The sequence below is a fragment of the Lachnoclostridium sp. An131 genome (assembly GCF_002160825.1).
Lineage (GTDB): Bacteria > Bacillota > Clostridia > Lachnospirales > Lachnospiraceae > Laedolimicola.
Map to the genome: position 1 here is coordinate 1 of NZ_NFLI01000012.1, position 56765 is coordinate 56765.

General features: G+C 50.7%; 59 protein-coding genes, 3 tRNA genes and 1 riboswitch (1 of these 63 running past the window's edge). Of the genes, 12 read left to right on the forward strand and 50 right to left on the reverse strand.

Features of this window, described 5'->3' with window-relative positions:
- Window positions 1-366 precede the first annotated feature (366 nt).
- Window positions 367-1089: an MBL fold metallo-hydrolase gene (locus tag B5E77_RS10660; RefSeq protein ID WP_242963699.1), complete on the reverse strand. Its 723-nt coding sequence runs from the start codon at window positions 1087-1089 to the stop codon at window positions 367-369.
- Window positions 1090-1492: 403 nt separating this feature from the next.
- On the opposite strand from B5E77_RS10660, the gene B5E77_RS10665 reads away from it, so the two are divergent.
- The 6 genes from B5E77_RS10665 (at window position 1493) to B5E77_RS10690 (ending at window position 4368) form a co-directional block, all read left to right on the forward strand.
- Window positions 1493-1870 carry a TnpV protein gene (locus B5E77_RS10665; protein WP_002586617.1) on the forward strand — a complete coding sequence of 126 codons (378 nt, stop codon included), beginning with the start codon at window positions 1493-1495 and terminating at the stop codon, window positions 1868-1870.
- Window positions 1871-1997: 127 nt separating this feature from the next.
- Window positions 1998-2306, forward strand: coding sequence for an ArsR/SmtB family transcription factor (locus B5E77_RS10670; RefSeq protein WP_002586618.1), 309 nt, complete (start codon window positions 1998-2000; stop codon window positions 2304-2306).
- Window positions 2307-2394: 88 nt separating this feature from the next.
- Window positions 2395-3408 carry a permease gene (locus B5E77_RS10675; RefSeq protein ID WP_072851497.1) on the forward strand — a complete coding sequence of 338 codons (1014 nt, stop codon included), beginning with the start codon at window positions 2395-2397 and terminating at the stop codon, window positions 3406-3408.
- Between the two features lie 18 nt (window positions 3409-3426).
- On the forward strand, window positions 3427-3804 hold the full coding sequence (locus B5E77_RS10680) for a thioredoxin family protein (protein ID WP_002586620.1): 378 nt from the start codon (window positions 3427-3429) through the stop codon (window positions 3802-3804).
- Between the two features lie 2 nt (window positions 3805-3806).
- Window positions 3807-4199: an arsenate reductase ArsC gene (locus tag B5E77_RS10685; protein WP_002586621.1), complete on the forward strand. Its 393-nt coding sequence runs from the start codon at window positions 3807-3809 to the stop codon at window positions 4197-4199.
- Between the two features lies 1 nt (window position 4200).
- Window positions 4201-4368 carry a cysteine-rich KTR domain-containing protein gene (locus B5E77_RS10690; protein ID WP_074141147.1) on the forward strand — a complete coding sequence of 56 codons (168 nt, stop codon included), beginning with the start codon at window positions 4201-4203 and terminating at the stop codon, window positions 4366-4368.
- Window positions 4369-4421: 53 nt separating this feature from the next.
- On the opposite strand, the gene B5E77_RS10695 is transcribed toward B5E77_RS10690, so the two are convergent.
- The gene (locus B5E77_RS10695) at window positions 4422-5858 is read right to left on the reverse strand and encodes a MobA/MobL family protein (RefSeq protein ID WP_002586622.1); all 1437 of its coding nucleotides are present in this window, start codon (window positions 5856-5858) and stop codon (window positions 4422-4424) included.
- 234 nt (window positions 5859-6092) lie between these two features.
- Window positions 6093-6308, reverse strand: coding sequence for a helix-turn-helix domain-containing protein (locus tag B5E77_RS10700; protein ID WP_002586623.1), 216 nt, complete (start codon window positions 6306-6308; stop codon window positions 6093-6095).
- Window positions 6309-6489: 181 nt separating this feature from the next.
- Between B5E77_RS10700 and B5E77_RS10705 the strand changes: the two genes are divergently transcribed.
- Window positions 6490-7155: a helix-turn-helix domain-containing protein gene (locus B5E77_RS10705; RefSeq protein ID WP_002586624.1), complete on the forward strand. Its 666-nt coding sequence runs from the start codon at window positions 6490-6492 to the stop codon at window positions 7153-7155.
- A gap of 107 nt (window positions 7156-7262) precedes the next feature.
- Window positions 7263-8561 (forward strand): tyrosine-type recombinase/integrase, encoded by a 1299-nt coding sequence (locus B5E77_RS10710; protein ID WP_002586625.1) that lies wholly within the window; start codon window positions 7263-7265, stop codon window positions 8559-8561.
- Between the two features lie 148 nt (window positions 8562-8709).
- On the opposite strand, the gene B5E77_RS10715 is transcribed toward B5E77_RS10710, so the two are convergent.
- The 16 genes from B5E77_RS10715 to B5E77_RS10795 all read right to left on the reverse strand — a co-directional run bounded on the left by B5E77_RS10715 (window position 8710) and on the right by B5E77_RS10795 (window position 25817).
- On the reverse strand, window positions 8710-8922 hold the full coding sequence (locus tag B5E77_RS10715) for a hypothetical protein (protein WP_143468620.1): 213 nt from the start codon (window positions 8920-8922) through the stop codon (window positions 8710-8712).
- 146 nt (window positions 8923-9068) lie between these two features.
- Window positions 9069-10721 (reverse strand): amidohydrolase, encoded by a 1653-nt coding sequence (locus B5E77_RS10720; protein ID WP_087165375.1) that lies wholly within the window; start codon window positions 10719-10721, stop codon window positions 9069-9071.
- Window positions 10722-10875: 154 nt separating this feature from the next.
- On the reverse strand, window positions 10876-12237 hold the full coding sequence (locus B5E77_RS10725) for a 6-phospho-alpha-glucosidase (RefSeq protein ID WP_087165376.1): 1362 nt from the start codon (window positions 12235-12237) through the stop codon (window positions 10876-10878).
- 27 nt (window positions 12238-12264) lie between these two features.
- The gene (locus B5E77_RS10730) at window positions 12265-13854 is read right to left on the reverse strand and encodes a PTS transporter subunit EIIC (RefSeq protein WP_087165377.1); all 1590 of its coding nucleotides are present in this window, start codon (window positions 13852-13854) and stop codon (window positions 12265-12267) included.
- Between the two features lie 62 nt (window positions 13855-13916).
- A complete protein-coding gene (locus B5E77_RS10735; protein ID WP_087165378.1) occupies window positions 13917-14735 on the reverse strand; it encodes a PRD domain-containing protein in 819 nt (272 codons plus the stop codon).
- A 31-nt stretch (window positions 14736-14766) separates the two neighbouring features.
- Window positions 14767-15264, reverse strand: coding sequence for a PTS sugar transporter subunit IIA (locus tag B5E77_RS10740; RefSeq protein ID WP_162609685.1), 498 nt, complete (start codon window positions 15262-15264; stop codon window positions 14767-14769).
- A 244-nt stretch (window positions 15265-15508) separates the two neighbouring features.
- Window positions 15509-16375, reverse strand: a complete 867-nt coding sequence (locus B5E77_RS10745) for a sulfite exporter TauE/SafE family protein (RefSeq protein ID WP_087165380.1) — start codon at window positions 16373-16375, stop codon at window positions 15509-15511.
- 193 nt (window positions 16376-16568) lie between these two features.
- On the reverse strand, window positions 16569-17138 hold the full coding sequence (locus tag B5E77_RS10750) for a CvpA family protein (protein WP_087165381.1): 570 nt from the start codon (window positions 17136-17138) through the stop codon (window positions 16569-16571).
- Window positions 17139-17151: 13 nt separating this feature from the next.
- A complete protein-coding gene (locus tag B5E77_RS10755) occupies window positions 17152-18597 on the reverse strand; it encodes a DUF5711 family protein (RefSeq protein WP_087165382.1) in 1446 nt (481 codons plus the stop codon).
- 46 nt (window positions 18598-18643) lie between these two features.
- Window positions 18644-19909, reverse strand: coding sequence for a LysM peptidoglycan-binding domain-containing protein (locus B5E77_RS10760; protein ID WP_087165383.1), 1266 nt, complete (start codon window positions 19907-19909; stop codon window positions 18644-18646).
- 285 nt (window positions 19910-20194) lie between these two features.
- The gene (locus B5E77_RS10770; RefSeq protein ID WP_087165385.1) at window positions 20195-21136 is read right to left on the reverse strand and encodes a transketolase family protein; all 942 of its coding nucleotides are present in this window, start codon (window positions 21134-21136) and stop codon (window positions 20195-20197) included.
- Window positions 21124-21960, reverse strand: coding sequence for a transketolase (locus B5E77_RS10775; protein WP_087165386.1), 837 nt, complete (start codon window positions 21958-21960; stop codon window positions 21124-21126). Before B5E77_RS10775 ends, B5E77_RS10770 begins: the two co-directional genes overlap by 13 nt.
- Window positions 21961-22042: 82 nt before the next feature.
- A complete protein-coding gene (gene recR / locus B5E77_RS10780) occupies window positions 22043-22639 on the reverse strand; it encodes a recombination mediator RecR (protein WP_087165387.1) in 597 nt (198 codons plus the stop codon).
- Window positions 22639-22989, reverse strand: coding sequence for a YbaB/EbfC family nucleoid-associated protein (locus B5E77_RS10785; RefSeq protein ID WP_087165388.1), 351 nt, complete (start codon window positions 22987-22989; stop codon window positions 22639-22641). Before B5E77_RS10785 ends, recR begins: the two co-directional genes overlap by 1 nt.
- 12 nt (window positions 22990-23001) lie before the next feature.
- The gene (gene dnaX / locus B5E77_RS10790; protein ID WP_087165389.1) at window positions 23002-24630 is read right to left on the reverse strand and encodes a DNA polymerase III subunit gamma/tau; all 1629 of its coding nucleotides are present in this window, start codon (window positions 24628-24630) and stop codon (window positions 23002-23004) included.
- 113 nt (window positions 24631-24743) lie between these two features.
- Window positions 24744-25817: a 6-phosphofructokinase gene (locus tag B5E77_RS10795; protein ID WP_087165482.1), complete on the reverse strand. Its 1074-nt coding sequence runs from the start codon at window positions 25815-25817 to the stop codon at window positions 24744-24746.
- Between the two features lie 224 nt (window positions 25818-26041).
- Between B5E77_RS10795 and B5E77_RS10800 the strand changes: the two genes are divergently transcribed.
- Window positions 26042-26129: transfer RNA gene (locus B5E77_RS10800), tRNA-Ser, on the forward strand.
- A gap of 144 nt (window positions 26130-26273) precedes the next feature.
- A complete protein-coding gene (locus B5E77_RS10805) occupies window positions 26274-26504 on the forward strand; it encodes a putative signal transducing protein (RefSeq protein ID WP_087165390.1) in 231 nt (76 codons plus the stop codon).
- On the opposite strand, the gene folK is transcribed toward B5E77_RS10805, so the two are convergent.
- The 4 genes from folK to folE are packed head-to-tail and all read right to left on the reverse strand — an operon-like array spanning window position 26501 to window position 29211.
- Window positions 26501-27328 carry a 2-amino-4-hydroxy-6-hydroxymethyldihydropteridine diphosphokinase gene (gene folK, locus B5E77_RS10810; protein WP_087165391.1) on the reverse strand — a complete coding sequence of 276 codons (828 nt, stop codon included), beginning with the start codon at window positions 27326-27328 and terminating at the stop codon, window positions 26501-26503. The two genes, B5E77_RS10805 and folK, sit on opposite strands and share 4 nt — an antisense overlap.
- Window position 27329: 1 nt before the next feature.
- The gene (gene folP, locus B5E77_RS10815; protein ID WP_087165392.1) at window positions 27330-28148 is read right to left on the reverse strand and encodes a dihydropteroate synthase; all 819 of its coding nucleotides are present in this window, start codon (window positions 28146-28148) and stop codon (window positions 27330-27332) included.
- Window positions 28145-28654, reverse strand: a complete 510-nt coding sequence (locus tag B5E77_RS10820; protein WP_330394681.1) for an HD domain-containing protein — start codon at window positions 28652-28654, stop codon at window positions 28145-28147. Before B5E77_RS10820 ends, folP begins: the two co-directional genes overlap by 4 nt.
- Window positions 28651-29211, reverse strand: coding sequence for a GTP cyclohydrolase I FolE (gene folE / locus B5E77_RS10825; RefSeq protein WP_087165393.1), 561 nt, complete (start codon window positions 29209-29211; stop codon window positions 28651-28653). The genes B5E77_RS10820 and folE overlap by 4 nt, the downstream gene beginning before the upstream one ends.
- 83 nt (window positions 29212-29294) lie before the next feature.
- Window positions 29295-29392, reverse strand: a riboswitch (THF riboswitch).
- Between the two features lie 168 nt (window positions 29393-29560).
- Between folE and B5E77_RS10830 the strand changes: the two genes are divergently transcribed.
- A complete protein-coding gene (locus tag B5E77_RS10830) occupies window positions 29561-30793 on the forward strand; it encodes a DUF4026 domain-containing protein (protein ID WP_242963701.1) in 1233 nt (410 codons plus the stop codon).
- A gap of 109 nt (window positions 30794-30902) precedes the next feature.
- On the opposite strand, the gene B5E77_RS10835 is transcribed toward B5E77_RS10830, so the two are convergent.
- The gene (locus tag B5E77_RS10835) at window positions 30903-32084 is read right to left on the reverse strand and encodes an MGDG synthase family glycosyltransferase (RefSeq protein WP_143468622.1); all 1182 of its coding nucleotides are present in this window, start codon (window positions 32082-32084) and stop codon (window positions 30903-30905) included.
- Window positions 32041-32697, reverse strand: a complete 657-nt coding sequence (locus B5E77_RS10840) for a glycerol-3-phosphate acyltransferase (protein WP_087165396.1) — start codon at window positions 32695-32697, stop codon at window positions 32041-32043. The genes B5E77_RS10835 and B5E77_RS10840 overlap by 44 nt, the downstream gene beginning before the upstream one ends.
- 221 nt (window positions 32698-32918) lie before the next feature.
- Between B5E77_RS10840 and B5E77_RS10845 the strand changes: the two genes are divergently transcribed.
- Window positions 32919-33443 carry a TetR/AcrR family transcriptional regulator gene (locus tag B5E77_RS10845; protein ID WP_087165397.1) on the forward strand — a complete coding sequence of 175 codons (525 nt, stop codon included), beginning with the start codon at window positions 32919-32921 and terminating at the stop codon, window positions 33441-33443.
- 102 nt (window positions 33444-33545) lie between these two features.
- Here B5E77_RS10845 and B5E77_RS10850 read toward each other — a convergent pair whose 3' ends face one another.
- The 25 genes from B5E77_RS10850 to B5E77_RS10970 form a co-directional block, all read right to left on the reverse strand.
- Entirely contained in the window at window positions 33546-33914 is a 369-nt protein-coding gene (locus tag B5E77_RS10850) for a hypothetical protein (protein ID WP_087165398.1), read from the reverse strand.
- A 233-nt stretch (window positions 33915-34147) separates the two neighbouring features.
- Window positions 34148-34218 (reverse strand) — tRNA-Gly (locus B5E77_RS10855).
- 13 nt (window positions 34219-34231) lie between these two features.
- Window positions 34232-34304 (reverse strand) — tRNA-Phe (locus tag B5E77_RS10860).
- Window positions 34305-34533: 229 nt separating this feature from the next.
- On the reverse strand, window positions 34534-35580 hold the full coding sequence (locus B5E77_RS10865) for a PD-(D/E)XK nuclease family transposase (RefSeq protein WP_162609686.1): 1047 nt from the start codon (window positions 35578-35580) through the stop codon (window positions 34534-34536).
- A 285-nt stretch (window positions 35581-35865) separates the two neighbouring features.
- Window positions 35866-37275 carry a glycoside hydrolase family 1 protein gene (locus B5E77_RS10870; protein ID WP_087165400.1) on the reverse strand — a complete coding sequence of 470 codons (1410 nt, stop codon included), beginning with the start codon at window positions 37273-37275 and terminating at the stop codon, window positions 35866-35868.
- Window positions 37276-37340: 65 nt separating this feature from the next.
- A complete protein-coding gene (locus B5E77_RS10875; RefSeq protein WP_087165401.1) occupies window positions 37341-39197 on the reverse strand; it encodes a beta-glucoside-specific PTS transporter subunit IIABC in 1857 nt (618 codons plus the stop codon).
- A 102-nt stretch (window positions 39198-39299) separates the two neighbouring features.
- Window positions 39300-40157 carry a BglG family transcription antiterminator LicT gene (licT, locus tag B5E77_RS10880; protein WP_087165484.1) on the reverse strand — a complete coding sequence of 286 codons (858 nt, stop codon included), beginning with the start codon at window positions 40155-40157 and terminating at the stop codon, window positions 39300-39302.
- A 252-nt stretch (window positions 40158-40409) separates the two neighbouring features.
- A complete protein-coding gene (locus B5E77_RS10885) occupies window positions 40410-41735 on the reverse strand; it encodes a class II D-tagatose-bisphosphate aldolase, non-catalytic subunit (protein WP_087165402.1) in 1326 nt (441 codons plus the stop codon).
- 18 nt (window positions 41736-41753) lie between these two features.
- Window positions 41754-42341 carry a hypothetical protein gene (locus B5E77_RS10890; RefSeq protein WP_087165403.1) on the reverse strand — a complete coding sequence of 196 codons (588 nt, stop codon included), beginning with the start codon at window positions 42339-42341 and terminating at the stop codon, window positions 41754-41756.
- Window positions 42342-42388: 47 nt separating this feature from the next.
- Window positions 42389-42670: a preprotein translocase subunit YajC gene (gene yajC, locus B5E77_RS10895; RefSeq protein ID WP_242963702.1), complete on the reverse strand. Its 282-nt coding sequence runs from the start codon at window positions 42668-42670 to the stop codon at window positions 42389-42391.
- Between the two features lie 100 nt (window positions 42671-42770).
- Complete coding sequence (locus B5E77_RS10900; RefSeq protein WP_087165405.1) at window positions 42771-43952, reverse strand: SIS domain-containing protein; 1182 nt, start codon at window positions 43950-43952, stop codon at window positions 42771-42773.
- Window positions 43953-43994: 42 nt separating this feature from the next.
- Window positions 43995-44429 (reverse strand): PTS galactosamine/N-acetylgalactosamine transporter subunit IIA, encoded by a 435-nt coding sequence (gene agaF, locus B5E77_RS10905; protein WP_087165406.1) that lies wholly within the window; start codon window positions 44427-44429, stop codon window positions 43995-43997.
- Window positions 44430-44486: 57 nt separating this feature from the next.
- Window positions 44487-45137 carry a hypothetical protein gene (locus B5E77_RS10910; protein ID WP_087165407.1) on the reverse strand — a complete coding sequence of 217 codons (651 nt, stop codon included), beginning with the start codon at window positions 45135-45137 and terminating at the stop codon, window positions 44487-44489.
- A 105-nt stretch (window positions 45138-45242) separates the two neighbouring features.
- Window positions 45243-46157, reverse strand: coding sequence for a PTS system mannose/fructose/sorbose family transporter subunit IID (locus B5E77_RS10915; protein ID WP_087165408.1), 915 nt, complete (start codon window positions 46155-46157; stop codon window positions 45243-45245).
- The gene (locus B5E77_RS10920; RefSeq protein ID WP_087165409.1) at window positions 46147-46974 is read right to left on the reverse strand and encodes a PTS mannose/fructose/sorbose/N-acetylgalactosamine transporter subunit IIC; all 828 of its coding nucleotides are present in this window, start codon (window positions 46972-46974) and stop codon (window positions 46147-46149) included. The genes B5E77_RS10915 and B5E77_RS10920 overlap by 11 nt, the downstream gene beginning before the upstream one ends.
- A 30-nt stretch (window positions 46975-47004) precedes the next feature.
- A complete protein-coding gene (gene agaB / locus B5E77_RS10925) occupies window positions 47005-47481 on the reverse strand; it encodes a PTS galactosamine transporter subunit IIB (protein ID WP_087165410.1) in 477 nt (158 codons plus the stop codon).
- Window positions 47482-47796: 315 nt separating this feature from the next.
- Complete coding sequence (locus B5E77_RS10930; protein WP_087165411.1) at window positions 47797-49068, reverse strand: cell wall hydrolase; 1272 nt, start codon at window positions 49066-49068, stop codon at window positions 47797-47799.
- Window positions 49069-49082: 14 nt separating this feature from the next.
- Window positions 49083-49589 carry a tRNA (cytidine(34)-2'-O)-methyltransferase gene (locus tag B5E77_RS10935; protein ID WP_087165412.1) on the reverse strand — a complete coding sequence of 169 codons (507 nt, stop codon included), beginning with the start codon at window positions 49587-49589 and terminating at the stop codon, window positions 49083-49085.
- On the reverse strand, window positions 49590-50774 hold the full coding sequence (locus B5E77_RS10940; protein WP_087165413.1) for an aminotransferase class I/II-fold pyridoxal phosphate-dependent enzyme: 1185 nt from the start codon (window positions 50772-50774) through the stop codon (window positions 49590-49592).
- On the reverse strand, window positions 50771-51253 hold the full coding sequence (locus tag B5E77_RS10945) for an Lrp/AsnC family transcriptional regulator (protein WP_087165414.1): 483 nt from the start codon (window positions 51251-51253) through the stop codon (window positions 50771-50773). The genes B5E77_RS10940 and B5E77_RS10945 overlap by 4 nt, the downstream gene beginning before the upstream one ends.
- A gap of 15 nt (window positions 51254-51268) precedes the next feature.
- Window positions 51269-52258 (reverse strand): AIR synthase family protein, encoded by a 990-nt coding sequence (locus B5E77_RS10950; protein ID WP_087165415.1) that lies wholly within the window; start codon window positions 52256-52258, stop codon window positions 51269-51271.
- Window positions 52259-52322: 64 nt separating this feature from the next.
- The gene (locus tag B5E77_RS10955; RefSeq protein ID WP_087165416.1) at window positions 52323-53762 is read right to left on the reverse strand and encodes a VanW family protein; all 1440 of its coding nucleotides are present in this window, start codon (window positions 53760-53762) and stop codon (window positions 52323-52325) included.
- 140 nt (window positions 53763-53902) lie between these two features.
- On the reverse strand, window positions 53903-54616 hold the full coding sequence (locus B5E77_RS10960) for a 3'-5' exonuclease (RefSeq protein ID WP_087165417.1): 714 nt from the start codon (window positions 54614-54616) through the stop codon (window positions 53903-53905).
- A 57-nt stretch (window positions 54617-54673) separates the two neighbouring features.
- Window positions 54674-56404 (reverse strand): B12-binding domain-containing radical SAM protein, encoded by a 1731-nt coding sequence (locus B5E77_RS10965; RefSeq protein ID WP_087165418.1) that lies wholly within the window; start codon window positions 56402-56404, stop codon window positions 54674-54676.
- Between the two features lie 203 nt (window positions 56405-56607).
- On the reverse strand, window positions 56608-56765 hold the end of the coding sequence (locus B5E77_RS10970) for a PEP/pyruvate-binding domain-containing protein (protein ID WP_087165485.1). Its footprint extends 2392 nt past the window's final position; only the last 158 of its 2550 coding nucleotides appear in the window; the start codon falls outside the window, past its right edge — the gene reads right to left on this strand; the stop codon is at window positions 56608-56610.

Genomic DNA, 56765 nt, shown 5'->3' on the forward strand with positions numbered 1-56765 from the left:
CTGGCAATCTCTTTCCCGTTTACTGTTATAAATAGGTTTTGTTCTTTGAACAATTCTCTTTAGAATTTTCAAGGATTCTTAGCACTGTTCAGTTATCAAGGTTCGCTGTGCATCTCTCAGACGCAACTTTGACATTCTATCATGTCTGTTCCTGTTTGTCAACAACTTTTTTAACTTTTTTTGAAGTTTTTGTTGTTTCCTTTTCAAGAACTCGTTGTCCCTTGAGACAGCTTAGTTAATTTACCACACTGGGAAACAAATGTCAACAGTTTTTTTCATTTTTTTATTTTTTTATTTTGCAGGAAATATTGAGAACCGCCTGGCTTTACTATCAATCTCAAAGACTGAGAAATTATGATATTATTATCATTTCAAAGGATATAACTTAATCTTATTGATTTTAGCTTTAAACTTATGCAAATCACTGCTTTTAAATCGTTTTCCATGTGCCGGGTAAATATACTCTGCGTTTTCGCTCAATAATACTTTCCATGAATTTTCAAACTCTTTTTTATTTTCTATCCATATCGTTATCCTGTGTAGACTTGGCACACCATTCATAGCGGCATCTCCACAGAATATCATGTTTTTCACCCTTAAAGAAATAGAGTCTGTCGTATGTCCTGGCGTAAATAATATTTTGCCAGACAACATCCTTTCTATTTCAGCAATATTATCTTTTGTTATACTAATCAGTCTATTTGCGTAGGTTTCATTTATTGCAGGAAAAAGATGTTTTCCTTTACCCACTATTTTCATAATGTAACAGAAGAGCAAAGCTAATCTGCTGCTGCACCCCCCATTGAAAGAATTTTGCCCTTTGGCTAAAACTGAAAATGCCTTATCGCTTATAATACAAGTAATATTTAAATGTTTATCCAATACTTCTTTCAAAAAGCCCGCGTGGTCATCATGAGCGTGTGTCAGAAAAATATATTTGACATCATCCCATGAAATTCCTTGTCGTTTCATAGATGAAGTACACTTCTGATAACTATTTTCATATCCAGTATCAATCATTACATACCCATCTTTAATTCGATAAAGATATGTATTCATAACTCTGTTCCCTACATTATATATTTTCATATATGTTCTCCTATGTTCTCCGGCAAATTCATACCTATCGCTTTTTACTTCCGTCCACGCTGTAGGTTTGGATTTTCCAGTAAATCCGACTTCTGTGCAATTCTTTTCCGCGCTCTCCCTCCCTGTCTGCCCGACAAATTGGAATTTGAATATCAGTAAATTATGACCTCTCAACAGAGGTTACAGTGTTTTAATAAAATCCTCCAAAAGCCTTGAAAATAAAGGATTTATCGCAATGTGTCTGCCTTATCTCTTTATACGGTTACACACAAGTTTACTCTTTCCCTCATTGCTCATAAGGGCAAATACAAGGGCAAGAAAATCTCATAACAAGATATAACAAAGTGTGGCAATCGGAGAACTGTGATGTATGTGCGAATATATTATAACGGAGGATTTTTCAATGGACAAGTACATTTACGATGATAAAAATGGTCTGTGGTATGAACTGCAAGGAGATTATTATATCCCATGTCTTATCTTACCAGCCGAAAAAGAACAGCCTATTGGTTTGTGGGGACAGCGGCACTTGCGGTATCTGAAAGAATACCGCCGAGCCACCTACATAACCTTGTTCACAAGCGGCAGACTGAACAATTACCTTGCTGACATCGACAGGCAGGCGCAGGAACGCATGGAAAGGCTCACAGAGCAGATGAAACGGGTGCAGGGTATTACGGAGCAGTTAAAGGCGGAAAACGCTTTGGAATGGACACAGAGAATGAATAACATACGGGCGTGTGCAAAGGAGATTGTGGAAAAAGAAATCATCTTTGCATAAGAAGACAGCGGTAGGATTTAGTTTTCCTACCGCTGTTTCACTTAAATCAAAAAAATATATTGACATTTTTCTATGTGTTGCATATAATAACACATAGACATTTATCTATAGGAGGTGATTGAGAGAGATGGATGAAAAAAGAATTGCGGCAATTTTCAAAGCGTTTTGTGATGAAAACCGCATTAGGATTATAAAACTGCTGCGTTCAGGTGAAAAATGTGCTTGCAAGTTGCTAGAAGAAATCAATGTCACGCAGCCTACGCTTTCCCACCATATGAAAATTCTTTGTGACGCTGAAATAGTTGTCGGGCGCAAAGAGGGAAAATGGACACACTATTCTATTTCAGAAAAAGGTGTGGAGCAGGCAAAAGAATGTTTGCGGCAGTTGACAACACTTGATGTTGAAAGCGAAAACAAGTCGTGCTGTGAAAAGTGAGGAAGTTTATTGATTGCTTTTCCGCACGGCTTATATTCGGGACGATAAATCGACATATTTCAATATAACTATATGAAAGGGGCTTTTTATGGAGACACTAAAAACAATTTGGGACTTTTTTCAAAATGAAGTCCTTGGTATGAACTGGCTGAATCGCCTCATTGAAACATTTTTGAACGCTTGCGGTTTAGATACCACGGGCAAAATAGGAGGAAGTGTTCAGTTTTTCATCTATGATACTGTAAAAATTATGGTACTGCTCGGCGTTTTGATTTTGATTATCTCGTATATTCAAAGTTATTTCCCGCCCGAAAGAGCTAAAAAGATACTCGGCAGATTTCACGGAATATGGGCGAATATCATCGCCGCTCTGCTCGGTACGGTAACACCGTTTTGCTCGTGTTCTTCCATTCCGTTGTTTATCGGGTTTACAAGCGCAGGTTTGCCGCTTGGCGTTACATTCTCCTTTTTGATTTCTTCGCCGATGGTTGACCTCGGAAGCCTTGTCTTACTGATGAGTATTTTCGGCTGGAAAGTTGCTGTTTTATATGTAATATTCGGTTTGGTAATCGCTGTGGCTGGCGGAACGCTAATTGAAAAGTTGCACCTCGATAATCAAGTGGAAGAATATATCCGAAACGGTCACTCGATTGATGTTCCGCAGGAGGAACTGCATTTCAAAGACCGTATGAAATTTGCGTGGGAACAGGTTGTTGAAACCGCTAAAAAGGTTGCTCCTTATGTTCTGATCGGCGTGGGCATTGGTGCTTTCATTCACAACTGGATTCCTGAAGAATTTATTGTCAAAGCACTTGGCGAAAATAATCCGTTTGGCGTAATTCTTGCTACGATAGTCGGTATTCCGATGTATGCGGATATTTTCGGTACAATTCCGATTGCAGAAGCCCTGCTTGCAAAAGGTGCTTTGCTCGGCGTTGTCCTTTCCTTTATGATGGGCGTTACTACGCTTTCGCTCCCTTCAATGATTATGCTTCGCAAGGCGGTCAAACCGAAACTGCTTGGTATTTTCATTGGAATATGTGCTGCTGGTATTATTATTGTAGGCTATCTTTTCAACGCAATACAATATTTAATTGTTTAATTTTAGGAGGTTATTATTATGGCATTATTTAACTTTGGAAAGAAAAAGGAAGAAGAAAAGAAAACACCTGCTTGCGCTTGTAGCTGCGGTTGTGCTGCCAGCGAAGCAGAAAGCATTACAAACGATTGCTGTCCTGATTTGAAAGAGGGAGAAATCTGCTGTATCAAAGTGTTGGCAGGTTGTAAATCCTGTCACGAACAATTTGAATACACAAAGCAGGCAGTAAAGGATATGGGACTTTCCGTAGAGGTCGAATACATTACCGATATGCAGAAAGTAATGGAATACGGTGTTATGAGTATGCCTGCCCTTGTTGTCAACGAAAAGGTTGTTGCTATGGGTAAGGTTTTGAAAGCTGCTGATGTGGTTGCTCTGCTGCACAAGCTGGGGTTTTAACGATGGATAAGAAAAAGGTAGCCTTTATTTGTGTGCATAACTCCTGCCGCAGTCAGATTGCAGAAGCACTTGGAAAACATTTGGCGGGAGATAAGTTTGATTTCTATTCTGCCGGAACAGAAACAAAATCACAAATCAATCAGGACGCTGTGCGGCTTATGAAACAGCTTTATGGGATAGATATGGAGCAAAGCCAGTATAGCAAGACGATTGATAAAATCCCTACGCCCGATATTGCGATTTCAATGGGGTGTGATGTCGGTTGTCCCTATATCGGTAGAGCGTTTGATGATAATTGGGGACTTCCCGATCCGACGGGCAAAAGTGATGAATGTTTTATACAGGTCATTGAGAGAATATCTCAAAAAATAAAAGACTTGAAATTAGAAAAGTAACATGAAAGCCACAGAATGGATATATTGCCCTATCTGCGGCAATAAAACTCGCACAATGATACGGGAAGATACAGAATTAAGAAACTTCCCTCTCTACTGTCCGAAGTGCAAAAAGGAAACAAGCATCAATGCTCAGGATATGAAAGTCACGCTTGCAGAACACAAATAAGATTTTTATGTATGCCGCCGCATGGGTGATACCATAGCGGCGGTTTTTCGTGCCTATCGGCTGTCTCTGTCAAAGGATTTCTTTCTCTGTCTCGGCTGGTTTCTCTGCTTACCCTCCGCCTGAAGCTGACGCAGGCGTTTCAGCACGCTCTCTCGTTCAGGCGGCTTTGCCTGCTCTTTTTTGGCGGGTTTCTGTTTTTCCCTGACCTGTTGCTCCCATGCGGCAAGGTCACGATTGAACTGCTCCACAACAGCCTCCGCCTTACGGTAGGTTGCCATGTACGCCTGCACATCGGGATAACCGTCCTCTTTCAGAACATCGGGCAGTTTATCCAGCTTTTCAGCGATTTCCTTTTCTGTCCGCTGTATCTGCTCTGTGAGCGCCTTGCGCTCCTTACCCTTGAAAATCCCTTTTGTATCGGCAAGCTGTTGTTTCAGCTTCGGAAGTACCGTATCCTGCAAATGCCGGATTTCTTTCGCCTTATCCTGCGCCTTTATCATCAGCTTTTGCATGGTACGGAACTCTGCCATATCTATTTCAAGGACAGGCTTCGGCGGCATATCGTGTTCACGGATTAAGTTTTGCAGGAAGTCCTTAGCCTTGTTTACGATACTGCGGAACAGACCCGGCAGCCAGCCCTTGCTTTTGATAGACTGGCTCGCCTTTTCGTGTATCTCTGTCTGCTTGACTTCTAAAATCTTTGCTTCGGAGATACCTGATAATAACGCCATATCCGCTGTCCTGTTCCATTCCTGCCTTGCGGCATTATCGGCTTTGATTTCGTCCTCTTTGGGATTATTTTTGCCGATTTTCTTGGCCGGAAGATAGACGCTGTTTTTATCAAATACCTTTAAGTGCTGCTCAGGATCGGAGATATGGCAGTTAATAAGTTCTGTATACACTTCCTTTATCTCTCGGAGAAAAGGCTCTCCCTTAAAGCGTGTATCTTTGGTAGTAAACAGATGGCTTTCGTATACCTCGCCTTTTTTGATGACGGTACAGCCTTTCCGTATCTGCCCGTCCTCCCCCGTGATTTCCTTTTTGGTGCGGACACGCTTTCCAGTCTCGTCAAAGAACACGCTGCGGGAAGCAACCTTTACATCAGGTTCGGGGAGCAACCTCCTCTCGCTGAAAATCAGATGGATATGATAATTTGTCTTGCGCTTGTTGTGGTGGAGGGCGGACACGCACTCCACACCGTACCGCCTGCGGAACTCCTCTGTAAAGTCCGTGAGTACCTGCTGCGGCTCGTATTGCGTATAGATTTCGGGCAAGGCGATAATCAGTTCCCTTGCTTCGATACATTTGCCCTCTGTGCCGCTGCGCTGAAACTCCTGCTGGCTTTCCCTTGCAAGGTTGCTCCAAAAGGTGCTGTCGGCGGTGCGGTAGGTGGCATAGAGATTTTCCTGCCTTGCATGGCTTGTAATATACGATATTCGCCCTTTGACATTGGGCAGTTTTGACATCTGGATAAAACTGTGTCTCGGCATACATCATCTCCGTTTTCTGTTGTCAAGGTGCGTCCTTTTTTTGCAACCGTTTACGGTTGTGGCTGTCGCTGCGGCAGCGGTGACAGCCCCGTATCATACGCCGCAGGCGGTTGATACGGAAGCCCCCTGCAAGGGCGAAATACCCGGAGTACAAATCGAAGATTTGTGCGAGGGGTGTATTTCGCTCTCAAACGCCGAGGGCTTAGGGTTACTTTCCGAAAAGAGAATGGATGGTCATTCCACTCTGCGGACATCATCGGGCTTCAGAAGATTTCTTCCCTGATTGACCGTCAGAAACCGTTCCAGCGTGTCCCTGCGGATAATGGTCTTGCGCCCCACTTTGAGGACGGGCAGCTTTCCCCATTCCACCAGCTTCCGCATGGTGTTCCTGCCGATACCCGTACATTCTGCGGCTTCCTCTATGGTAAGTCCCATTTTGACTGCGCTCATTCTATCAACCTCCTTTTAGAATACTCATTTTGCAACTACTGTTTTATCATTATACTTATTCTGCCATCTCTTGTCAACCTATTTTGCAACCATTCATAGTTTATTTACAACTTTCATTGAGATAAAGGTTGCAAAATAAGTATCGGCGTGTTATACTGATACCAGTCAGGAGGTGAACACCTTGAAAAAAGAAACCACATTCACCGCAAAACAGGTCGGTAGGAGGATTAAGGAACGCCGCACAGAGTTAAACATTACCATGCCGGAACTTGGCAGGCGTGTAGGCGTGAACAAATCCACCATTCAGCGGTATGAAGCGGACGGAGTTGATCCGAAGCGCACAATGGTTATCAACGGTCTTGCGGAAGCGTTGCTCACAACTCCCGAATGGCTGACAGGTCTTTCCGATGATAAGGAATATGACACCTATACTCTTTGCCAGCGGGATATTGAGGAACACATCAGGAAATATCTGGACACAGTTTCCTATACAGTAAAGGGCGAGCCGCACCAGCAGCTTCTCACGACATTTCTCGGCAAGATGGTTGACCTGTATACGGTTATGACCTGCTACTTTGCTGATGCTATGGAGGAAGTTGACCGTGTGGCGGAGGACAAAGGGCTGAAAGAGTCTCTTGGACGGTACGCCATAGAGTCCGGGGCAATCATGGAACAGGTATACCGCAAGAAGATGGAAGTACCGATTGAGGATATGAAACGGTTTTTAGACGGGATTTTACATATCCACGATGAGGGGCGCACAAGAATGTCGATGGGCGCACTTTTCGGGATAGTGGAGGAAGCCGAAGAAAGGCTTTCCGAAAAAGAAAATTCCGTGGCACCTTGACAAGTAAAGACGCCAGTTGACTTTCACTGGCGGAAGTGACACAATTACTTTACGCACACCATATGTCACAGTCCCGATTGCCACGGATAGAAAGGAGTTTTTTATCTATGGCAAAAGGTTCTGTAAGAAAGAAAGGCAAAAAGTGGTACGGACGCTTTTATATTGAAGATGAAAGCGGCAGAAAAGTGCAGAAAGAGTTTGCAGGCACAGAGAGCAAGGCGGAAACAGAAGCCATGCTCCGCAAAGCGATAGCGGACTATGAGGAAAAGCAGTTTGTCGGGAAAGCGGAAAACATCACGGTAGGCGATATGCTGGATATGTGGGTAGAGGAAGAACTGAAACCCGGCAACTTAAGCAACGGGACGGTCATGTCCTATCAGGGAACGGTCAACCGTATCAAGCAATATCCCATTGGCAAACGCAAGCTGAAAACCGTGACCGCCGACCATTTGCAGGCGTTCATTGATTTTCTGAGCTACGGTGGGACAAACCCGGACGGGACAACTTCAAAGCCCATGAGCAAAGGATATATGCTCCTGTTCTCGGCGGTGTTGCAAAATTCCTTCCGCTTTGCGGTTTTCCCGAAAAAACTGATTACCTTTAACCCTATGCAGTATGTGAAGCTGAGGGGCAGGAAGCAGGAAACGGATATTTTCTCGGACAGTGAGGAAGATACTTCCAGTATTCCTACTATCACCCATGAACAGTTCCAAAAGCTGGAGGAATTTCTCAAGGCAAAAGATAATCCCGCCTTGCTGCCTGTGCAGATAGCGTACTACACGGGGCTTCGTATCGGGGAAGTATGCGGCTTGACTTGGCAGGATATTAACCTTGAGGAACAATATCTCACGGTACGCCGAAGCATGCGCTATAACGGAACAAGGCACACAACCGAAGTGGGAACGACAAAACGGAGCAAAGTCCGCACCGTTGATTTCTGCGACACGCTGGCGGCAATCCTGCGGGCGGCGAGAACAGAACAGCGCAAAAACCGTTTCCGCTACGGGGAGTTTTATCACCTGAACTACTACAAAGAAGTAAAGGAAAAAGGGCGCACCTATTATGAGGTTTACAGCCTGCAAAGGACAGAGGAAGTCCCGGAGGATTACAAGGAAATCTCCTTTGTCTGCCTGAGAGCAGACGGGGCGTATGAAGCGCCGAGTACGGTAGGGATTATGTGCAGGGCGGCAAAGAAGAAAGTGAAAGGGCTTGAAGATTTCCATTTCCACACGCTCCGTCACACCTACACAAGCAATCTGCTTTCCGGCGGCGCAAAGCCGAAAGATGTGCAGGAACTTCTCGGACACTCCGATGTCAGTACCACAATGAACATCTACGCTCACTCTACAAGGGAAGCGAAGCGCACTTCCGCAAGGCTGCTGGATAAGGTGGTCGGCGGGGAATAAAAAGTTGCCCTTGTTTCGGCTCGTAAGGGCAAAAACAAGGGCAAACAGATAAGGTTTGAATGAAAAACAGGCGTGAAGCCTTGAAAAATCAATGGTTTTTGAGGATTAGATAGTTAAATGGGAATTTGCCCAATAAGCAGAGATTATCTTACATATATTTCTTTTCGATTAAATCCAACACTTCTTTAAATTCCGTTTCAGTTAATAATTTGACCCAGCGCCCATAATGTATTTCTTCAAATCCGGCTTCGTACGTTTTCTCTGAATTCGGGCTATCTAATAAAAAGAGTGCTGGCACACTCTCTCCCATTATTCGCTCATATCCTGTTTCGCAAAGTACACCCTTATATACAATTTTCAAACCATCCCGTCCTTTCACCAATTCTTCTTTGTCTCTTTGTATTTATCATACTACCACAATTCCGAGAGCGTGGAAACGGCCTGTTTTCAGGCCGATTTCCTACCTTTCGGATATACGGGGCGGCGGGCGGTCATTTAGGTGTAGACTTAAAGTAATTCATCGATGGACAGCACCTTGAAAACTGAATATGGAGGACACCGGGTGTACAGCGTCTTCCCTTCCTTGATCGTCTCCAGCACCTGGATATCCCGGATCTGCATTTTATCCGTCTTCAGCGGATTGCGGTCCAGAATTACCATATCAGCCAGCTTGCCCGCCTCCAGCGTGCCTTTCCGCTCCTCTTCATGATAAGCATAGGCGCCGTGGATAGTTACGCCTTTGAGGGCCTCATAGACGCCGATGCACTGTTCCTGTCCGATGGGCTTCCCGCTTCTCGTAACGCGGTTTACCGCGCACCATACCGTGTGCAGCATATCCGGCTCCACCACCGGAGTATCCTGATGGAAGTTGTAAATCAGCCCCCGTTCCATGGCAGCCCGGGCCGGACTGATATGCGCGCCCCGCACAGAGCCCAGATTTTTCAGATGCACGTCTCCCCAGTACCAGGTATGCGCCACGAATATGGACGGAATCATGCCGAGCTCTTTCATTTCATCCAGCTGGTCGTCTCCCACGGTCTGGCAGTGAATCATGACAGGCCGCAGGGCCCGGATTTTCTCCGGATTTTCAGGGGTCTTTGCGGCAGCTTTTTCAAAGGCTGCCAGATACTGGCCGGAGGCCGCGTCTCCATTGCAGTGGGCCAGGAGCTGATACCCTTTCTCCACAGCCGTCTCCACCCAGCGGTCTGTCTCCTCCTGCGTGTGGGCCGGGTAGCCGCAATAAGTCTCTTCCCCCTCATAAGGCTTCCGAAGCCATGCGGAGCGTCCCTGGGGCGAGCCGTCAAGAATAATCTTCGCTCCTCCGATTTTCAGCCTGTTATGGTACTTTTGATAATATTCCGGATAATCTTCAGCTGTCTTTTCCAGATCGTCCGCCAGCACATAAGACACCACATCCAAATGGAACACCTGCCCTTTTGCGCACTCTGCCAGCTTCTGAAAACCGGAGGCATTGGTGGAGCCATCCTGCACTGTGGTGATTCCGTATTTCAGGTAGATCTGCTGCGCCTTTTCCAACTGCCGCGCGAAATCCGCCTTCACTCTGGAGAACACCGGAATCAGAACCTTCACCATAGCCGGGACTTCCTCAATGTAGCCATTCGGCGTCCCATCTTCCTCCCGGCCGAATTTTCCGCCCTCCGGGTCCGGCGTATCCGCCGTAATCCCGCACTCCCGCAGAAGCACGCTGTTCGCCACACACATATGGCCGGAAGTATGCAGGATGCAGACAGGAATGGTGTCGGACACCCTGTCCAGGACCTCTTTCGTAGGATGCTGCTGCTCGTCCAGAAAATTATGGTCATATCCGTAGCCCACCAGGACCTCTCCTTCTGCCAGCCGCTTTTCTTTCAGCCAGTCAGAAAGCGTCACCGCCAGGTCCTTAAAGCTGGTGCATTTCCCCAGATTCGCAAAATCCGTATACTGGGCCAGCATGGCAATATGACTGTGGGGATCGATAAAGGATGGCATCAGCGTCTTTCCTTCCAGATCGATCTCTTCCGCGCCCGGCAGACACTGCCGCCGTGCCTCCGCAAGCTCTCCCACATAGCTGATTTTTCCGTCTGTGACCAGAACCGCCTCCGGCGCGTCTGTCTCTTCCCGCATGGTGACGATGTCTCCGCCATAATATAATTTCTGCATGAAACCCGTTCTCCTTTCCCGTCATTCTGTCTGCGCTGTCCAAAAAGGCTGACGCAGGATCATCATCTTATGTATCAGTATACACAAATTTGGTCCAAAGACACAGTCTCTGGACCAAATTTTTAGAAAGCCGCAGTCTGCGGCTGAACCGGATTTATTTCAGCTCGGGCCAGTATTCCTTATTGGCCTCAATCATATCATCCAGGATCTCCTTTGCCACTTTCATGCTCGGCACTGTCTTGTTCAGGGTAAACGCCTGCAGCACCTTTTCATAGGAGCCTTCGATGCAACCCTCTACCAGCAGTTTCTCGCTGTTCAACTGCTGCATCATCAGACCCTGCTGGAACAGCGGGATCTCATTCTGAGCGATGACCTCCGGTCCCTTCTTGCCGATGTAAGCCGGTACTTCCACCATGGCATCATAGGGCATGTTCGGAATGGCTCCCCGATTCTCGGTAATAACCAGGAAGCGGGCCTTGGTGTCGTTCTTCAGGGCGATAGCCAGGTCAGCGATCCAGTCGCCATGGCTTCCCGCGTAGAATACGCTCTCATCTATCTCTCCTGTAGCCAGATAACGGTCAATACCGTCAAAGAGATTTTTCTCTCTGGTCTCCATAACCTCGTTGGCGCGGGTATGGGTCGGATCGGAATGCTCTACGAACTCCTTCTGCTGCAAATAATAGTTCAGATAGGTATTCGGCAGGGTCTCCGGGAAATTCTGCATGATCTCATAAACGCCCTTCCATACATAATACCAGCTTCCCTTTGTGTGGCGGTTTCCACCGCTGCTACCGCTGCTGGTCAGAGCCTGCTTATCCTTTAAGTAAGCCGCCGGAAGCAGAATCTCCTGCTCCATAATGTAGTCGCGCAGCTTCGGCATCACATCCTCGCCCTTGTACTCGATGGAGGTAAACCAGCCAAAATGATTCAATCCGTAATAATCATATACCAAATCCTTTTTATTTACCTCAAGCGCCGCAGCTACCACATCAATGATGGCAATAGGCATGTCACAGATGTTGATAATACGGGCGTTCGGACGCAGCTTTCTGCACGCCTCGGATACGATGGATGCCGGATTGGAGTAGTTCAGAATCCAGTAGGTGGGTTTCGCGTATTTCTCCACATCATCAATCACTTTGATCATGGGGAAGATGGTACGCATGCCGTATGCCATTCCGCCGCAGCCGCAGGTCTCCTGTCCCACGCAGCCATGCTTCAGAGGGATCTTCTCATCCTGCTCTCTCATAGCGTATTTTCCCACACGCATCTGAGCAAAGATGAAGTCCGCGTCCGTATAGGCTTCTTTCTCATCATAGGTTACGGTAAGCTTGATCCCGCTCTTCAGATCCTCTTCCAGAATCCATTTTACCAGCACGCCCAGCTTGTCCTGACGCTCTCTGTCGATGTCAAAGAGACGGATCTCGTCTACTTCCAGCTCGTCCTTGCGGAGCGCGATTGATTTTACAATTCCGGGCGTAAAAGTACTTCCGCCGCCAACTATGGTAATAATCATATTTCTTCCTCCTGACTTATATGTAAGTTAAATTGTTTTCAGGTAATCTTCCACCGCGTTCCGCAGCTCGGCCACCTGCAGGCCGATGATAATCTGGATATCGTCACCCTTCTTTACAATACCGCTGTTGGGCACCTTGTTAATCAGCTCATCCTTTAAGAGAGAGGGGTCCTTCACATTTACTCTCAGGCGGGTAAAGCAGTTCTCTGTGCTGTTGATATTCTCCTTGCCGCCAAGTCCTTCTACCAGACTTGCCACATTGGCTGTAAGAGCGCTTGCCTTGGAGCTCTTACCGGTTTCCGCAGCTGTGGGAGCGATTCCTTCCGCTTCCGCAAGGGCCGCGTCCACATCCTCGCGTCCCGGAGTCTTCAGGTTGAACTTCTTAATAAGGAAAGTGAACAGTACAAAATAAACAACAATCTGAATCACAGCAAGCACATACATCATGGGCCAGTTTGTCTTCTCCGTACCTGCGGCCAGGTTGGTCAGGAAGGAAGTGATAATATTTCCTCCGCAGAACGCAGTTACGTTAAAGATCTTCAGCAGCGCGATAAACAGGCCGGCAATCGCCGCATGCAGTACAAACAGCACCGGAGCCGCAAAGATAAACATGAAATCGATAGGCTCCGTAATACCCGCGATACAGGAAGTAATTACCAGCGGAATCAGGGTCGCGCGGACACGCTTCTTGTTTTCCGGACGGGCTGTGTGAATAAACGCCGCCACAATACCGATATATCCAAACATCTTGGTGAAGCCGATTGCCATATAATAAATGCTGTCGGACATCTGCGTCACATTCGGCATGTTCAGCTCTGTCATGGCGATGGCATAAGCTCCCGCCACAGTGGTATCGCCGAGCTGAAGGACTCCGCCCAGGTCAGAGAACTGGAACGGTGTGTAAACCAGGTGGTGAAGACCCGTCGGAATCAGCAGTCTCTCCAGGAAACCATACAGGAAGAGGCCGAAGGCTCCGCTGCCGCTGATAACATTTGCCAGCGCAGAGATTCCGGACTGAACTACCGGCCATACCAGATTGCTCAGAGCGCCGAATACCATGGACACGAAAATCATAATCAGGAAAGAGAAGCGCACGCCGGAAAACATCTGCATGGCGCCGTTGAATCTCTTATTATAGGTGCGGTTAAATACATACGCCGTCAGACAGCCCAGGATAATGCCGCCAAACACGCTCATATCCACGCACTGGATACCCAGGATTTCAGTCTGGCCCGTTCCCACAAGGCCGAGCATCTCATTGGGCTCTGCCAGCTGTCCCATGGTGCTCAGGAGCACGTTGGAAGTGGTCAGATACATCAGATAGGACATCAGTCCGATAATGCCCGCGTGATGCTTGTCTTTCTTCGCCATAGCCGCCGGAATACCGATGACAAACAGCACGGCCAGGTTGTTGACAATAACATAGATAGTCTGATACATCAGATTTCCAAGAATCTGAATCGGAGCCCATTTCAGGAACGGCAGAGCTCCCGAAATAGCTGAATTGGTGAGCAGCGCGCCGATTGCCAGGATCAGGCCGCCCACAGAAAGATACATCAGTGGCTGCAGCATGGCTTTGGAAAAGTTCTCCAAAGCTCCCATAATCTTTTTCTTCATAACAGTATTTCTCCTTTGAAACTTTTTTAACTCTTTAAAAGCTGTTTAAAAGCCATAAACAGCTAATAAAATATCTTGCTCAGATGCACCAGCAGGTACACCTCTTCCTGGGCGTTCAGGGTATAGTCAAAATTATCCCGGATATACTCCTTTAGCCTCTCCATACACTTTCTGTTCTGCTTATGCTTTTTCAGAAGCATCTCATGAAGCCCTTCCATATCGTCGTCGGTCCACTGCACCTGCTGAAAAATGCGCTGTGCCAGAAATTTCAGATGAGTGGTCAGACGCACTGTGTCAATCTGGTCCGGGTCCAGCTCTACTCCGTAGGTATCACGGATAATATCCATGCATCCTTTGGTAAGCTTCAGAGTATTATAGGTCATCTCGCGGTTCATGGACGCGCTCGCGAGCTGCAGCGCAATATAGCCCGCCTCATAATCCGGCAGCCGCACACCGCAGCGGAGCTCGATCTGATCCAGGGCCCATCTTCCCGCTTCAAATTCCCTGGGATAGAGAAGCCGGGTCTCCGCCAGCATCAGATAAGGCAGGTCAATTCCCTGCTCATATCGTTCGATGGCAAAGCAGATGTGGTCAATCAGCGACACCAGCAGCTGATCCTTCAGCTCCAGCCCTTTCCCCCGCGCATATTTCAGAATATCTTCCGCCGCGCGGATCGCATCCGGTCCCGCATCCTTCATGAGCTGCAGAAACTTTGTCTGAAACTCACTCTGTATGTAATAGGTTTTTTCTATCTTCCGCTCATCGATGGTATCTCCGGGCTTTTTGGCAAAGCCTACTCCGGAGCCAACCAGAATGACCTCACGCCCGTCCGGCTGTACCGCCGACACAGCATTATTGTTATATACCTTTACGGCTTCCATCTCACTTAAAGTCCCCACTCGCTCAAAGATTTTACCGGCTGCATTCAATTACGGTATCAACATTCTTTTTCACCTGCTGTCCGCCAGCCAGCGTTTTAAACTGATACTGTCCGGGATTCAGAAGAATCAGCATGGTAGTCATATCGATTCCCTTCTTCTCCATAACCGCGGCGTCAAAACGAATCAGAGGCTCTCCCTTCTTCACCTGGTCTCCCTGGGAAACCAGAGCCTCAAAGCCCTCTCCCTTCAGAGCAACCGTATCAATGCCGATATGCACCATCAGCTCAAGTCCATCGTCCCTTGTCATGCCAAACGCATGAAGCGTCTCCGCCAGCATGGACACCGTTCCGTCACAGGGAGCCGCAATCACACAGTCCTCCGGAACAATGGCAATTCCATCTCCCAGCGCCTTTCCGGAAAATACCGGATCGTTAACCTCCTCCAGGGGAATACAGCGTCCGTCCGTCATAGCTGTAAGCTCCAGACCTGTTTTTTCCAAATCAGGTTTTTTCTTAAAAAACTGAAACATTCTCATCCTCCCTTTTGCCTGCGCGCCTCCCTGTCCCTGGCAGTCCGGCCGAAACTGCCGCACAAAAAAGGCATGAATCCTCCTCCGTAGAGAAGAGAACTCATGCCTGATTTAACAGTAACACGCATCTCAAATTTTGTTATCATTATAGTAATTGCAGCAGTAAATGTCAAGTGAATTTTGTATCATTCTTCTTTTTGTCAGCTTTTAACAATTTTGTTCCCGGGTTTTTGTACAATTTGCCTTATACAATCGCAAGCACCCCGGAAACAATCAGAAGCACATACGTCAGTTTCAGGAACGTCTCCTGATCAATCCGCTTCACCAGTTTTGTCCCGGCCCAAATTCCGGCAAACAGCGGAATCATTCCCACCAGACACAATAAGATCACCTGGGAATTGAAATAGCCGGACTGAATCTGATTTCCTGTAATATAGCAGCCGATAGTCACCCAGAGCATGGCCATAGTAGCCCGGAACTCCTCTTTCTTTTTCAGCGCGGAAGAAGCATAAATAACGAGCAGAGCTCCGCCGGACACAAACATTCCGTGAATCACGCCAGCCGCCAGAATCACGCACAGCATGCCCGCCGTCCGAAGCGGAAATCCCTTTTTCTTTACAGATACAGACGCCGCAGACGCAGGAAGCCCGTCCGCCTGTCCTGTCTCCGCCGTCTGCGGATTTGTCTGCTGATTTTCTTCAGTCTGTGAAGCTTCCGCCCCCCGCACCCGGGACAATCCGCTTTTCTTCATCAGCCTCTGTCCGAACAGCTTCCACAAGGCAATGCAGAGAATCATGACGCCATACAGTGTCAGAAGCTGCTGAATCGGGAACGCCTCAAAAATTTTCATTCCCGCAAACATTCCCGCCACCATGAGAACCGCCATCTTCCCAAACTCTTTCCAGTTAATATGCCGGAAACCGGTCAGAACAATCAACAGGCAGGAAAGCTGATCAAGAACCGCCAGAACCGACTTGGCCTCGTCCACTCCAAGAAGCTGCATACTGGGCGGCATGGCCAGAAGCGTTCCCGCAAAGCCTGTGATAGCCTGAATCAGATTTGCCCCAAACAAAATCAGGAAAAACAGAATTTCTCTCCATGTCACTGTCATATCTTCTCCCTCCCGTTTGCCTTTTGAAACACAGCAAAAAAAGGCACAACCAAAATATATGCCTGCGCATATTTTCCGGTCATGCCTGATTTAACAGTAACACTCTGCAGTTAATAATAAACGGTTTCCCTGCATTTGTCAAGAAAGCTTTGACTATTTCTTTACTCCAACTTTTGTTCAGCCGCTGCAGGACCTACAGCAGTCCAAACAGCAAATTCTCCTGATACAGCCATGTGAGGATCCGGCTGTCTGAAACCATGGAAAGCATACTTCCTCCCCATTCGGTGGTCGAAAAGACGGTAATTACAAAAAAGAAAATCCAGACCACGAGCACGCCTTCCGCAAATCCAAAGACCAGCCCCGCCAGCTTATTGATGCCGTGCAGCACCGGAAGCCTGGCCGCAAGTCCCAGTGAAAATGCGATTCCACGCACCAGCACTCCTACGAGAAGAAGTGTGACAAGCAGTGCCAGCGCCTGCAGAATCTGATCTGCCAGATAACCGCTTACCGCATCCTCAAGGCCAAGTGCCTGCAGCGTATCCAAAAGCTCCGCATCGCTGGCGCTGATGCTGTTCTGCAGCGTAGAATAAATGCCGGTATAGCTCTTCAGAAATTCCGCTACAAAGGGGGACGCTATGGAGGTCAGAATCAGCGTAAGCGCCAGGCTTACAATTCCCACCAGCTTTTTGATAAATCCTTTTCTGTGTCCATCCCAGGCAGCCAGCAGCAAAAATACCGCCACTGCAGGTAATAACCAGTTCATGTGCTTTTCTCCTCTATTTCAGCTTGATAGTATCTGTCCGATCCGAAAATACTGCCACATACCTTCGGAAGCCTGACCCTTTGTACAAATCCGCAATCTCTGTGTCAAAGGTGCCCGCGTATTTCAGCACGCCCTTCTCGCTGTAAATCTCACATTCTGTTTCGTTGTAAAGGATCAGCATATTCCTGGAAAGCTTTGCCTGCGTATATTTCAAATCTGTTCTTTGCGACAGGAGCAACCGGCCGTTTGTGTCATAGATATTGACCTGATAGCGCCCGGACTCTTCCTCCTCCCCGCTTTCCACGGAAGCTTCCGCTCCACCTGCTCCGTCTGCCTCTCCCGTGGCTTCCGAACTGTCCGCCGCATCCCCTTCTGCTGTATCCGTTCCATCCGCAGACGTATCATCCGCGGCTGTATCATCCGCAGCTGTCCCGTCCGCACTGTCTGCTTCCTCCGCAGCCGTGTCCTGCGCTCCGTCCGACTCTTCCGCGCCGTCCTCCTGCTCCGAAGCCTCCTGCACTTCCTCGGGGTTCTGTGTTTCCTCCGTAATAATGCCTACCCTGTCTGTCCCAAAAAATACGCTCAGGATCTCTGCGTTCATCTCCAGATTTACCGTTTCCTCCGGAATCTCTGCTCCCTCATAATAGATCAGGCCCTGATCGGAAACCGCCGCACACACGGAGCTGCCCAGATACTTCACTCTCGGAATAATCGTATCCTCGTAAACCTTGGAAGACACAATCTTATCTACAAAATTCGTTCCCACTGAACCGAAATTATAAAAGACAATACAGCTTCCCGCCGCTCCGTTCTGCACCTGAAGATAGGACACCGCAAGCTTCGTTCCATCTGAAGAAATGCTGATGGAAAGAGGCTGTCCTGTTTCATCCAGACTGCACCTGGACTCTGCCAGAACATTTCCCTCCGCGTCATACAGGTAAATCCAGGATACATCGCTGTCATTCACCAGCAGCGCTGTCACCCCCTGGGATGAAACGCTGATCTGCTGAATCGGCAGGCGCGTGGTAATCTGAGTCAGCAGCCCTCCGGAATCAAAGACATAGGCTTCATTTCCCTGCTGATCCGCAATCGCGGCTGCGCTTCCGCATATATCCAGTACAGGGTACTGCATATTGTAGGTCTGGCTCCAGATCGCCTCATTGTTCGAATCGATACAGGAGATGCCGTCACGGCTGTATCTGAGCAAATGGCCATTATATTCTGCATACTGCGTATTTACTGCGCTGCTGTGCTCTACAGAGGAAACCACCTCATAATCTGTATAGGTCTTATTCTGATACCAGAACCACAGTCCCAGAACAATCACCAGCACGACAGCCGCGCATATCAGGAATCTGATTCCCAGACCAGCGCGGTGCCGAAACAGTTTTTTCTTGTATTCATCCATGCCGCTGTCTCCATGCGGCGGAGCCTTATAGAGCTGCGTGATACTTGCCATTCGCCTTTTATCCTTTGATTTTTTCCTATATGATAGCATAAATCAATCACGGAAGCAAAAGTTTTTGTCCCACCAGAATGTGGTCGCTGTCGTCAATCCCATTCAGGCTGCAGATAGCGTCTATCTGATCGTCTCTTCCATAGATCTTACGGCTGATTCCAAGAAGCGTGTCTCCCGCCTGCACTACATAGGTCTCCGGAACCACGCTTTCAGCAGAGGCCTCCTGTGCTGCTTCCTCCTGTACCGCTTCCTCCGAAGCCTGATCCGCCGCGTCTTCTTCTGTTCCTTCTGCCGCTGCTTCATCTTCTGTTTCTTCCGGCACGGCCTGTGCGCCTGCAGCTTCTCCTGACTGTTCCTCCCCAGACTGCGCTCCGCCGGTTCCGGCCTCCTCCGGCGCGGCAGCCTCTGCTGCGGCGCCGGAAGCCTCTCCGTTCTGCTGTGCAGCCGTCTCAGCCGAATCAACTGCCTCTGCTGCCGCCGGGGCATCCTGGCTTTCCAGCGTCCGGGAAATATCGCTGAGCGCCATCTCCAGCCCTTCCATCTTTTCATAATTATTAATCAGGGTAATCCCGATCACCAGAACCACCATAACCAGGAATGTACTGGCCGTATACAGAAAGGTCATCACCCGCTTCTGACCGGAAAGCTCCTTTTTTTCCTGCACAATCGCCCGAAAGCTCTTAATCGCCCGGTCTTCAAACTGCTCCTTCTCGTCAATGCTCTCGCCGTCGCCTGTGTCTATCATGAAACGCTGCATGGCTTCGTTTTGCTCATAGAAGATATAATACCCTCTCTGCCGCGTCAGCTTTCCCTGCTCATAGGCGAAAAAATCCTCATCCCCGTCCGTCGGCTCCTCTACCATCAGAACCTTGTCCACTCCGCCGAAGTAATTGACGTGGATCTTCAGAAGTCCCGGATCCAGCTCCATGGGATAGCCGGGCACAGAAAGAAACCAGCCCAGTATATCCTGCGCCGGAAAATACTCTTTGATCGTGCTGTAAACCTCAGCCCAGACCTCATCGGTAAAGGGAATGCCCCCATCACTGTATTCCAGCTCCTTCAGGGCAATGGCACTTTTTATAAACAGATAGGGAATTCCTCCCATGCGCTCCGAATTTCCCAGAAGGATCGCCATCCGGCTGCTCAGCGCCTCCTCCTTTGCAAACCGTTTCAGATATGTAATCACATAATCCTCTATATAGATCTTCCGGTTTTCCTCGGGTTCTCCGATCTGCTGCACATTCTTCGGCAGATCCAGCCGAAGCTCAGGCCCCTCTTCCTTTGCCTTCTCTTTATAAACGAATTCAATCATACTTTTACCTCATCTGCCCTCTGTATTTACCTGCAGGCATATGGACATGCCCCGGCTGATTACCTGAATCATAGCACAGAGGTACCGCGTGATTTATCGTTTCCTGTCGAAGGAGACGGAAATGTTTTCGACATATTTTCTCTTCCGGCCAGCAGCCTTTTCTGCCTGAAGCCTCATCTGCGGCGACGCCCGAAATCACGAAAGCAGGAATGTGCGCCTCCAGGCGCACCACGCACAAAACCCCCTGCGGCTCTCCCGAACCACAGGGGGGTTTGTATTTTACGCTTATTTCAGCCAATCCTTAATCTGCTCGTACAGACCGTTTCCATCCAGCTTGTACTTCTCAAGAAGCTTCACAGCCGGGCCGGACTCGCAGTAAGTATCGTACACACCAATCTTCTTTACCGGAGTCGGCAGCTTTTCGCTTAAGACATCGCATACTGCGCTTCCAAGACCGCCGATCACGGAGTGCTCCTCCGCTGTCACCACCTTGCCGGTCTTCTTTGCAGAATTCAGGATAATCTCCTCATCCAGCGGCTTGATGGTATGGATATTGATAACTTCCGCGGATACGCCTTCTGCCGCGAGCTTTTCTGCTGCTTCCAGGGCGCTGTTTACGCAGAGGCCGGTAGCTACGATCGTCAAATCCGTTCCCTCTCTTAAAAGGATTCCTTTTCCCAGCTCGAATTTATAGGTAGCCTCGTCGTTGATCACCGGTACAGCCAGTCTTCCGAACCGGAGATAAACCGGCCCTACATACTCAGCGGCAGCCTTTACAGCCGCTCTCGCCTCTACGTCATCCGCCGGGCTGATCACAACCATGCCGGGGATCGTCCGCATCAGAGCGATATCCTCGTTGCACTGGTGGGTTGCTCCGTCCTCTCCTACGGAGATACCTGCATGGGTAGCGCCGATCTTCACATTCAGATGCGGATAGCCTACCGCGTTGCGCACCTGCTCATACGCGCGGCCTGCAGCGAACATCGCAAAGGTGCTGCAGAACGGAATCCTTCCTGTCGTAGCGATTCCGGCCGCGATGCTTACCATATTGGACTCTGCGATACCGCAGTCAAAGAAGCGATCCGGGAACGCCTTCTTAAATACGCTGGTCTTGGTAGCTCCTGCCAGGTCAGCGTCCAGTACGATGACGTTGGGATTCTCCGCTCCCAGCTCCTTCAAAGCATTGCCATAGCTTTCTCTTGTTGCAATCTTCTTTACTTCTGACATAACGCTTCACCTACCTTCTCTAAATCTGCCATCGCCACAGCGTACTGCTCGTCGTTCGGAGCAGAGCCGTGCCATGCCACGTTATTCTCCATAAAGGAGACGCCCTTGCCTTTGACTGTCTTCATAATAATCGCAGTGGGCTGGCCCTTTACTGTCTTTGCCTCGGCAAAGGCTGCTCTGAGCTCGTCGAAATCATGTCCGTTCACGTTGATTACATGGAAGCCAAACGCGGTAAACTTCTCATCGATCGGATACGGGGAGTTTACTTCCACGACCGTTCCGTCGATCTGAAGGTTGTTGTTGTCTACAATCACGCACAGGTTGTCCAGCTTCTTAGCGCTGGCAAACATGGAAGCCTCCCATACCTGGCCTTCCTGAAGCTCGCCGTCACCCAGCAGCGTGTACACACGGAAGCTGTCGCCAAACACCTTTGCAGACAGCGCCATGCCTACCGCCGCAGAAATGCCCTGGCCCAGAGAACCGCTGGACATGTCAAGTCCCGGCGTATGCTGCATACAGGGATGGCCCTGCAGATGCGATCCGATCTGGCGCAGAGTCGTCAGATCCTCCTTCGGGAAAAATCCACGCTCAGCCAAAGCCGCATACAGACCCGGAGCCGTATGACCCTTTGAGAGTACGAAGCGATCACGGTCCGGCTTGTTCGGATCCTTCGGATCGATATTCAACTCTTCAAAATACAGATATGTAAACACATCCGCTGCCGACAGGGAACCGCCCGGATGACCGGACTTTGCGCTGTGAACCTCGGTAACGATGTCCTTGCGGACTTCGTTAGCGATCCTTTGAAGCTCTAAATTCGTCATGTTTGTCCCACCTTTTCATAGATTTTAAAAGTTTCTTGTTATAGTATAACCCAGAGAAATCGGGCCGGTCAAGCTCTATTTCTCAAAGCTCTACCCGACCTTCCAGCGCCCGCAGGAGTGTCACTTCATCAATGTATTCCAGGTCCCCGCCCACCGGGACGCCGCTTGCGATCCGGCTGACCTTGATGCCGGTCGGCTTGATGAGCTTGCTGATATACATAGCCGTCGTCTCTCCTTCCAGGCTGGAATTCGTGGCTATGATCACTTCCTCCACATCGCCCTGAAGGCGCGTCATAAGCTCCTTCAGCCGGATATCGTTCGGCCCTATGCCAAGCATCGGGGAAATGGCCCCGTGAAGCACATGATATACCCCGTCATATTTCCCGGTTTTTTCATACGCTGCCAGATCCCGGGTGTTTTCCACCACCATAATCATCCGGTGATTCCGCTTCGGATTGCCGCAGATGGGGCAGAGCTCCTGATCGGTCATCGTAAAGCACTCTCTGCAGTAGCGGACATTTTTCTTTGCGTCAATGATAGAATCCGACAGAGCCTGTACCTTTTCCACCGGCATATTGACAATGTGAAAGGCCAGGCGCTGGGCCGTCTTACTGCCGATCCCCGGCAGCGCAGACAGCTGTTCGATCAATTTACTGAGCTGGCTTCCATAGTAATCCATCAGAACGGAAAGCCTCCGCCCAAGCCGCCGGTCAGCTTCGACATCATGGCTGCCGAATCCTCTTCCTGCTGCCGCAGGGCCTGATTTACCGCGGCCATAATCATATCCTCCAGCATCTCCACGTCATCGGGATCCACCGCTTCGGGATCAATCTTAATCCTTGTGAGCTCCTTTTTGCCCGATACTGTCACCTCGACCGCTCCGCCGCCTGCGGCTGCCGTATATTCCTTTTCCTCAAGGGCTTTCTGGTTTTCCTCCATCTGGCGCTGCATCTTCTGCGCCTGCTTCATCAGATTGTTCATGTTTCCGGGCATTCCCATGCCTCCGGGATATCCACCTCTTTTTGCCATAATAAGGTCCTCCTATTCGTCTTCGTATTCGATCTCTGTATGGATCAGCTGCTCTATATCGATCGCGCCCACATCCTTATGCGGGTCGCTCTCCCGGCAGGCCACAAGAATCTCCATTTCCTTTCCCGTGTCCTGCAGAATCACATTCCGTATCTCACGAAGATGTGCTTCTTCCTTCAAAAACGCTTCGCCTGTGGGCGTGGCTGCTATAATTCCAAGCTTTCCGCCGCCCAGGGCTTTCAGCCCCGCGTCCTTCAGATACGTGCGGAGGAGCGGATGCAGGCGTGCCGTGACGCCCGGCCAGTTTTTCACAACCTCCTGCACGTCTTCCGGAAGCGCTTCCGGAGCAGGCGGCGGGGCCTCCGACGCCTGCTGTGCCCCCATCCTTCCCCGGGCTCCCGCGCCAGGGCCGCCTCCCGCCGCGCTCCCGGCCTGGATCCCCGGATTCTGGTAAAGGTACGCGCCTCCTGCCGCAAGCTCTGCCATACTTTCCTCAAACTGCTGCTCAAGGATCCGGATCCTGTCCAGAATCACATCGGCATTCGTCTCCATGGACGGGCGGCACAGCTTGATAAAGGCCACCTCCACGAGGACCCGCTTCTGCGAGGCGTAGCGGATCTGCCCGCCGAGCTCGGAAAAAATCCGGATATAGCGCATCAGCGTATCTGTCTCCAGCATCCTGGATTCCTCCTGAAGCCTCTTCAGGTTTTCGGTAGAGACATCCAGCACGTCCTCCATGTGATCAGAGGTCTTCAGAAGAAGAAGGTTTCTCAGGTACCAGGTAAAATCCGTCACGAACTGCGAAAGCTCCCTGCCCTGTACTACCAGCTCTTCTATCTGCTCCATGACGCCGGGCAGGTCCTGGTCTAAAGTGAGCCGCAGCAGCCGGCTGTACACCTCTGTGTCCACAGCCCCCAGCACATCCAGCACATGATCGTAGGTCAGCTCCTGGTCGAGATAAAAAGCAATGCACTGGTCAAGAAGACTCAGCGCGTCACGCATAGAGCCGTCCGCCGCTTTCGCAATATAACGGAGAGCCTTCTCCTCCGTCTGCACGCCTTCCCTCTCTGTCAGCTCCCGCAGCCGGTCTGAGATGGTATCCGCCGTGATCCGGCGGAAATCATACCGCTGGCACCGGGACAGGATCGTCACCGGAATCTTGTGGACCTCCGTCGTCGCCAAAATAAAAATGACATAAGAGGGCGGTTCCTCCAGAGTCTTCAAAAGCGCGTTAAAGGCCCCGATGGAAAGCATATGCACCTCGTCTATGATATAGACCTTATACTTCCCTTCCGTGGGGGAATAGGCCACCTCCTCGCGTATCTCACGGATATTGTCCACGCCGTTGTTGGAGGCCGCGTCAATCTCTATCACATTCATGGAAGTGCCTGCCGCGATAGAGCGGCAGGCCGCACATACTCCACAGGGGTTCCCGTCCACCGGGTGCTCACAGTTTACCGCCTTCGCAAAAATCTTGGCGACTGTGGTCTTTCCAGTACCTCTGGTGCCGCAGAACAGATAGGCATGGCCGATTCTGTCCGCTTTTATCTGGTTTTTCAGTGTAGTTACGATATGATCCTGTCCCCGTACCTCGCTGAATTCAGAAGGCCGGAACTTTCGGTAAAGGGCCATATACGACATCGGTCAAATCCCCTTATCTGGAAACGGCTGCGCAAAATGCTTCGCAGCCGTCTCTTCTTTCTATCCGTCTCTTTCACATCCCGGAGCCCCTGCCCCGGGTCCTGTAACCGTCCTTAATCGCCGAAGCTGATTCCAATCATCTTCGCCTCGGAAATAATCGAGGAATTCGGATCGATGAACTTCAGCTTGCCCGCAGATTCCTCCAGCGGAATTCTGACGCACTCATTGTTCACGATACCAATCATATATCCGTAAGCGTCGTCTACAATCGCCTGCGCTGCCGCCGCGCCCAGCCTCGTAGAAAGCACGCGGTCGTATGGGCAGGGACTTCCGCCTCTCTGGGTATGGCCGGGCACTGTCACGCGGACCTCTGTGCCAAGACGCTCGGTAAGCTGAGCCGCAATCTCATAAGAAACGGTCGGATACTGATAGGTTTCCATGAACTTCTTCAGCTCCTTCTTGCCCATCTCGGCGCGCTCCTTCGGGATAGCGCCCTCGGCTACAGCCAGAATCGTAAAGCCCTTTTTCTGCTTATTGCGGGCCTCGATCGCTTTGCAGATGCTGTCGATGCTGTAGGGAATCTCCGGAATCAGGATAATATCCGCTCCGCCTGCGATTCCTGCATGAAGTGTCAGCTGGCCCACCTTGTGGCCCATAACCTCCACGATGAATACTCGTCCATGGGAAGCCGCCGTAGTGTGGATACAGTCGATGGCCTGCGTCGCGATATCCACCGCGCTCTGGAACCCGAAGGTCATGTCTGTTCCCCAGATATCATTGTCAATCGTTTTCGGCATATGAAGAATGTTCAGGCCCTCCTCCCGCAGAAGGTTCGCCGTCTTCTGGGTTCCGTTGCCTCCCAGAATCACAAGGCAGTCCAGGCGCAGCTTGTGATACGTCTGCTTCATGGCTTCCACCTTGTCCAGTCCGTTCTCATCCGGCACTCTCATCATTTTAAACGGCTGACGGGAGCTTCCGAGAATCGTTCCGCCCTTGGTCAGAATTCCCGAAAAATCTCTGGGCGTCAGCATCCGGTAATTTCCGTAAATCAGGCCCTTATAGCCTTCCTCAAATCCATAGAGCTCCACCTCGTCCAGTGCGTTGCACACTCCTTTTACGATGCCGCGCATCGTAGCGTTCAGGGCCTGGCAGTCTCCGCCGCTGGTCAGCATTCCGATTCGTTTCATACAACATGCCTCCATCTCTTTTAAATTTCGCCCATGCAGCTTCTCTTCACGCACGTAATCTTCCCCCGCCTGCATGGTTTCCCCGTGTCCGGCTTCTCCTCCGTTTCCGGGAATTATAATAATTGAATTTTATCATAAAAAGCCAGAGCGGGCAAGCCCGCAGAATCTTCGGCAGGAAATCTCTTGAAAATTTTCTCCGGATATTGTATGATAGATAACAGTCTGGAGGAGTACCCAAGCGGCTGAAGGGTCTGGCTTCGAACACCAGTAGGTCGGTAACACGGCGCGAGGGTTCAAATCCCTCCTCCTCCGCTCAGAAAGAGGACATCATTGCTCTGCCCAAAAGGATGGAATGATGTCCTCTTTTTATTTACGGAATCTCTATATTCCCCAAGCCGGCAGGGGCATGCCTTTGCTATACTCAAAATCAGAAACCATACAAGGAGGGCACACAGAATGGTAAAACTGTATTCTACAAAGGACAGCCGTAAAAAGGAGCAGGTACAGCTGCTTTTAAGCAAAAACAATATCCCTTATAAGCTCAAAACCAAAAGCAGCTCTCCTCTTCATGTGATGGATTCGGCTGTTCTGGGCAGCATGGGACAGCCCCTTGAACTGGTCCACACCTTTCTTGTGGAAGAGAAGGATGCCGACCAGGCCAGAAAGCTGCTTCAGGCCGGGCTTTAATCCTGTGCGCCTGCTTCCAGCGCCGCCAGCAGCTCCGCTGCCGTCCGGTTGTACACCGGATGGCGCACATAGGGCGCGATCTGGCACAGCGGCTTCAGCACAAAATCCCTCTTATACATCTCAATGTGAGGGATATGCAGTTCCTCCTCATCCAGAATCAGATCATCGTACAGGAGAATGTCCAGATCGAGAGTCCGCGGCCCCCAACGGACGACGCGCTCCCTTTTTGCCTCCTGCTCAATCTCATGAAGCCGTTCCAGAAGCTCGTGGGGCGTAAGCAGAGTCCGGATCTTCATGGCTCCGTTCAGGAAGTCATCCTGTTCTACGCCGCCGTAGGGCTCCGTCACAAGGAAATCGGAAACCGCAAGCACCTGACAGCCCTTTGTGGCGCGCAAAGCCTCCACTCCAAGGCGCAGATTTGCCTCCTTATCTCCCAGATTGGCTCCAAGTGCGATATAGGCCGTGTGCCAGCCCCGTTCAATCTCCACGGAGACAGTCTCCAGCGGAAGGCCCACAGGCGCCCAGGGCTTTTTGATTTCCAGGCAGACCTTTTCCAGACGCTCCGTTCTCAGAAGCAGCTCCTCTGCCATGCGCTCCGCCACAGCCTCAAGGAGCTTAAAGGTATTCTGCTTCATAAACTCCGTGATAAACTGGCCGACCTCTCCGTAATGGATGGATTTCGTCAAATCGTCCGTTTTCCCGGCCTCCCGTGTGGAGGTATAAAGTACAGCCGAGATCACAAACTTCTGTCCCAGCACATTTTCTTCCGGAAACACCCCGTGCTTCGCAAATACTTCGAGATTTTTGATATGTATTTTATCCATCCTATTTCTCCCGCCCGGCCGCCAGAATGGCCTCCGTCATCCTCACCGTCCGCAGATTTTCCTTCACGTCATGGACACGCACGAACGCATACCCCTTCATCACAGCCAGAACCGTCGTCACGAGAGTTCCTTCCAGCCGCTGATCCGCAGGAAGATCCAGCGTCAGCCCGATCACCGATTTCCGGGAAGCTCCCAGCAGCATGGGATAGCCCAGCCCGTGGAACCTTTCCAGATAATGCAGCGTCTCCAGATTCATCTCCCGGGTCTTTCCAAAGCCGATGCCCGGATCCAGTATGATCTTGTCCTCAGGAATCCCTGCCACTCTGGCGATTTTGGCACATTCCGCCGTCTCCCGCAGCATATCCGGGAAAAAGTCCTGATATTCTGTGGTGTCCTTATTGTGCATCAGACAGCAGGCTGTGCCGGTACGGGCGATCAGGCCCGCCATCTCCGGATCGTACTTCAGTCCCCAGATGTCATTGACCAGATCCGCCCCTGCCTCTATGGCAGCGGCTGCCACCTTGGACTTATAGGTATCCACAGAAACCGGAATGTCAAGCTCCCGTTTCACTGCTTCAATCACAGGCGCCACGCGGGCAATCTCTTCCTCATCCGAAATCTGCTGATGGCCCGGGCGCGTGGATTCTCCTCCGATATCGAGGATATCGGCGCCCTCCTCTGCCATGGCCTTCGCATGAGCAACAGCCGCATCCAGGCAGTTCCATTTTCCGCCGTCCGAAAAGGAATCCGGCGTCACATTCAGGATTCCCATAATGTATGTTTTATTCCTTACGTCAAACTCTCTGTTTCCTATTTTCATAATTTAATCTCCAGATTCTTTTTCGTCTCCGGCCAGTCGCATTTTTCCTGAGCCGGACAGGCAAAACAGTTCCGGGAAAGCTTGTCCGCCCTGTAAAAGAGGGGCGCCAGATCCTTTCCCTGCTGTCTGGTCCTGTGGCTGCGTATCAGATAAAGGACCAGTTCCCGTTCCTCTTCCGCAAAGCCGCAGTCCGACAGGATTCCTTCTGCGATCTCTGCGCTGGCTTTTTCATGGGGAATGCCTTCTTCATACTGAAGATGCCTGCCGATGTCATGAAGCAGGCCCGCCGCGTAGATCAGCTCTCTGGCCTCTTCTCGTTCTTCCGGTTTCTCCGGAAGGCTGCCTGCCTCCAGGGCCAGAATGTAAGTAAGCCTCGCTACATCCAGGAAATGCTCCGGCGTATGGCGGCAGAATTCTCTCGCCTCTTCATGGACGCGTATTTTCCCCAGGCACTCCTGATACCCCCTGTGATGCCAAATCCGGTTTACACGCTCCATTTCCATCATCCCTGTCTCACCATGGACAGAAAGCGGTTCTGAAGCTCATAATTGTCCTGAAACACTCCTGTCGTCACCATCGTCACGGTCTTGCTTCCGGGCTTTTTGATACCGCGCATGGTCATACAGGTATGCTCTGCCTCCAGCATGACGATCACGCCCTGGGGCTGCAGATTTTCTTCCAGCGCCTGCGCGATCTGAGCCGTCATCTTCTCCTGAATCTGCGGCCTTCTGGCAAATACATCCACCGTCCGGGCAAGCTTGCTTAAGCCCACCACTCTGCCATTTGGCAGGTATCCGATATGCGCTTTTCCATAAAAGGGGAGTAAATGATGTTCACAGACAGAATAGAACGTGATATCCTTCTCAATCACGATATCATTTCTTTCCACAGAAAACTGTTTTTTCAGATGTACGGCCGCGTCCTCGTAAAGTCCGCCGTAGATCTCCCGGCACATACGGGCGATCCGGTCCGGAGTCTCCAGAAGCCCCTCCCGGTTCACATCCTCGCCGATTCCCTCCAGCAGAAGCTGAACGCCGGCCTTAATCTTCTCATAATCCATCATAAAAAAACACACCTCCTTCGTGTGACAGAACATATGACGAAATATCCCTTCACAATATGAGATGCGTTATTATCTTATATTGCTGCAACGGGTGCGGTCTCCATATCGTAAGACTTAGCTTTTCGTTTCGGCGGCAACTCCCCATCCACCGAACACTTGACGCATGAAAACCTATTTTGCATATTATTCTCTTGTTTGATATAATCAAGATTATAGCACACCCTAGCGTCGGTGTACAAGATAAAAGTAGATTTTTACGCACATTTTACTGCCGTTTAAGGCAGCACAGCCCGCAGACCCGGTCAGGCGCCTCCGGCGCCTGACGGAAAATATTCAGGAGGACATGACTATGAGCCGACCCCTATCACAGATGCTGGCAGTTCCGGCCAGCCCCGATTCCCTGCATGACCCGGAAATTCTGCTGAAGCGCGCAAAATCTACAGGCGCATTTCAGCTTCAGTCCAGCCGCCTGGAAGACGAAATACTTCATCTGGATATCGCTTCCGATGGAGAGCTTTACCATGCAGAGATTTTTCCCACAGAATTTCAGATTCCGGAGCTTTACCGCTGCCAGCACCTTTTTCCGGATGTGGATCTGGACGCTATCGAAAGGGCTCAAATCGGCCTTTCCGTGGAAATGGAATTTGGCGAAAACGCTCTGGCCTCTTACCACCTGCAGCTGAAGCTGATCTGCGCTCTGGTTCCGGATCTGCTGGCCGTGCTGGACGACAGCTCAGAAAAGATTCTCTCCGGCCGCTGGGTCACTCTGGCAGCCCAATCCCGGGTCGCTCCCGCGCCCCGGTATCTCTACACGGCCCAGGCCGTGTCCGGAGAAGACGACTGCGTCTGGCTCCACACCCATGGATTAGACCGCTGCGGCCGTCCGGAGCTGGAGATCCTGAATTCCACCAGAGATACATACCAGACTCATTACAACGTGCTGGAAACCCTGGCGAACCGGCTTCTCGAGCAAGAGGAGCTTCCCAGGTATGGAGAACCCTTTTTTCTGGCCTATGTGACTCAGGACATTCCTCTGATCGTCACGTTAATCCCCTGGGCTGATGCGGTGGAGCATTATCCAGAGGATATGACCGGCGGAAAAGGCGACCGGACAGAAGGGCACAACGAGGAGAGCTGTTCTATCTTTGTCTATCCATCTGAGGAAAGCATTGACAAGGGCGAATATTCCTCTCTTTCCATCTATGATCAGCTCCTGCAGGATAACCCCATCTATATGATCACAACGTCCGAGACGAACCGTATGCACGATCTGGCCGCGGAGCGCCTGCCCTATTTTACGGCTGCCTTCCGGGACAGCCGGAACAAGCTCCTGGGCAAATTCGGCCTGCTCATCGATGAAGAATACCGCACGGAGGACAACTGTCGGGAACATATCTGGTTTGAAATTCTGGATATTCAGGGAGACCGCTTCAAAGCCCGGCTTACACAGGAACCCTACTACGTGGCCGGCGTCCATGAGGGATATGAATGCGAGTTCGGCCCGGAGGATCTGACAGACTGGCTGATCTTTACGCCGGAAAGACGGATTTCACCGGATGATGTGTATTTGCTGGAGCTGTAAACGCAGCTCCGGTAAATACCCTTACCCTGCCATCTTAAACGGCTGGACGCTCTCCTCATCCCGCAGCGTCTCCTTTCACCTGCACAAAGCATATTCGTCTTTTGTTTTCTTATCTCTCCAGAGCCGCGGCCATTCCTCCGGCCCGTTCCGTTTCCATGCCAGGCACTGAGCCGCGGCGCCTCAGGCTCAGCCTCTCCGCAAGCCCGCAGATCTGCGCGGCAGCGTCCTGATGAACCTGTTCCTGCTGCTTTCGGATCATTTCAGCACGAATCTCTTCGTGATCCAATATCTCAAAAATGGAACGCAGCCCGTCTTTTGTAGTCCGGCACGCCCTGCTCATTCCATGGCTGCTGAAATAACGGGCATTGCAGGTTTCGCACCCGGGTATCGCCGCCACATGTACGATAGGTACGCCGCAGGCCGCAGCCTCGGTAGATGACAGTCCCCCGGGCTTGGTGACGAACACATCCGCCGCCTTCATATAATCAGCCATATCCCTGGTATAGCCTATGACCCTCATTCCAGGCAGTTCTTCTGCGCTCAGCTCCTCATACAGCCGCCGGTTGCTTCCGCATATGGCAATAAGCTCTATATCCCTGCGCCCTGCTGTTTCCTCCTTCAGGATCCGGATCGCTCTTCGGATACTTCCTCCGCCCATGCTGCCCCCAGCTGCCAGAATATATTTTTTGTCTGGATCAAGTCCCAGCCGCGCCCGGACCTCCTCACGGCTTTCCTTCTGCCGAAACCGTCTCTGCACCGGAATGCCAAAGGGATACAGCCTTTCCCGCGGCAGACCGTAATCCGCAAACACTCCGGATAGCTCTGCAGACGGAACTACATAGGCATCGCAGTCCGTTTCCTCTGTGAACGGAATGCAGATATAATCCGTAGCAACAAACACGACAGCAGGCGTACAGAGTCCCTCACGCTTCATATTTGTCAGAATTTCAGCCGGAAACAGATGCGGCGTAATAATCACGTCAAAATGATTGTTCTTCAGATAGTCCTGCATAACAGGAACCATAGCCCGGTTGGCAAAATATACCGGAGACCGGAATGGCAGCCGCCTGTACAGCTCTCCCGCCCCGTAAAGCGCGCCAAAGGCTCCCGGAGCCTTCTGGGCCAAAAGCAGATAAACGCGGTTAATCCAGTCGGCTGTCCGGTCACTGTGCAGCGTATATGGATTGAGCATCACCGTGTGATGACCACGGCCCGCAAGCTCTTCCGCAAGCGCCATTCCCGCCGAGTCATGTCCGCCTCCTGTCCCGCAGGAAAGTATTAAAGCATCCAAACAGTTTCACCTCCAGTCGGCCTCTCTCTTCCCTGCTGGCATGCAGTCTCACAAGGACAACTGCTGTGATCACAAGGAAGCCAAAGATAACGGCCGGATTTCTCATTCTCCTGATCAGGATCACCAGCGACAGCACATAAGAAAAAACCGTCCGATAAAAATGCGGTGATATTTTTACTATCAGGGAAAAGAAAAGAAAACAAAACGCAAACGCAAGCAGCGGCTGCAGCACAGGATACAGGCCTGCCAGGCAGCCGAAGGTGACGGCAATCCCCTTTCCGCCTTTCAATCCGTAAAACAGCGGAAATATATGCCCGATGACGGGCGCTGCCAGAACGAGCGCCACCAGGAAGGGATGGACACGGCCCGGATTTCCATACTGCAGAAACAGATATACCGGCAGAAATCCTTTCAGCAGGTCAAAAACCAGCGTAAGCGTCCCGCACCAGAAGCCGCCATACAAAAAGGCGTTCGCTGTCCCGGGATTTTGGTCTCTGCTCTGCTCCAGCATATTCTCTTTCCGGAATAATCTGGCGAACACCCGCGCGTACAGCACGCTGCCGGACAGATATCCCAGCACCGCAAACATTGCCGCCCGAACCATCGTGCTCATCTTCCTCCCCTCTTATCCCGAAGCCGCCTGTTGACGGCGCGCAAAGTAAATGCTAGTATAAAAGAAACTTTCGTATCATAGAAGCAATCATACCATAAACATCCCGCAGGTCAAGAGCCTGTGAAAAAGTGGAACGAATGACCCGTTTTAGTTTCTCAGAAACGTGCCCCTGTAAATCGTCTCACTGCTTATTCCGTACAGGGGTCGGGAGGAGAAGGCTCATGCGCAGAACAACAGCAACTACGGACTATTTAAAAGAATGTATGGGAACAGCTCTTTTAGAATTGATGAAAGAGAAGCCGATAGAAAAAATCAGCATAGAAGAAATGACGGCCAGGGCTGACGTCGGCCGTTCTACGTATTTTCGCTATTTTAAAACAAAGGACGAGGTTCTGGCATTTAAGCTGTGCTGTATGTGGAGCCGCTTTGCGCAGCAAAGCCATATCACAGAGCTTCGGTATGACGAGCCTGCCGCTGCCCGCCTGTTTTTTGAATTCTGCCTGTCCATCCGGAACATAACCGACAGGCTTTACGCTGCCGGGCACCAGAACGTCATCCTGGATGCCTACCTGCAGATCCTGGTTTCCAAAAATCCAGGAAAAGATATCAATGCCTATTACAGAAGCAGCGCGGTCGCTTATGCGCTTTACGGCATCGTAAACGCCTGGATTCTCCGGGGTTACCAGGAAACGCCGGAACAGATCGCCGCTATACTCTACGATATACAGGAAAAGATGCCTGATTAGGATGTTTGATATAAAAAGAAGACCGCAGGGGACGCCGGCGCCTCCAGCCGTCTCCGCAGTCTTCTCTGCTTATGTCTGCCTCACACAGATAGGTTTACCCGTTTACTGCAGGCCCTTTGTCAGGGGAATCAGGCACAGCAGTACAACAATTCCCACGATTCCGATTACAATTCCCAGAATCATGTTGCTCCACACTATGGTCAGACACATTCCCACACCCAAAAGCAGGGCGCCGGCAATTCCCAGGAGCACAGTTCCCAGGGTTTTTCCTGACACATGGACCGGCGCTTTGTTTTCCATCCTTCTCCATACCAGCACCATAATCAACAGCACCACCGCTCCGATAACTCCCATAATAACGCCTGGGCGAAATGCGTTCCATTCCGGAATCAATGCCATACACATTCCAAGCGCAAACAAAATTCCTCCGATGGTTCCCAAAATCATTGCTGCAAAGCTACTCTTTTTCATTTCCCTCTTTCCTTTCCTGAAAACAGTGTATTAATTGATGAAAAAAGAATAAGCCTCTGTTGTTTTCATTGTGTTTCTTTTTTGTTTGAATTATATTAATTTATTCTGAACGGAATTTTCCTTTCTGCGGCCTGCCCAGGCCTCTCCTTTTCACGGTCATTTAACAGAGTGCAGCATTTCCCGCCAAAAAATAACAGGAATCCCTTTCCATAAGGAATTCCTGTTTTCCATGAAGCGGGTGATGGGAATCGAACCCACGTGTCCAGCTTGGAAGGCTGGTGTTCTACCATTGAACTACACCCGCATATAAGCTTCAATGCCCAGAACCGGAATCGAACCAGTGACACGAGGATTTTCAGTCCTCTGCTCTACCAACTGAGCTATCTGGGCAGATGCTCGTACATATTCAGCTATTATGTATCGCAACGGTAATAATTTATCATGACTGGCAAGGTTTGTCAAGCTGTTTTTTTACTTTTTCGAGCTCCTTGAAAAAAGCCATTTTCTATCAGCAAACGGCGTCCTTCTCTCCGTATAAAAAGCCGGACTGATGTCCCAGCCCGGCCGCTTCTCTTTCGTTGTGATTTTTTTGTTTTCCTGGATGTTCCCGGTCTTTCTGCTAATTTCTTTCCGCCTGTTCTTTCAGCAGCTTCTTCAGCTCCGCGATTTCGGCGTCTTTCTCTTCTGTTATTTTCTGCAGTTCCGTATCCTTTTCTTTTGCCACTTTCTGCAGCTCCGCATCTTTTTCTTCTGTTACTTTCCGAAGCTTTTCTTCCAGCTCTTCCACATAATATTTTAATGTGTTTTCATCCAATATCCGCAGTGCTTCCGACCACATCCCGAGCACCTCCTCCGGTCTCTGGCGCAGCATGGCAATCTCCCGGTAAATCTCCTCCAGCCACGGATAATTTTGAATCTGCCGTTCTGCATCTTTCAGATTCTCCGTCGTCAGCAGAGAAAGCCACGCTTTCTGTTCACTCTTTTCATCTTCAGAATACGGGATTTCCCGGAATACGTCAAGGGCTATGAGGCAGAATTCCTGCAAAAGCTCCATCTCAAGCCCTGTATCAAAACAGGTCTTTCCGTAATGAAGATATGATGCAGGATGCCGATGAAATACCGCCGTGCTTTTCTCAAAAAGCACGATTACATAGACTTTTTTGATGTCTCTGTAGGAGAACGTTTCTGCCTGTCCCCTGACCCTCATGTACTGACGCATAACCAGATCTGCAGAATAACAGGAGATGCGCTCTGCCGGAAAGGCGTAGCCCTGCTTCTGAATCTCTACATTGCACAGGGCCCCGTCCGCAGTCTCAGCCAGCAGGTCCATGATCAGACAGCTCTCTCCGTCTATCATTCTGTCTTCGCCCGGCAGAACACGCAGGATCTTCACTTCAAAGCCAAGCAGACTGGAAACAAAACGGGAAAGCCTGTCTCCATGTATCTCCGGATCAAAAAGATACTTGAAAAACGGATCATATGTAAGAGGAAGAGACTTTTTTCCGATACAAAAATCAAGAAACCTCTCTTTCCAGTTATAACTTAAACTCTGATAGCTTCTGTGAAGAGCAGGTGATTTTTTCAGAAGCTCCAGGGTTTCCTCCTTTGTCTGCGGCGCGGTATCCCACGTCACAGCCTGCCATAAACCATGCAATCCCTGTGTCATGAACCGTGTTTCCTTCCTTTTTACATGAATAACTGAAAAATAATATTGGGATTCTTCCGGCGAACTGCCAGGAAACATGTACCGATCAGTACTTTTTCATGTTACCATATAATTCCAGTTAACACAAGAACAAGTGAAACAGGCCGGATATAAACCGGACGCCCCGCAAATCACCTCTTGACTGCATAAAAATGCAGCGGTTCCATTCTTTCGCCGCTGCATTTTTATTGATTTAAACTCGGTTTTATCGAATCCGTTTTATCTGCCTTTCCGCAGTCCGGGAGCCTATTCCTTCAGGCTCGCCCCATTCGTCGCAATCACTTCCCGGTACCAGTCATAGCTCTTCTTTTTATAGCGCGCCAGCGTACCCGTTCCGTCGTCGTTCCGGTCCACATAGATAAAGCCATAACGCTTTTTCAGCTGCGCGGAAGAGGCGCTGACCAGATCGATGCAGCCCCATGCGGCATATCCCATGACATCCACGCCATCCTCCAGGGCCTTCTCCACCTCCAGGAGATGGTCGCGCAGATATTCGATACGGTAATCATCCTGAACTGTCGGCTGTCCGTCCGGGCCTTCCACCAGCCTGTCCACTGCGCCCAGGCCGTTCTCAGCCACAAACAGGGGCTTCTGGTAACGATCATAAAAATAATTCAGCGTATAACGCAGTCCCTGCGGATCGATCTGCCATCCCCACTCGCTCTCCTTCAGATAGGGATTCTTTACGCCGCTGGTCAGATTTCCCGCGCCCTTCTGATACTGGGAACAGTCTGCTGCCGTGCATTTGCTCATATAATAGCTGAAGGAGATATAATCCACGGTATTTTTCAGCAGCTCTTCGTCTCCCGGCTCCATCTGAATCTCTATGCCTTCTCTCTCCCAAAGCTTGCGGATATAGCCCGGGTAATAGCCTCTGGCCTGTACGTCAGCAAAGAACATGACATTACGGTCCGCCTCCATCATCGCAATCATGTCCTCAGGCTTCGGCGTCATCGGGTAGCTGAGCGCTCCCAGCACCATGCAGCCCATCTTCGCACCCGGAATCATTTCATGCAGAAGCTTCGTCGCAAGAGCGCTGGCCACAAATTCGTGATGGGCCGCCTGGTATTTATCCTGGCTGCTCAGCTTCTCCTTCGACGTCCAGATTCCGGCGCCCATCAGCGGGAAATTCCAGATGGCATTGATCTCGTTGAAGGTAATCCAGTACTTCACTTTGTCCCGGTAACGGGCAAATACCGTACGGCAGTACCTCTCGAAAAATCCGATCAGCCTCCTGTCCCTCCAGCCGTCATAATGCTGCGCCAGATAAAGCGGGGTCTCATAATGGGACAGCGTTACAAGCGGTTCCATACCGTAACGCAGGCAGGCGTCAAATACTTTGTCATAAAAAGCCAGCCCGGCCTCATTGGGTTCCTCCTCATCTCCCCGCGGGAAAATGCGGCTCCAGGCAATGGACAGGCGGAATACCTTAAATCCCATCCCGGCCAGAAGGCGGATGTCCTCCTCATACCGGTGGTAGAAATCGATTCCCACCAGCTTCAGATTGGAAGGCTCCGGCTTCTCTGACACCGGCCCCATGACGCCCTTCGGCATCACGTCCTGAATGGAAGGTCCCTTGCCGTCCTCGTTCCAGGCTCCCTCACACTGATTGGCGGCTACAGCGCCGCCCCAAAGAAACTCTTTTGGAAAACTCATGCTTTGTCTCCTTATGATGTTCAGGCGGCGTCCGGAGGACGCCGCCCGCAGTTATTCAGCTCTTTTTATTTTACAATGGTAATCAGCATATCGCCAGCATTTATTTCTCCGGCGTCCGCAGCCAGCACATCCAGATAGCTGTCCGTATTGCTGATGACAACCGGAGTAACGATGTCATAGCCTGCTGCCTTTATGGCATCCATGTCAAACTCCAGAAGCAGCTGTCCCTTCGTGACCTTATCATCCTGGGCTACGTGCGCTGTGAAATGCTGTCCACCCAGCTCCACCGTGTCAAGGCCCACATGGATCAGGACCTCTACTCCCTCTTCCGACACAAGGCCGATGGCATGCTTCGTATCAAACACAGAAGCGACTGTTCCGTCTACGGGAGAATACACCTTTCCCTCAGAAGGAATGACAGCAGCGCCCTTTCCTACGATGTTTTTGGAGAATACCTCGTCCTTCACCTCGCTCAGCGGAATCTCCGTTCCCTTTACAGGAGAAGCGATTTCGATTCTCATGGAAGGAGCCTGCTCCTCCTCTTTTTTCTCCACAGCAGGAGTCTCTTCCGCCAGCTCCTCCACCGGATCATCGAAACCGAGAAGCAGGGTAGCAACAGCGGTTACAATCATGGAAATCACGATCGTGATTGCTGCGTTGATCACATTTCCAAAGCCGGAACCTCCGATGTATACCGGCAGCGCCAGAAGACCCGCAGTCGTGGAAGAATATGTATGAATTCCTGTGATACCTGCGTACAGGCCTGCCACACCGCCGCCGATCATGGCTGCATACAGCGGTCTCTTGTATTTCAGAGTAACTCCGTACAGAGCCGGCTCCGTGATACCCATCAGTCCTGTGAAGCCTGCAGAGATACCCAGCTGCTTCAGGTCCTTGTTCTTTGACTTCAGGCCGACTACCAGAGAAGCAGTGCCCTGTGCGATATTGGAAGCCAGCATACCCGGTCCAAGGATGGTTCCGTATCCCAGCGTCGCATACTGAATTGTCTGAATCGGGGCAAAGCAGTAATGCATACCAGTCATAACGAAGAACGGACAGAAGGTTCCCATCAGGAACGGAATAACCCAGCCTGCGTAATCATTCAGCCAGTTGAAGCCTACCGCCAGTCCCTGTCCTACCAGGTTGCCAAGCGGTCCAAGGATCGTGATTCCAAGGCAGCCTGTTACAATAATGGTCAAAAGCGGCGCAAGGAAAATCTTCACACTCTTGGGTGAAATCTTATTTGCAAAACGCTCGATGTAAGACTGTGCCCACACAATCAGAAGAATCGGCACAACGCTTCCGCCGTAGCTTACCTGTGTAACCGGAACGAAACCGAACAGGAGAATCGGAGCTTCCAGTGAAGTGAAGCTGCTGTGCAGAAGCACTCCTGCCAGAGCCGCCGATACATACTGGTTGCAGCCGAAATATTTTGCGGCCGAGAACGCAAGCATAAACGGCATGAAGCTGAACAGCGCGTCGCCAAAGGCATTGAAAATCTGATAGGTCTGGGAGCCGCTGTCAACCCAGCCTACAAATACGAGCAGGGCCAGCAGCGCCTTGATCATACCGGAACCAGCCAGAGCCGGAATGATCGGCTGGAAGATAGCCGTCAGGCCGCCGAAAAAGCCTGCCACAATTCCTTTCTTCTCTTTCGGAGCCTGTGTCTCCTCCCCGAAATGTCCCATTTTCTTGATCTCATCGCATACGTGGCTCACATCTGTTCCGATTACGACCTGAAACTGTCCGTTTTTGGTGACTACTCCCTGGACGCCCTTTACCTTTTTCAGGCCCTCTACATCAGCCTTTCCGGCATCGTTCAAAACAAATCGCAGACGTGTCATACAGTTTGTCACGCTGGCTACATTCTTTTCGCCGCCGACCAGTTCCAGAATGTCGGCCGCTGTCTTTTTGTAATCCATTTAGAACCCCTCCTGAAAGTAATTATCTTGATTTATGTGAAACTCCTTTGCCTGCTCCTGCAGTAAGCCTGCAAATCAGTTTTCAACCTCTATTGTCTTTCGTTATTCTTCTTCCGCCGTCGTAATTCTCTTTATGTATACCGTCAGATAAATCATCTCTTCCTCTGGTATCTCTGTCTGATAATCCTGCTCTATCAGGCTGCGGATTTTCCTGGCGCACTCATAGGCTTCCGAGTACTGCTTCTGGACCATCTCCAGAAGCGCGCCGCCCTCTCCGTTCAGCATTTTCCCGGAAAAGAACCTGGACGCGAAAAATTTCAGATGCGTAATGAAACGCACAAAATGAACGGAATTTTCATCAAAATTCGTGTGGAACTGGTAGCGGACCACACTGACAATCTTATGTATCAGCTCTGTCATGCGCACGGCGTCATTCCGGTCCGCCTGATCGAATTCCGCATTGACAATGTGCATCGCGATGCTCCCCGCCTCATCCGGCGGCAGCTCGCAGCCTGTATACTCCTTCAGGAGCTCCAGGCCGTATTCCGCGATTTTGTATTCGACCGGATAGAAATGGACGATTTCCCAGAGAAGCGTATTCTTGAACTCCAGCCCCTTTTCCATCCGCGACACTGCGAAGGACATGTGGTCGATCAGATTCAGAAACACACTTTCGTCCAGCTCCTTGTTCAGCTCTTCCTGCGCCTTTTTCACGATTTTGTCTGCGATTTCCATGTAGCTCTCAGGCGTCTGGGCCAGAAGCGCGTACAGCTTTCCTGCTATAGATTTTGATTTCAGGAAATACTCCTTATCTATCTTTGCGGCATCCACCAGATCGCCCTTGTGCGCCTTAAAGCCGATGCCTTTCCCGACGAGTATCCGCTCCTGATGCCGTTCATTCATAGCGCTGACCACATTGTTGTTGATAACACAGACAATGCTGTAATATTTCCCTCCCATTTTTCTCCCCCAAAGACTGCTTCCGCATACGGTAAGCATCCTGCCGCCCGCGCTTCCGGAACAACTTTTCCGGAAAATTTTCTGCGGCGTAAACGCAAAAAACCTAATATGGTACATGATGACCATGCACCATATTAGGTTTTGCCTGCTTACCAGTTACAATCCTAACAATCACGTTCGTTTAATTCTGCTTATACTCTAGCATAAGGAAAACGGATTGTCAATGCGGTTTTTATTATTTTCCGCCTGATTTTACAGCAGCTCCTTCTGATGGGTCGCATACAGATACTCGTCAATCGTATTCACGATCCGGTCCTCCAGAAGCGCCACCGGATCATTCTCCAGCTCTCCCTCACGTACCTTCGTGTACTGAATCGGCATGAACTGGCTCAGAAGATTCAGCGGAACGCCCAGAGTTCTCAGGTTGGAAATCAGACGGTCTGCGGCCGCTTCCACAGCCGGAGTCGGCATGTAGTATCTGCAGCGGTCAGAGAAGGAGTATTTGCGCTTCATGCGAAGCTCCAGCTCTGTTCCCTGATAGTGCTTTCTCCAATACTTATCGTCCTTCAGCATCTCCGCTTCCAGCGTGTCCGCGAAATTGCTGGGCTCGATATCTGTGCCGTAAACCAGCTCTTTCTCGATATGCTCCAGAGCAAACATTCCCTCGCGCATGGCAAAGGTCAGCCCCGGTCCCACTTTCAGGATTCCCACGCCGTCCTCGATCAGCTCACGCAGCTTGATCTTGGTCTGGTAGTCTGTGGAATGTCCCTCGAACACCAGATTCGGGAAATCCTTGATGGACGCCATCAGCTCCTTCGCCTTTTCACGGTCGTACTCCGTGCAGCCGCTGTCCTTTTCCTCCACACCAGGCTGTACGACTACCGCGATCACGCGATCCCAGACGTCCGCGCCCAGGCCCGCGTCTTTGAAGGCCTTCTCGAAAGCCGCCACTGTATTTTTGAAGTCTTCTACCTTCGTCACCTGTACTCCGGCATCCTCGCTTCCCACAGCGCCTCCCGGAATCGGAACCTCGCTTCCAATGATATAGACCGGAGGAATTGCGTCCGGCTCCTTCTCCAGAAGCTTTTTGTAGGTCTCTTCCGCAATCTCTGCCAGATGCGCGCCGCGTCCTGCGATAATCTCATCGGAAAGACGCACATTCGGATCGTCGCTCTTCACCTTCATACTGGTGTCGATATGAATCTTTGTAAAGCCCGCTCCTACATAATGGCGGATCAGCTCTTCCGCGTCAGCCATGGCCTCTGCCTCATCCTTGCCCGCAAAGGTCAGCGGTCCCAGATGGTCTCCGCCCAGGAAAAGCTTTCCCTTATCAAAGCCGATTTCTTCCGCGATATCCAGAACAAATTTCTTGAAATCCGCCGGCTTCATTCCTGTATAGCCGCCATTCTGGTCGCACTGGTTCGCTGTGCTCTCGATCAGCACACAGGAACCATCTTCCTTCCCCCTTTTCAGTGCAGCTTCAATCACGTACTTATTGGCGCTGCACACGGAATAGATGCCTACGCTCTTTCCCTGCTTCTGAAGCTCTACAAGTTTTTTCAATGGATTCTGAAGCATGATAAACCCCTCCTGATTTTATTTTCTTCCCGTCTTTTTATTTTCGTTCTGGCTGATCTTTGCCAGTCCAACAAAATGAAGCACGCTAAAGTACACGCCTATAGCCGCAATACAGCCGCTGAATACCATAAGCCCGGTACCATAATCCTGATCGACAGCATTCAGGATCACCAATACAGCCAGCAGCAGATAAAGCACCGCCAGAAGCAGCACACGTCCCTTGGGCTTTTCCGTTACTATGTATTGAAGTCCTGAGACACGTTTCTCGAAGTCTATATCCTTTACTGGCTCCAGCTTTTTCAAAAAGGACAGCCGGAAGGTAAGCTCCGCAAGAACCAGCATCACGGCGCCGGCAACCACAGCCTGAGGCACTGTCAGAAATGTAGCGCCAAGTAGGATCGCCGCCATCAGAATTACTGCAAAGCGGTTTTTATAAAACAGGGCCGCATTTTCATTTTTCTTCTCTATCAGATACCCCTGCTTTGTCACCCAGTCATAATAAATGGTACGATTTTGTTTATCTGTATAAATATTTCTGCCCGACAGGCGGATGGACTCTCTTGCCTTTCCGTTATCCTCTGTCTGCTTCACTAATTTCCTGCTCATTTATCTGTCTTCCACATCTTTCACTGATACTGCCTAAAAGCGCAAAATCACTCTGATACTACATCCTGGATACCATAGCGCGAGATCTGCACTACCAGGCCCTTCGCCATCTCCACATCGATGACGTCATCCTTAATCCTTACAATCTTTCCATAGATACCGCCGCCAAACAGAACCCGTGCGCCGATCTGAATTTTATTCTGCAGCTCCTGCATCGCCTGACGGTTTTTCCTCATATTCCGCGCAGAGATAAATGTCAGGATGATCGCAAAGATTCCAAGCAGCACGATCACGGTCACACAGCTCCACATGATAACTTCCCAGTTCATAACTATATTTTTCCTCCGTACTAAGAATGCCTCAAAAGCCCATGCTGGATCATGGTGGATCCGGCTCGGACCTTTGAGACACCTTTATTCTAACAGCTTTTTATTTTCTTGTATAGGGGTAAAGTGTCACGCCCTTTACGACTCTGTTCACCTCTCCGGTCGGGCAGGGATTGTCCGGTGTGATGGAAAGGGACAGGGATTTCAGAACAGCCAGCGTCTGCGCAAACAGAATGTAATCCAGGCCCAGCTGTACATTCTCATGATCCTCTTCCAGTCCGTACACCACGGTATAATCCACGAGAGCTGCCACAGCCTCATCCGCCTTGCTCATAACTGCTACAATCTTATTGCCCTTGCGCTGTCCGCTCATCTCTTTGATCAGGTCAATCTCATACTGTCTTGTATAAGCGTCGTCACTGAGATATACAACGGTCAGTGTATTGTCATCGATGATGGACTTCGGGCCATGACGGAAGCCCAGCGGAGTGTCATACATGGTCACAACACGTCCTGCGGTCAGCTCCAGCATCTTCAGAGCGGACTCCTGGGAGGTTCCCTTCAGAGTATTGCTTCCCAGATAAACGATCCGGTTGAAGTCATACTCGTTTACAATCGTCTGTGCGATGCTGTACTGGTTGTCCAGGAAGTTCTGGCCTGCAGCTATGATTTTCCGAATCTCTGCCTCTACCTTGTCCAGCTCATTCAGATGGAAGCACAGATAGGTAGCAAGATACATATTGGAAAAGCTGGAGGTCATGGCAAAGCTCTGATCATGAGTCTCCGGCGTCAGATTGATAGCATAGCAGTGCTCTGTACTCTCCGCACGTTTGGACAGCGCTCCGTCCTTATTGCAGGTAACGAACAGGTGGTACAGATTATCGCAGACACTCTCTGCATTGTCCACAGCGCCGATGGACTCCGGTGAATTTCCGGAACGTCCAAAGCTGATCAGAAGGGTCGGCTTTGTGCGGGACAGGTATGCCTCCGGCGTCGCCACGATATCTGTCGTGCCGTAGGATTTCACCTTATAATTCAGAAGGCCTGTCAGGTGGGGAAACAGGGCATTTCCCACAAACTCACTTGTGCCTGCTCCGGTCAGAATCACATCGAAATCCTCCTGTGTGATTACCTGATCGATAAATTTCTGAATCTCATCCTTATGCTCCGCAATCTGTCTGCAGGTTTTCTCCCAGGTAGACGGCTGCTGATAAATCTCAGTGACAGTCCATTTTGAAGATGTCTCCTGCATTTTTTCCTCTGTAATTCCAAAAATGCTGCTCATATGATCTCTTCCTTTCTCTCTGTTTTATCGTAAATGAGGCATTTAGATACCGTCTTCGTCTTCCGTCTCAGTCTGTTCTGCCTTCTTGATTTCAAATTTTGCAACCTGCTCTTTTCCTGTCTGAAGAAGGGAATCTACCAGTCCGTCCAGATCATCCATAAACTTTCTGGACATTACCACTTCTACAAGCATCGGCAGATTGGTTCCAGCCAGAATCCGGACATTCTCCTTGTCACGTCCCAGCTGAGCTGCTGTATTGAACGGCGTACCGCCCATCAAATCTGTAAAAATAATAATTCCTTCACAATCCTTCAGTTCATCCATAGCCTTTGTAAGCCCGCCGGCCAGATCCTCTGTGCTGTAGGTCGGAAGGAAGTCTACATACTGGTATGCTTCCTGCTCTCCCGCAATCAAATTCACAGAGCTTGTCATACCAGAACCAAAATTTGCATGTCCTGTCACCAATAAACCAATCATACTATCTCTCCTACTCTTGAGTCTTATATGCATATCCGCATACGTTTTTATGCGCCTCTATGCCTCCAGCTCTTTCAGCTTCTTTTCAACCAAAGGCATATACACGGCCCTTGGATCCAAACACGCCTTTGCGCTCTGATAATAAACCAGCTCATTCTCTCTATCCTGCAGATAAGAATACTGTTTTGCAATCATAACCAGAATCGCACCGAGCGCAAATCCACAATATTTCTTTGAATTGATATCTTCTTCCATTACATCAATCAGATCGCTTCTCTCATCCAGCATCACGCCATACGACAGCTCATTGTAATGAATAAAGGTCTCATCGCCCGTGTTCCTTATCGCTTCCAGAAGCCAGTCTGCATACTTCCGGTTTCCCTTCAGCAAAAAGGTATGAAAATAGTTTTCCAAAAAGCTTTTTTTATCTGCCGCTCCCTTGTACGGCGTCTCTATCATATGCAAAAGCGTCTTTTCAAATTTATCTGTCTCTTTTGCCACATAGTAGCCGCGGAGCTTATACAGATCACATACATAATTCCCCAGAAGCTTCCGGGATATTCCCATGTCCGCCAGTCTTTCCAGCGTGCCGCTGTCCTTTTTCTGAAGCGCCGCGTTCATGCTGCCAAGCTGAAAACGCTTAATTCCCTGGAAAATCACATATCCCGCAAACACAAGCAGAATGATGGTAAATGTTATTTTGTTCAAAAAGCCACCCGATTTCGTATAATATAATAGGGAGGGGGGATTTTCATCCTCTCCCCTCCCTTTTGTCTGACGTAAATTTTACCTCAGAATTTTACTTTCTCCGCCTTATTCCTCAGGCGTGGGATACTGATACCACTCAACAAGCGGTGTATATCCGCCCGGAAGAGCGTTTCCAGCCTCATCCTGAACCTTGGAGTCTCCGGACCAGATACCGAAAGCACAGCCCACAATACCAACTACCAGAATCAGAACGATACACTTAACCGGAGTCCAGCCCTTCTTAATCAGAGCATAGATTCCAAGTGTGATCAGCAGCGGAATCAGCTTCGGCAGTACGCCGTCCAGAAGGCTCTGAACATTGATCTGAGTCTCGCCAACGATCAGACGGAGTGTGGTAGAACCATAGTTTGCAATCAGAGCGCCTACTACGAAGATACCCAGAATGCTGGCTGCACGGGTAAACTCCTTCGCGTTGGAGGTCAGCATCGTAACTGCCTTGGTTCCCAGTCCGTAAGACCAGTACATCAGGCCGAAACGTACAACAAACTGTACTGCGTTGAAAATGATCAGGAAGAGAATCGCTCCTACAAGACTCTTCTGCTCCATAGCCATGTTCGCGGTCAGACCTGCCGTAATCGGAACCAGGGTCAGCCAGAACAGAGCGTCACCGATACCGCCCAGGGGGCTGGCAGCGGAAATACGTACGGAACGGATGGTCTGTGTATCAGCCTTGTTCTGCTCCAGGGAGAGAACAATACCCATTACAAATGTTACCAGGAACGGGTGTGTATTCAGGAAGTCCAGGTTGTGAGCCATGGAGGCTTTCAGGTCTTCCTTATTTGTATGTATCTTCTGAAGGCCGGGGAGCATGGACCAGAGCCATCCGCAGGCCTGCATTCTTTCATAGTTGAAGGATGCCTGTAAGAAACAGGACAGCCAAACCATCTTATTCAGGGTCTTCTTGTCAAGCGGCTGAGCCGGAGTCAGATCCTGATACTTTTCGGGAATATTATATGCCATCCTCGTCACCTCCTGCAAAGCCTGAACCAGCGTTCTGTCTAATCTTTGTCTGAGTCGTGAAATCATAGATAGCGATAGCCGCACCTACGAATGCACACAGAATCAGAGTTGCACCGGATGTAGTGGAGTTTGCGCTGCAAAGCAGAGACATAGCAAAGCCTGCAAGAAGGAATCCCCACATCTCTCCGGACATCATAACCTTCATCAGGATAGCGAAGCCGACGAACTTCATAGCGCCGCCTGCTGCGTCCAGACCAGCCATTACCCAAGAGAAGGACTTGGAGAACTCTCTTAAGGTATCGCCCAGTGCTGTACCGCCGTACAGACCTGCTACTGCGATTACGCCGAACAGAACACCCAGGAATCCCATCTCCAGAAGGTTGATGTTGCGGATGCCCTTTACGTTAGCTTCTTCCGCGTACTTGTCAGCCTTGGTCATCATACCGGAGAACAGTGTAAAGGTCAGGGTAACTACGTACTGTCCGAATACCGCGAACGGAACCGCAAGGCCAAGGGCCGCGCCTACTCCGTCTGCTGATGCTTCCATGTTAAGAGAAACCGCGAACACGGTCGCCATAATACCACCCATGATGGCGTTCGGCGGCTGTGCGCCTCCGATCGGCATACTTCCGATCTGAACGAGCTGATAAGCTCCACCCACTACGATACCAAGCTCCAGATTTCCGAGGATTGCTCCGATAATCGGGCAGGTAACGATGGGCTGATACAGAGATTCCAAAAAGCTGAACTGGTCAATGCCCATGATGAAGGCAACTACGAAGACCAGAAGAGCCTGGATAATTGTAATATCTCCCATGTTTTCTCCTTTCCAATAAACACATATCAGTTATTTGAATAATTTGTCGACGCTCTCCGCAGGTGTATCCGGAACTCGTTTGATCTCCAGCTCTACACCCAGCTCCTGCAGCTTCTTAAAGCAGGCCACATCGTCGTCGTCAACCGCAACCGAGGTCGCAACCTGACGCTTGCCTTCAGCCATGTGCATATTGCCAATATTTACCTTCTTAATCGGCACTCCGCCTTCTACCAGCTTAAGCACATCCTGAGGCGTCTCACAGATAATTGCAATATGCTGATTCGCAGAAGCCTTGTGGATGATATTGATTGTTTTCTCCAGGGTGAAGAACCGCGTCTGCGCATAGGACGGCGCAGCCATATTCATCAGCCCCTGACGGAACTCATCCTTGGCGACCGCATCATTCGCGACCAGAAGAAGATTCGCGCCTACGACGCCGCACCACTGTGTCGCAACCTGACCATGAATCAGCCGATTGTCAATTCTCGTCAATCGAATATCGGGCATGTCTCACTCCCCCTTTCCTAAATATTTCAGCATAACCCGGGCAGGCAAGCCCGCTCCCTCATGCTTTTGTACAAGCGCTTCCCAAATATATCCTATGAGAGGCAGCATATATCTACAAAGGATATTATATCAAATTTATCCAAAAAGAAGTTGCACTTTTTACTTTTTCTCTTGCACTTTTGACTATGCCCCTGTGAAAGTCTGCACATGTCTTTCGTACAAAAACAGGAGTCTCTGCCTCACAGCACAAAGACTCCTGCCCTTATTTTCATTCAATGATTACTTTCCTGCCATTTATGTGCCTGGCAGCTCTTCCTACGCGGAAAAATTCCAGGTGTAGGAGAAAATATGCGCCCCTATCACCAGGCCGCTTAAGGACGGATAGCTTGCATAGGTCCGGAAGAACACTCTGTTTCCGATGTTGGATTCCCCGGCGGCGGCCCGCCGCGCAGCTATATAGCAGGATTCCGGCACAGAACCGAGGTCCTGTTCCAGAATCAGGTCAAAACGCCCCGAGGTCACCGGCGAAAACTGGCCGGAGGCCCTGATCACGCTCATGATATCGCTCTGCGCAAAGCGTGAGTCCCGAATGCGGTTCATGACGACAGCGCCGACAGCCAGCTGTCCCTCCGCTCCCTGATTGCCGGCCTCACAGTAAATCAAAACCGCCAGCGCTGTGATCTCTTCTTCTGTAGCATTGTACGCGCCATACTGTACATACTCCAGCTCAGTCGTCCGCACGCCGGTCACATCACCCAGCGACGCCTGAATCTCAGCCGCCTTAGCCGCTTCTATCTGTGCCTCTATCTGCTTCTTCTCGGCAATCAGCTGCTCCAGAACCTCTTTCTGGTTCTCAAGAGTATTATTTTTTCCATCCAGATCCGCCTGCGCCTGGGCAATCTCATTGACATGCTGGCTGATCTGGCCGGATGTGCTGTCTGCCAGAGCGGATACCTGGCTCTGCTTCTCTTCTACCGAAGCCTGAAGCTCTTCCAGCGCCTCCATTTCTCCCTGAAGCTGCGCTTCCTTTTCCTCGATGGCCTCCTTCTGCGCTACATACTCTTCCAGCATCTTTCTGTCGTATTCTGTAATGCTGGCTGCATATCCCGCCTGGTTCAGCGCGTCCGCAAAGCTTCCTGACGTCAGAAGAATCTCCAGAAAAGAGTTCTGAGGATGCTCATACATATACTGAATGCGTGCCTTCATGTCCGCATACTGCTGTTCCTCAACTGCCTTCGCTTCCTCCAGATCCGCCTGGGCCTGCTCAATCTCTGCCTGCTTGTCCTCTATCTGGCTGTTCAGATCCGCGATTTCCTCCTCCAGGGAGGCATACTGCTTATTCAGATCCGACAGATAGCTTTCCATATCCTCCTTGGCCTGCTGCAGCTTCTGCTTCTTCGCCTCTGTCTCGTCAATCTCCTGCTGCGTCTTGTCGATCTCCTGCTGCTGATTGTCGATCTCCTGCTGAATTTCCTGCACGTCGCTCTCATCCGGCGTCTCCGAGGCATAGGAAGGGAACCCAAGCGCCAGGACCAGGGCCATCACTGCTATCTTCCGTATCATCTTCAAGCTTCGCGTCTTTTTCATGGTCTCTCCTGTATTCAGGGCATCTGTTTCCAGTCGTATTTCGTCAGACTGCCTTCCAGCTTCATGCCCGGAAAGCCATTCTGGCGCAGCGCCTCATAAAGCACGATCGCCGCGGAATTGGACAGATTCAGAGAACGCGTCTCCCCCACCATGGGAATCCGGATCGCCCGCTCCTGGTTCTCCAGCAGAAGCTCTTCCGGAATTCCGGCGCTCTCCTTGCCGAACATCAGATAGCAGTCCGGCTCAAACTCAGCCTCCGTATAGGTCTTCCGGCCCTTAGTCGTCGCCATCCAGGGCCTCGCGCCAGGATTCCGGCGCAGAAAATCTTCATAATTTATGTAAGTCGTCACGTCCAGCTGGGACCAGTAATCCATACCGGCTCTTTTCAAATCCTTTTCGCCAAGCCGGAAGCCCAGCGGCTCAATCAGATGAAGGCGCGTTCCCGTAGCCACGCAGGTACGGCCTATATTTCCGGTGTTCGCCGGTATCTCAGGCTCCAGCAGCACAATATTGAAAGCCATTTATTCCGCTCCCTTTTCCTTCTCCGCCCTGAGCTTCGCCACAAAACGGCTCAGGCGGCCAAGAGCCTCCTTCAGCTGCTCCAGAGAGTATGCATAGGAAATCCGCAGGAAGCCTTCTCCGCAGGCTCCAAACGCAGTTCCCGGAACTACCGCCACCTTTTCCTCCTCCAGAAAACGGGTTGCGAACTCATCCGAGGTCATGCCGAATTCCTTGATGCACGGAAAGGTGTAGAAGGCCCCGTACGGCTCGAAGCAGGAAAGTCCCATTTCCCGGAAGGCATTCATCAGATAGCGGCGCCTCTGATCGTAGGACTCACGCATCATGGCCACATCGGCGTCTCCGTTGCGCAGGGCGTCCACAGCCGCATACTGGCTGTTCGTAGGCGCGCACATAATCGCGTACTGATGAATCTTCGTCATCTGTGCAATGATCTCTGCCGGCCCGCAGGCGTATCCCAGGCGCCAGCCCGTCATCGCATAAGCCTTGGAGAAGCCGTTAATCAGAATCGTACGCTCCCGCATGCCCGGCAGGCTCGCGATAGAGACATGGTCTCCCTTGTAGCTCAGCTCCGCATAAATCTCATCCGAGAGCACAAAGAGATCCTTTTCTATGCAGACCTCCGCAATCTCCTCCAAATCCTTTTTCTCCATAATGGCTCCCGTCGGATTGTTCGGGAACGGAAGCACCAGAATCTTCGTCTTATCCGTGACAGCCGCCAGCAGCTCCTCCTTTGTAAGGCGGAATTCATTTTCCTCCTTCAGTTCAATGATGACCGGAACGCCGTCCGCCAGAACCGCACAGGGCTCATAGGAGACATAGCTCGGCTGGGGAATCAGCACCTCATCCCCGGGATTCAGCATCGCGCGGAAGGCCATATCGATTCCCTCGCTGCCGCCCACGGCGATCAGAACCTCATCTGCCGGGTTGTAGCTCACATGGATACGCCGCTCCAGATAGCGGACAATCTCTTCCCGCAGCTCCTTCAGGCCTGCGTTGGAGGTATAGAAGGTACGCCCCTTCTCCAGGGCATAGATTCCCTCGTCACGGATGTGCCAGGGCGTATCGAAATCCGGTTCGCCCACTCCCAGGGAAATCGCATCCGGCATCTCGCTCACAATATCAAAAAACTTCCGGATGCCGGAGGGGGGAATCGCGACAATCTTGTCAGATAATGGGTTTCTCACAGCGTCATCAGCATCCTTTCATCCTTGGACTCATGTGCCATTATAGAACCATGATCCTTGTATTTTTTCAATATGAAATGTGTGGCAGTGCTCAGCACGGAATCCAGCGGGGAGAGCTTGTCGGAAACAAACTGGGCCACGTCCCGCATCGTCTTGCCTTCCAGCATAACCAGGAAATCGAAGCCTCCCGAAATCAGGTACACGCTGGTCACCTCTGGATAATTGTAGATGCGCTCCGCCACCTTATCGAAGCCAAGCCCCCTCTGAGGCGTAACCTTTACCTCGATCAGAGCCGTTACCTTTTCCTCACTGGTCTTATCCCAGTCAATCAGCGTATGGTAACCGCAGATAATTCCTTCCTTTTCCATATCTGCGATCTCATTGGCCACCGCCGCCTCGCTGGATCCCAGCATCACAGCCAGATCCTTCAGCTCAATGCGGCTGTTGTTCTCAATAAATGTCAGTATTTTTTCTCTCACAGCAGTTCCCTCCCATCAGTTTTGATATATTTTATATAATTCGTCTGTCTTCGGACGCTCCAGATAGCTTTCTTCCCCGCCGTTCCAAATCCGGCGGGCCTTTCCATCCGTGGCCTTTCCGATGACGGCTGCCGGGATACCGGCCGCTTCCAGCTTCCGTACCAGATCGTGTCCCCGGTCGGCAGCCATCAGCATACAGCCGCTGGAAATCAGATAATAGGGGTTCAGCTCGAAATATTCGCAGATTTCCACTGTCTCCTGGCGAATCGGAATCGCCTTCAAATCAATCTCAAGGCCAATTCCGGAGGCCTCGGCCACCTCCCAGAGCGCGCCGTAGATGCCGCCCTCTGTCACATCATGCATGGCGCTCACCCCATGCTCCACGGCAATCCGGGAATCCGGGAGCACTGACAGATACTGGTCAAAGCCCTTCGCCGTATCCACAAAGGCTGCTGAAAAATGCTCCAGCAGCTCCTTTTCCTTTTCCTTCGCAATAATCGAAGTCCCTTCAATTCCAATCCATTTCGTCACAAGAATGTCCTGGCCGGGCTTTGCGCCTGCCGTAGATACCAGCCGATCCTCCCGGACCTTGCCCACGCCCGTGACACTGATCACCGGCTGAGTCACAGCCCTTGTGACTTCCGTGTGGCCTCCCATGACCTGAATATGAAAATGAGCGCAGGCATCCTCTACCTGACGCATCATTTCCCGGATATCCGCTTCCTCTACCTCTTCCGGCAGGAGCACAGTCAGCATAACGCCCACCGGCTCCGCCCCGCTGCTGGCCAGATCGTTTGCGGTGATCTGAATCGCCAGCATTCCCACATCCTTCACGGTTCCCGTGATCGGATCTGTGGAAATCACAAAAATCTCTCCGGGAGAGAGCTTCATGGCCGCGCAGTCCTCGCCTACGCCGGCACCCAGCAGCACCTCATCCCGTTTTGTATGAATCTGCTTGATAATGCTTCTCTTTAAGACGGTCTCCGAAACCTTTCCGACCTTCATGCCCTGGCGCTCCCTTCCTGCTGCAGTATCTTTCGTCCAAACACAGAATCTCTGCCGGCTCCGCCTACTGCATTCTTTCCATACAGGATGCAAGCGTCGCGTTCACCAGAGCCTCATCCTGCGTCGCTATAGCGGCCTGCAGCTCATTGGAAAGAGTCTCGTCGCCCGCCACTCCTACCGTGATCGTCCGCGGGAACATCCGGTATGTGGTCTTATTCACCTTAGTCACTTCCTGCTCTACGCCGTCGACATAGACGTGCTTATAAAGCTCTGCCACCACTCCCGTATTTCCATTTGTGGCAACGATATAGCCAATCGGCTGCCCTGCGTCTGCCACAATCTGTGTCGTCGGCGGGGTAGTGCTTACCGTCGTGCTCGTAAAAGCAATCGTCCGGTCGGGATCTCTCGTCTCCTCGCCGTAGATCGTAAAGGTAATTGTCTTATTCGACGTGTACGCCTCAATATAAACGGGCGAATCTGTGTTATTGGTAAATTTCAAATCCTTGTAGGTTCCCGCAATCGCCGCATCAGCTGCCGGATCCACGTAAGACACGGGCATGGAATGCCCCGAACGTTCCACGACCTCCAGCTCAGCGCGGATCACCGCATTGTAAAGCGTCGTGGATACCTGGCAGATCCCCCCGCCCATACTGTCCACAGTCTCTCCGTTCAGATAAGAGCCCGCCATATAATACCCGTTAGCCGTGGTAAAGGGACTTACTGCCTCATAGGCCGAAAAGGTGTCTCCCGGATACAGCACTGTGCCATTGATCAGCTCTGCTCCTCTGGCAATATTTGCGGATCGGTTGCTGTTTGATGTCTTGAAGCTTGTGGTATAGGTTCCAAGCTCATCCTGGATCCTGCTCAGCTCCTCCTCGCTTCCCCGGGGTTCATCGATTTCCACCGGAAGATCGACGCTCCCCTCTATGTAATCCCATTCATTTTCTATGTAATTTACAATAGCTTCCACGGAACCCTCCACATCCAGCAGAAGGCCTTCCGTCCCCGCCACATACTCGAAGCTGCTTCCGTTCTTTTCCAGCGTGGCGTCTACCGCCTCCTGGTCAAACTGCGTGCATTCGGCATTCACATATTCTGTTACCAGAGCAGAATCCAGTGTCCATTCCAGCTGATAATTTTTATTTTCATGCTCCAGATCCTTGCGGTCCTTGTAGCGCTGAATGATATTTCCAGTCTTTCCAAGCTGCGCTGCTTCCTCTATCACTTCCAGGTTCGTACAGCTTAAGCCCAGATCTCCCAGAGCCGTCTGAAGCTGATTGTCTCCGATGTTCAGCGTCAGGGGCTCCGTTCCCATCTCCTGCACATAGCTCTCAATCGCCGTCTGCGCTTCCGCCACCGTCATGCCGGACACATCGATTCCGTCGATATAGACTCCTGTGTGAATAACGTTTCCGGAAGAAGCATCCGCCGCCTGCGCCTCTGTGCTGCCGGCCGTCAGTACAAGGCTCAGGACAAGACCGGCAAACCATGTCATTTTCCTCATAATAGCTCCTCTTTTCCTGTCTTTCGATATGCCTCCGGCTTACGTCAACGCATAGGCCAGCATCGGCACTACCATGGCAATTACCAGAATTACAATGATAACGGTAGAAATTACCTTTCTTGATTTCTTGTCATAAAAATTCATCTTATTATCCTCCCGTGTGTGGAAATGATTTTATCAATCAGTCTCGAGGCTTCATTTTTCGTAAGTGTATCCATGGACACATCTAACGTTATTTTATGATATTTTATCAAATCATTCAAGTATCCTTTTTGCGCAGGCGTCATTGGTCCCTGCTTCTTGGCCCTGTACACAAGAGGGCTGGGAGCAAAGAGCTCCGCCGGACTGTCCGGAAATTCCCGCGCGAGGCGCTGATACAGCTCCATGGCCGCACAGGCGTCGTCCACAGCCCGGTGCGCCCGCTCATGAGCTATGCCGTAGCGGCAGCAGAGGGCTGTCAGGCTTTTATGCTCCGCATCCGGGAGCAGCCTTCTGGCAATCTTCAGTGTGTCGATGCCTGTTTTTTCGAACTCCAGTCCGAAATTCACGGCATTTTTCTTTACAAAGCTGTAATCAAACAGGATATTGTGTCCCAGAAGAGGCAGATCCCCGCAAAACTCCACCAGCTCAGCTACCGCAGTCCGGGTATCCCTTCCGCCTGCCGCCATCTCATCCGTGATTCCGGTCAGCTCCTGGATTCTGGCGCTGATCCGAATTCCCGGATTCAGAAGCGTCCCGTACCTTTCCCTGATTCTTCCGTTTTCTACCTTCACCGCCCCAATCTCAAGGATCCGGTCTTCTGCCGGGCTTAAGCCTGTCGTTTCCAAATCAAGCGCGATGTAGCTGTCAGTCAAGCCGTTCACCTCTTTTGTCCTTCTCTTTACCGCTCCGGGGCTTTCATCAGCTTCCCATTAGCCTGCCCCTTCCTCTCTCCAGACGCTTAAGCAGGCGTCTCCGGTCAGCGGATTTCTCTTTTCGTAATCAAATATCAGATAGATCAGATCCTGCTCTCCAAACAGGACCGCCGCGTTTTCGCGGCTCAGCGCTTCCACATGCACCTGCTTCGGCGCCCGCTGCCGGATTTCCCGCAGCGTTTTCTTATATGGATCTGGATCCGGCGCAAAGGACGGCCGGGCCTTCGCCCGCTCCCTCAGATAATAATCTATAGTCAGAAGCTCCCGGTACCTGTCCTCATCCTCCGGAAAATGCTCCGAGGCAAAGCCCAGAAGCAGCTCATATTTGCGTACACGCGAAGATTTCTGCCCCTCCTGATTCCTCTCATAATACAGAGCCAGCTGCTCAAAAAATGCAAAGGCCGACGAAAAACGGGGAATCAGCTGCCCGAGCGTCATTCCGAATTGATGACTATTATAATAGATTTCCACCATTTCTTCAATCATCTTCAGCCGTAAAATATCGGAAAACGGAAGCCAGGGCGTGAAAAGCACCTCGTAAGGCGGCTGGCTCCGGTACGCAATTCCATATTTCCGCGCGTCCTCATACATGGGGGCCCCTTTGAGCACCTTCAGAAAGCCCAGCTGAAGCTGCTCCGGCTTCAGCGCAAAGACCTGGTCAAAGGAATGGCCAAAGCTTTCATAGTCCTCAAAGGGCAGGCCTGCTATCAGATCCAGATGCTGATGAATATTTTTTCCATCCCGGATTCGCTCTACGACCCTTCGCAGCCGTTCCAGATCTGTGCTGCGGCGCACTGCCTTCAGCGTCTCCCGGTTCGCCGACTGCACGCCAATCTCCAGCTGCACCAGCCCCGGCCTCATCCGTTCCAGCAGGGCCAGCTCTTCTTCATCCAGAAGCTCTGCTTCTATCTCAAAGTGGAAATTGGTAATCCCATTGTCGTGCTCCAGGATATAGCTCCAGACCGCCATTGCGTGGCTCTTCCGGCAGTTGAAGGTCCGGTCTACGAATTTCACCTGAGGCACCCTTCGATCCAGAAAGAACTGCAGCTCCCTGCAGACCTTTTCTATATCCCGGAACCGCACGCTTTTTTCTATGGAGGACAGACAGTAGCTGCAGGAAAACGGACATCCCCGGCTGGACTCATAATAGATAATCCGGTTTTCGAACTCCGCCAGCTCCCCGTAAGGGAACGGCAGAGCGCTCAAATCCGGCAGAGGCGCGGGCGTATTTACGCGGATGAGCCGGGCCGCGCTTTCCACAGGCTCCCGAAATACAAGTCCGGGAATTTCCGCAAGGTGCTCTGTATCAGCCTGTCCGGCTGCATAACACTCTGCCAGCAGCCGGAACGTCTCCTCTCCCTCTCCGCAGAGAATCCCGTCTGCTGCCGGATTCTCCCGCAAAAATTTCTCCGCATCGTAAGACACCTCCGGCCCGCCCAGCCAGACGGGCACCTCCGGCATGATTTTCTTACAATTCTCCGCCAGCTCCCTCACATATACGATATTCCAGATATAACAGGAAAATAACAGGACGTCCGGCTTCCGCAGAAAAATATCCCGCAGAATTTCCTCTGTCCGGTGGTTAATTGTAAACTCTGCGAGCTCGACGGAGAACGGCTCATGTTTATCTGAAGCAGGCGCCGCAGCAAGAGCTGCGGCGCGCAGGCTGTAGACAGCGAGATTGGAATGAATATATTTTGCATTGATGGCAGTCAGTAAAAATTTCATTTATGTTCCCGTTCCTCCTGCAATACCCGGATGCTTTCCAGAATCGGCTCCAGATACCTTTTGTTCCGATGCCGGCTTAAGTCCCTTACACTTCAGCCGTTTTCAAATCAAATCTATTGTAACACACCAGCCCAGGTATCCAAAGCCTTAATTTTTCATTTTACCCGGGACGCCAAAACAGGGGTCCGTCCTCTGCTGTTCCGCTATCTGCACACCGCGGTCTGGCTGACAATATCAGAATATACCTCCACGCCTGGCGTCCGGCAGACATACAGCGTATCCCGGTGCTCGCCTCCATGGGTCAGAAGCTGCGTCAGCAGGTTCTCTTCTTTCAGGAAACGCTCCGGACAGAAGCCTACAT

Excerpts from the sequence above, each read along its gene's own strand:
- B5E77_RS10660 (WP_242963699.1), bottom strand. The coding sequence starts at position 1,089 with ATGAAAATATATAATGTAGGGAACAGAGTTATGAATACATATCTTTAT.
- B5E77_RS10665 (WP_002586617.1), top strand. The coding sequence starts at position 1,493 with ATGGACAAGTACATTTACGATGATAAAAATGGTCTGTGGTATGAACTG.
- B5E77_RS10670 (WP_002586618.1), top strand. The coding sequence starts at position 1,998 with ATGGATGAAAAAAGAATTGCGGCAATTTTCAAAGCGTTTTGTGATGAA.
- B5E77_RS10675 (WP_072851497.1), top strand. The coding sequence starts at position 2,395 with ATGGAGACACTAAAAACAATTTGGGACTTTTTTCAAAATGAAGTCCTT.
- B5E77_RS10680 (WP_002586620.1), top strand. The coding sequence starts at position 3,427 with ATGGCATTATTTAACTTTGGAAAGAAAAAGGAAGAAGAAAAGAAAACA.
- B5E77_RS10685 (WP_002586621.1), top strand. The coding sequence starts at position 3,807 with ATGGATAAGAAAAAGGTAGCCTTTATTTGTGTGCATAACTCCTGCCGC.
- B5E77_RS10690 (WP_074141147.1), top strand. The coding sequence starts at position 4,201 with ATGAAAGCCACAGAATGGATATATTGCCCTATCTGCGGCAATAAAACT.
- B5E77_RS10695 (WP_002586622.1), bottom strand. The coding sequence starts at position 5,858 with ATGCCGAGACACAGTTTTATCCAGATGTCAAAACTGCCCAATGTCAAA.
- B5E77_RS10700 (WP_002586623.1), bottom strand. The coding sequence starts at position 6,308 with ATGAGCGCAGTCAAAATGGGACTTACCATAGAGGAAGCCGCAGAATGT.
- B5E77_RS10710 (WP_002586625.1), top strand. The coding sequence starts at position 7,263 with ATGGCAAAAGGTTCTGTAAGAAAGAAAGGCAAAAAGTGGTACGGACGC.
- B5E77_RS10720 (WP_087165375.1), bottom strand. The coding sequence starts at position 10,721 with ATGCAGAAATTATATTATGGCGGAGACATCGTCACCATGCGGGAAGAG.
- B5E77_RS10725 (WP_087165376.1), bottom strand. The coding sequence starts at position 12,237 with ATGATTATTACCATAGTTGGCGGCGGAAGTACTTTTACGCCCGGAATT.
- B5E77_RS10730 (WP_087165377.1), bottom strand. The coding sequence starts at position 13,854 with ATGAAGAAAAAGATTATGGGAGCTTTGGAGAACTTTTCCAAAGCCATG.
- B5E77_RS10735 (WP_087165378.1), bottom strand. The coding sequence starts at position 14,735 with ATGGAAGCCGTAAAGGTATATAACAATAATGCTGTGTCGGCGGTACAG.
- B5E77_RS10740 (WP_162609685.1), bottom strand. The coding sequence starts at position 15,264 with ATGTTTCAGTTTTTTAAGAAAAAACCTGATTTGGAAAAAACAGGTCTG.
- B5E77_RS10745 (WP_087165380.1), bottom strand. The coding sequence starts at position 16,375 with ATGACAGTGACATGGAGAGAAATTCTGTTTTTCCTGATTTTGTTTGGG.
- B5E77_RS10750 (WP_087165381.1), bottom strand. The coding sequence starts at position 17,138 with ATGAACTGGTTATTACCTGCAGTGGCGGTATTTTTGCTGCTGGCTGCC.
- B5E77_RS10755 (WP_087165382.1), bottom strand. The coding sequence starts at position 18,597 with ATGGCAAGTATCACGCAGCTCTATAAGGCTCCGCCGCATGGAGACAGC.
- B5E77_RS10760 (WP_087165383.1), bottom strand. The coding sequence starts at position 19,909 with ATGATTGAATTCGTTTATAAAGAGAAGGCAAAGGAAGAGGGGCCTGAG.
- B5E77_RS10770 (WP_087165385.1), bottom strand. The coding sequence starts at position 21,136 with ATGTCAGAAGTAAAGAAGATTGCAACAAGAGAAAGCTATGGCAATGCT.
- B5E77_RS10775 (WP_087165386.1), bottom strand. The coding sequence starts at position 21,960 with ATGACGAATTTAGAGCTTCAAAGGATCGCTAACGAAGTCCGCAAGGAC.
- recR (WP_087165387.1), bottom strand. The coding sequence starts at position 22,639 with ATGGATTACTATGGAAGCCAGCTCAGTAAATTGATCGAACAGCTGTCT.
- B5E77_RS10785 (WP_087165388.1), bottom strand. The coding sequence starts at position 22,989 with ATGGCAAAAAGAGGTGGATATCCCGGAGGCATGGGAATGCCCGGAAAC.
- dnaX (WP_087165389.1), bottom strand. The coding sequence starts at position 24,630 with ATGTCGTATATGGCCCTTTACCGAAAGTTCCGGCCTTCTGAATTCAGC.
- B5E77_RS10795 (WP_087165482.1), bottom strand. The coding sequence starts at position 25,817 with ATGAAACGAATCGGAATGCTGACCAGCGGCGGAGACTGCCAGGCCCTG.
- B5E77_RS10805 (WP_087165390.1), top strand. The coding sequence starts at position 26,274 with ATGGTAAAACTGTATTCTACAAAGGACAGCCGTAAAAAGGAGCAGGTA.
- folK (WP_087165391.1), bottom strand. The coding sequence starts at position 27,328 with ATGGATAAAATACATATCAAAAATCTCGAAGTATTTGCGAAGCACGGG.
- folP (WP_087165392.1), bottom strand. The coding sequence starts at position 28,148 with ATGAAAATAGGAAACAGAGAGTTTGACGTAAGGAATAAAACATACATT.
- B5E77_RS10820 (WP_330394681.1), bottom strand. The coding sequence starts at position 28,654 with ATGATGGAAATGGAGCGTGTAAACCGGATTTGGCATCACAGGGGGTAT.
- folE (WP_087165393.1), bottom strand. The coding sequence starts at position 29,211 with ATGATGGATTATGAGAAGATTAAGGCCGGCGTTCAGCTTCTGCTGGAG.
- B5E77_RS10830 (WP_242963701.1), top strand. The coding sequence starts at position 29,561 with ATGAGCCGACCCCTATCACAGATGCTGGCAGTTCCGGCCAGCCCCGAT.
- B5E77_RS10840 (WP_087165396.1), bottom strand. The coding sequence starts at position 32,697 with ATGAGCACGATGGTTCGGGCGGCAATGTTTGCGGTGCTGGGATATCTG.
- B5E77_RS10845 (WP_087165397.1), top strand. The coding sequence starts at position 32,919 with ATGCGCAGAACAACAGCAACTACGGACTATTTAAAAGAATGTATGGGA.
- B5E77_RS10850 (WP_087165398.1), bottom strand. The coding sequence starts at position 33,914 with ATGAAAAAGAGTAGCTTTGCAGCAATGATTTTGGGAACCATCGGAGGA.
- B5E77_RS10865 (WP_162609686.1), bottom strand. The coding sequence starts at position 35,580 with ATGACACAGGGATTGCATGGTTTATGGCAGGCTGTGACGTGGGATACC.
- B5E77_RS10870 (WP_087165400.1), bottom strand. The coding sequence starts at position 37,275 with ATGAGTTTTCCAAAAGAGTTTCTTTGGGGCGGCGCTGTAGCCGCCAAT.
- B5E77_RS10875 (WP_087165401.1), bottom strand. The coding sequence starts at position 39,197 with ATGGATTACAAAAAGACAGCGGCCGACATTCTGGAACTGGTCGGCGGC.
- licT (WP_087165484.1), bottom strand. The coding sequence starts at position 40,157 with ATGGGAGGGAAATATTACAGCATTGTCTGTGTTATCAACAACAATGTG.
- B5E77_RS10885 (WP_087165402.1), bottom strand. The coding sequence starts at position 41,735 with ATGCTTCAGAATCCATTGAAAAAACTTGTAGAGCTTCAGAAGCAGGGA.
- B5E77_RS10890 (WP_087165403.1), bottom strand. The coding sequence starts at position 42,341 with ATGAGCAGGAAATTAGTGAAGCAGACAGAGGATAACGGAAAGGCAAGA.
- yajC (WP_242963702.1), bottom strand. The coding sequence starts at position 42,670 with ATGAACTGGGAAGTTATCATGTGGAGCTGTGTGACCGTGATCGTGCTG.
- B5E77_RS10900 (WP_087165405.1), bottom strand. The coding sequence starts at position 43,952 with ATGAGCAGCATTTTTGGAATTACAGAGGAAAAAATGCAGGAGACATCT.
- agaF (WP_087165406.1), bottom strand. The coding sequence starts at position 44,429 with ATGATTGGTTTATTGGTGACAGGACATGCAAATTTTGGTTCTGGTATG.
- B5E77_RS10915 (WP_087165408.1), bottom strand. The coding sequence starts at position 46,157 with ATGGCATATAATATTCCCGAAAAGTATCAGGATCTGACTCCGGCTCAG.
- B5E77_RS10920 (WP_087165409.1), bottom strand. The coding sequence starts at position 46,974 with ATGGGAGATATTACAATTATCCAGGCTCTTCTGGTCTTCGTAGTTGCC.
- agaB (WP_087165410.1), bottom strand. The coding sequence starts at position 47,481 with ATGCCCGATATTCGATTGACGAGAATTGACAATCGGCTGATTCATGGT.
- B5E77_RS10930 (WP_087165411.1), bottom strand. The coding sequence starts at position 49,068 with ATGAAAAAGACGCGAAGCTTGAAGATGATACGGAAGATAGCAGTGATG.
- B5E77_RS10935 (WP_087165412.1), bottom strand. The coding sequence starts at position 49,589 with ATGGCTTTCAATATTGTGCTGCTGGAGCCTGAGATACCGGCGAACACC.
- B5E77_RS10950 (WP_087165415.1), bottom strand. The coding sequence starts at position 52,258 with ATGAAGGTCGGAAAGGTTTCGGAGACCGTCTTAAAGAGAAGCATTATC.
- B5E77_RS10955 (WP_087165416.1), bottom strand. The coding sequence starts at position 53,762 with ATGAGGAAAATGACATGGTTTGCCGGTCTTGTCCTGAGCCTTGTACTG.
- B5E77_RS10965 (WP_087165418.1), bottom strand. The coding sequence starts at position 56,404 with ATGAAATTTTTACTGACTGCCATCAATGCAAAATATATTCATTCCAAT.